Here is a 56,979-nt window from a genome sequence, read left to right as displayed (position 1 = left end):
GTGTGGCTCAAGACCGAAGGCACAATGCCCGACGATCCGGTGCTGCACTGCGCCGCGCTGGTCTACTCATCGGACACCACGGTGCTGGACTCCATCATCACCACCCATGGACTGTCGTGGGGGTTCGACCGCATCTTCGCCGCGACGATGAACCACTCGGTGTGGTTTCACCGGCCGGTGCGGTTCGACGAATGGGTGCTGTACTCGACCTCGTCTCCGGCGGCCGCCGAATCACGCGGCCTGGGCACCGGCCACTTCTTCGACCGGTCCGGCGCCCTGTTGGCGACAGTCGCGTCGGACGCGGTCGTGAAGTACTTCCCGGGTCGCTAAGGCGGGGGCGTCACCGTGACGCTGAACTGCTCCTCGATGTTCTGCTGGAATTGTTCCTGGCACTGCTGCTGAGCCTCGACGTCGTTGCCGGCCTCCTGCAGGCAGTCGAACAGGTCACCGGCGCCCACCTCGTTGGCGAACTGCACGGTCAGCACGATCGCGGCGATCGAGACGATGATGCCCAGGACGCCGAGCACGATGCCGGCCACCGCCACGCCACCGTTGGTGGCCTCACCGCGTTTGGCCCGGCCGCGGCCGAGGACGCCCAGGATCACCGCGACGACGCCGAGCAGGATTCCGCCGAACACCGAGAGCAGACCGATAATGGCCACGATCAGCGAAGCGATGCCGAGGCCGTTCTTCGGCGCGGTCTGCATCGGGTAGCCACCCGGGTAACCGCCGTACGGGCCCTGCGGCGGTGGGGGGTAGCTGCCGGGGTAGGCGCCGTACTGGTACGGCTGGTAAGGCTGTTGCGGCGGATACGGCGGCTGCTGCTGCCCATAGGGCTGCTGCTGCGGGTACGGATGTTGCTGCGCCGGGTCGGGCGGTGGTGGGGGCGGCGGCGCCGACGGGGACTGTTCGGGCTTGTCCGGCTCGGTCATGTGTGCTGACGTTACCTGCTGTGGGCCAGATTGCGGCGTAGACAGGCGACGTCGTCGCGGGACAGGCGGTGCGTGGCCACCACGACCGTGCGTCGGCTGGGAAAACCCAGCTAGGAGTGAGCAGTTCGGTGAGCAGTCGCGCTGGTCCGCGTCGAGATGCACGGTCGGCGACCTCACCGCAGTCGCGTTGCCCCGCGTTGAGCTTCGGCGACGATCCCGTCCAGCCGGCCGCTCACCCGTAGTTCGGCGGCGAGGTTGAGGGCCAGCATCGCCGCGGAACGAGGATGAAGGGGTAGACGGTGGGTTACGTCACCTTCTCGCCGCGCGGCGAGGTGGCGACTGCGGCAGACTCCCGGCGGATCCGGACGCCCGCGATGACCTCCACGACGCCGATGACGACGAGGATGACGCCGGTCACCTGGGTGAGGGCGACCAGACCCTCCAGCGGCGCCACGAACATGATGATGCCGGCGATGACGCTGATGACACCGACGATGATCTCCCAGATGCGGCCTGGCAGCGACTGGTCGCTGAACGCCGACATCGCGGTGGCGACGCCGCGGAAGATGAAGCCCACACCGATCCAGATCGCCAGCAGGTCGATCGAGTTGGACAGGTTGATGAAGCACAGCACGGCCAGCGCCAGGGCGGCGGCACCGCTGACGAACAGCAGCGCGCGGACACCGAACGACGACCGCACGCTGAAGGCGAGAACGATTTGCGCGACACCGGTCAGGAGTAGGTAGGCACCGAAGAAGATCGCCGTCACGAGGATGGCCGCGCCCGGGCGGATGAAGATGAGGACGCCCAGCAGCACCGCCAGCAGGCCAGAGACCACGGTGAAAATCCACAGATGCCGCAACATGCTTGGCGCAGCGGTAGTTTGCATGCGCGCAGTGTGACACAGCCACGGGCACCAGGCTGACGATTTGGCGGTAAGCCGCTGCGCGTTGCCACGTCGTTAATGTTCCGTTACCGCATGTGCGTGCTGCGGCCCCGATGGTTAACGTCGTCGGTTTGGAGACCTGGAACGGCTCGATGCAAGAGAAAGAGGCAACAGTGTCACGATGCCAGATCCGTACGGGGAAGATGTGGCGCATCGCAGCGATCTTTGCTGTCAGCGGCGCGATGGCATTGTCGGGATGTGCGCAGAACACTGATACCAGCGGTCCCGCGGAGGAGACGACGGCGGCGACCGCTGAGAAGGTCGACGAGATCGCCAACACCCTGCCGCAGCCCATCAAGGACCGCGGTTCACTCATCGTCGGTGTCAACGTGCCGTACGCCCCGAACGAGTTCAAGGATCCCAGCGGCAAGATCGTCGGCTTCGACGTCGACCTGATGAACGCGATCGCCTCCACGCTCGGCGTCACTGCCGACTATCGCGAGTCGGACTTCGAGAAGATCATCCCGTCCATCCAGGGCGGCACCTACGACGTCGGGATGTCGTCGTTCACCGACACCAAGGAACGCGAGGAGTCGGTGGACTTCGTGACGTACTTCTCGGCCGGTATCCAGTGGGCGCAGCAGGCCGGCGGTGACATCGATCCTGCGAACGCCTGCGGCAAGCGGGTCGCCGTGCAGTCGACGACCATCGAGGAGACCGAGGAACTCCCGGCCAAGAGCAAGGCCTGCACCGATGCCGGCAAGCCGGCCATTCAGATCGTCAAGTTCGACGAGCAGGACTCGGTGGCCAACGCCGTGGTGCTGGGGCAGGCCGATGCGATGTCGGCGGACTCGCCGGTCACCGCCTACGCGGTCAAGCAGAGCAACGGCAAGCTCGAGACGGCAGGGGACATCTTCGACGCGGCGCCCTACGGGTGGCCCGTCGCCAAGGGCTCACCGCTGGCGCAGTCGCTGCAGCAGGCACTCGAGCACCTCATCGAATCCGGCGCCTACGAGCAGATCGCGCAGAACTGGGGCGTGGAGGACGGGATGATCGACAAGCCGGCGATCAACGGCGCGATCAGCTAGCGGAGCCACCGAACCCGATGCCCGATGTCGATTCGTCGCCCCGCGCCGACCCGGCGCCCATCGATGCGGTACCACTGCGACATCCGTGGCGGTGGGTGGCGGCGGTTGTCATCGTCATCCTGGTCGGCCTGTTCCTGTACGGGGCCGCGACGAACGAGGCCTACGGGTGGTCCACCTACGCGAAATACCTGTTCGACCAACGGATCTCGGAGGCGGCCTGGAACACCCTGCAGCTGACCATCTTCGCCATGGTGCTCGCCCTGGTGCTCGGGGTGGTCCTGGCCGTGATGCGGCTCTCGCCGAACCCGGTGTTCAAGTCGGTTTCCTGGGTATATCTGTGGATCTTCCGCGGCACTCCGGTGTACGTGCAGTTGGTCTTCTGGGGGCTGTTCCCGACGCTGTACCAGAACATTCGGGTCGGCGTGCCGTTCGGGCCGTCGTTCTTCGAGTTCAGCCTCCAGGGACTGTCGATCAGCTTCACGTTGGCGATCATCGGCCTGGGCCTCAACGAAGCCGCCTATATGGCCGAGATCATCCGGGCGGGCATCAGTTCGGTGCCGGAAGGGCAGTCCGAGGCCTCCACGGCGCTGGGGATGTCGTGGGCGATGACGATGCGGCGGACCGTGCTGCCGCAGGCGATGCGCGTGATCATCCCGCCCACCGGCAACGAGGTCATCAGCATGCTCAAGACCACGTCGCTGGTCACAGCGGTGCCGTACAGCCTGGAGCTCTACGGCCGCGCCCGCGACATCGCCGGGGTCATCTTCCAGCCCATCCCGCTGCTCATGGTCGCCGCCACCTGGTACCTCGCGATCACCAGCGTGCTCATGGTGGGCCAGTACTACCTCGAGCGCTACTTCTCCCGCGGTGCGTCTCGCAAGCTGACCACCAAGCAACTCGAGGCGCTCGCGCAGGCGCAAAGATTCGGTGAACACCCGTGACGCCGATGGTCAAAGCAGAGAGCGTCTGTAAGAGCTTCGGCGCCCTACAGGTGCTCAGGGGTGTGACGCTCGAAGTCGAGCGCGGCGAGGTGCTGTGCATCGTCGGGCCGTCGGGGTCGGGCAAGTCGACGTTCCTGCGCTGCATCAACCACCTGGAGCGCGTCAATGCGGGCCGTCTGTATGTCGACGGCGACCTCGTGGGCTACCGCGAGAAGGGCGGCAAACTGCACGAGCTCAAGCCGGGCGAGGCGGCCAGACAGCGACGTGACGTGGGCATGGTGTTCCAGCACTTCAACCTTTTCCCGCACCGTACCGCGCTGGACAACATCGTCGAGGCGCCGGTGCACGTCAAGGGGGTCAAGAAGCACGACGCCGTGGATCGCGCGAAGGAGCTGCTCGAGCTGGTGGGGATGGCGGACAAGGCCACCGCCTATCCCGCGCAGCTGTCGGGAGGACAGCAACAGCGGGTGGCGATCGCGCGGGCCCTGGCGATGAACCCGAAGCTGATGTTGTTCGACGAGCCGACGTCGGCCCTCGACCCGGAACTGGTGGGTGACGTGCTCGCGGTGATGAAGAAGCTCGCGTCGGAGGGCATGACGATGCTGGTGGTCACCCACGAGATGGGGTTCGCCCGCGAGGTCGCCGACAAGCTGGTGTTCATGGACGGCGGTGTGATCGTCGAGTCGGGGAATCCGCGTGAGATGATGGCCAGCCCGCAGCAGGAACGCACGAAAGCCTTTCTGTCCAAGGTGATGTAGATGCCGCAGCGGTGGATCCCGCGACCCCGATGTGGTGGGCGTGCGGGCCTGTGTGAGGCAACTCATGCCATAAACCTGGAGTTATTCCAAATGAGGGGCCGTTGATACAGACATGAACACAACACGTCGCACCGAAGCAGAAGTACAGGGTTTCACCGCCTCACCGCAGTTCGCTGCCAACCTGCAGCGTGTCCTGGTCGACCTGATCGAGCTTCATCTTCAGGGCAAGCAAGCGCACTGGAACGTTGTCGGTACCAACTTCCGCGACCTGCATCTGCAACTGGACGAGCTCGTCGACTTCGCCCGTGAAGGTAGCGACACGATCGCCGAGCGGATGCGCGCACTCGACGCGGTACCGGACGGCCGCTCCGACACCGTCGCGGCAACGACGACGCTGCCCGAATTCCCGGCCTACGAGCGCAGCACCGGCGACGTTGTCGATCTGATCACCGTGCGGATCAACGCCACGGTTGACACCATTCGAAGTGTGCACGACGCCGTTGACGCCGAGGATCCGAGCACCGCCGACCTCCTGCATCAGCTGATCGACGGCTTGGAGAAGCTGGCCTGGATCATCAAGTCGGAGAACCGGAAGGTCTAAACACGGCCGCGGCGGGTACCCCCCGGGCGTGACTGTGACCCGAGATATCGCAGCCTCGCGCCAGCGGGTGTGGGAGGTGATCGCCGACGGCTGGACGTACTCGCAGTGGGTGGTGGGTAACAGCCGGATGCGGGCCGTGGACCCCGACTGGCCCGCGCCCGGCTCCACCATCCACCACTCCATCGGCGTGTGGCCTGTGCTGCTCGACGACGAAACCGTCGTAGAAGAGGCCACACCGCCGGCGCGGCTGGTGCTGCACGCCAAGGGCAGGCCGTTCGGCGGAGCTCGGATCATCCTGGACCTGACCGACATTCCCAACGGATGCCGAGTTTCCATGCAGGAGTTCCCGGTCAGTGGGATCGGCAAGTTCATGCCGGAGCGCCTCGCCGATGTCGCGGTGTGGCCGCGCAACAACGAAACGCTGAGGCGGCTGGCCTTCCTCGCCGAGCGTCGTGACGACCGTGACGTCGACGGCAGCTGACGCCGTCGTCATCGGCGCCGGCCACAACGGTCTGGTCGCCGCTGCACTGATGGCCGACGCCGGGTGGGACGTCGTGGTGCTCGAGGCGCAACCGGAACCCGGCGGCGCGGTGAGCAGCGCAGAACGTATCCCCGGCTACACCAGCGACCTCTACAGCGCCTTCTATCCGCTATCCGTCGCGTCACCTGTGCTGGCCGGCCTCCACTTGGAAGACCACGGTTTGCAGTGGACACACGCGCCGGCCGTCGTCGGGCATCCGCGCTCGGCAACCGACGACCAGGCGCCGGTCATATACCGCGACATCGCCCGCACCGCTGAGGGGCTAGCGCGCAGCCACCCGGCGGACGGTGACAACTGGATGCGGCTGTTCGACCTCTGGGAGCGGGTGAAAGATCCGCTGTTGAGGAGCCTCTTCGCCCCCTTCCCTCCCGTGCGGGGCGCGGCCGGACTGGTGAGGACATTGGGCACCGCCGAAACGCTGCGCCTGGTGCATCTGCTGACGCTGCCGGTCGGCGAGATGGCCCGCCGACTGTTCGCCGGGGATGCCGCCCGTTTGCTGCTTCTCGGCAACGCGCTGCACGCCGACGTCCCGGTGGACGCGCCGGGCAGCGGCGTCATGGGCTTCATGCTGATCATGATGGCGCAGGACGGGGGATGGCCGGTTCCGGTTGGCGGCGCCGGACAACTCGCGGCGGCTCTGGTCAACCGGGCGCGGTCTGCCGGTGCGGACATCCGTTGCGGCCGGCAGGTCACCGGGATCGACGTGCGCGGCGGGCGGGCTGTGGGCGTACGCACCGCCGACGGCCGAACGGTCTCCGCGCGTCGCGCAGTGGTGGCCGACGTGTCGGCGCCTGCCCTGTACCGCGAGTTGCTGCCGTCGTCGGCCGTACCGCCCCGCGTGCTGGCAGATCTCGAGCACTTCACCTGGGACACCCCGGTCTTGAAGATCAACTACGCCCTGGACGCCCCGATCCCGTGGCGGTCGAAGAACCTCGACGACGTCGGGACGGTGCATCTCGGTGCCGACGCCGACGGGCTGGTCCGGTGGATGGCTGACCTCAACACCCGGACGGTTCCCCAGCATCCGTTCATCCTGTTCGGGCAGATGACCACCGCCGATCCGACGCGCTCACCCCAGGGCACCGAAAGCGCTTGGGCATACACGCATCTGCCACGTGACGTCATCGACGACGCCTCGGCTGATCAACTGTCTCAGGCGGTGGACCGGGTGCTCGAGGAGCATGCGCCCGGGTTCGCCGATCAGATCGTCGGTAAGTTCATTCAGCGTCCGTCGGAGCTCACGGCCTCGGACGCGAACCTCGTGGGCGGCGCCGTCAACGGCGGCACCGCCCAGTTGCAGCAACAGCTCATCTTCCGGCCCACCCCGGGCTTCGGGCGTGCCGAGACACCGATCGAAGGACTGTTCCTGGGCAGCGCCGGCGCCCACCCCGGCGGCGGGGTGCACGGAGTCTGCGGGCGCAACGCGGCCACGGCCGCGCTGGCGAGCGACGGGCTGACCGGCTGGCCGCGGCGCAAGATCAACCAGCTGGTGATGTCACTGTTCGTCCGCTAGCGGGGAGTTCGACCGCCTCGCGAACGGCGCTGTCGTCGCGGCGGCCGACCAGGTACCAGGTGTGGATCACACCCTTGCCCTTGACCTCGACGTCGCCGCGCTCCTCGAGGATGAACGAATGCCGGATGCGTTCGTAGAGGTTGTGCGGCACCTGGATCCGACCTTCTTCGTCGGTTGTCTCCATGCGGGAGGCCACGTTGACGGCGTCGCCCCAGACGTCGTAGAAGAACTTGCGTGCGCCGACCACACCGGCGACCACCGGTCCGGACGCCAGTCCGATGCGCAGCGGCACCGCGCGGCCCAGCGGATCCTTCAGATCGGCGACCGCCTGGGCCATGTCGAGCGCCAGGCAGGCGAGCGCTTCGGCGTGGTCCGGCCGCGGCCGCGGCACCCCGCTGACCACCATGTAGCTGTCACCGCTGCTCTTGACCTTCTCCAGACCGTGGCGGTCGACCAGCGCATCTAGGTCGGTGTAGAGCCGGTCGAGGAAACGCACGAGATCAGTGGGCGAGGTGTTGCTGGCCCGTTCGGTGTAGCCGGCGATGTCGGCGAACAGGACCGAAGCGTCGTCGTACCCGTCGGCGATGATCGCATGGGCGGGATCTTTGAGACGCTCGGCGACCGAGGCGGGCAAGATGTTGGCGAGCAGCTTTTCCGACCGCTGGTACTCGGCCTCCATCGCGCGTTCGGCGCGCTCGGTCTCCCGCAACGCGTACCAGACAGTGGCGAACACCATCAGGGTGGCCGACACGGCGGACAGCACGAAGCCGACCGTCAACATCCATGACGGCCACAGTCCGCGGTCCTCCGGCACCGCCAACTCCATGGCGATACATGCGACGAGGCCGAGCGTCACGATCACCGCGGAAATCGCGATGCGCTCGATACCGAGCACGAGCACCACCAGCGATGCGGCCACGAGGTAGTAGAACTGCAGGCCGGCACTGGTTCCGACGGAGTAGCAGATGAACGTGACCGACAGATAGGCGAAGAGGAAGAAGACCAGCGGCGCAATCAATTCGCCGAAGCGGTAGAGCAGCGGAATCCCCAGGAAGGGGATGGCGAAGACGAGGTTCAGCACACCGATCCACCAACCGGGGCCTCCGAGAGCGATCTGGAGTGTCCCGAACATGGCTGAGACGGCGGCGGCGATCCAGGTGGCGATGGTCAGCACGCGCAGTCTGCGGATCACCGCCTCGGCGTAGTGCTCAGTGCGTGCGGGCATGCGGTTGTGCAATGCGACCTCGGGCATACAGACGGTGCGCGGTGCGTCGCGAGCGACCATTGAGGCAGCGTATCCCCGGGAGACCGTTGCTCGGCCGACATTCGTGCGCCCGTCGGTGCGCGGCCGTGGGAGGTTCCCTGATGGCGCAGCGTGCGGCTAAAGGATCGGGCGTCCGCCCGTCACGGCGATGCGGGCTCCCGAGATGTAACTGCCGTCGTCGGAGGCCAGGAGTACATAGACCGGGGCGAGTTCCGCCGGTTGTCCGGCCCGCCCCAGCGGTGTGTCGTCGCCGAAGGACTTCACCTTCTCCTCCGGCATCGTCGCCGGAATCAGCGGTGTCCAGATCGGTCCCGGCGCCACGCTGTTGACCCGGATGCCCTTCGCGCCGAGCAGCTGCGCGAGACTCGCCGAGAAGTTCGCTATCGCGGCTTTGGTCGCCGCGTACGGTGCCAGCGTCGGTGAGGGCATGTCCGAGTTCACCGACGAGCTCCCGATGATCGACGACCCCGCCGGCATGTGCGGCATCGCCGCCTTGGCCAGCGTGAAGTAAGCCCCGACATTGAGCCGGAACGTGTAATCCCACTCCTCGTCACTGATCTCGTCGAGGCTTTCGTGCGTCATCTGGTACGCCGCGTTGCTGACCAATACGTCGATCCCGCCGAACTCCTGGACGGCGCGGTCGACGACGGCACGGCAGTGCGCCGGATCGGACAGGTCGCCCTTTACCAGCACGCATTTTCGTCCGGCGCCCTCGACCAGGGCAGCGACCTCCTGAGCGTCGGAATCCTCGTTGAGGTAGGCGATCAGGACGTCGGCGCCCTCACGCGCATAGGCGATCGCGACCGCGCGGCCGATACCGCTGTCCCCGCCGGTGATGATCGCGCGCTTGCCGGTCATCCGGCCCGACCCGCGGTAACTGTCCTCACCGCAGTCCGGAACCGGCGTCATCTCGCCCTGTATCCCGGGGACCTGCTGCTGTTGCTCGGGAAAACCCATGTCCACTCCTGTCACTCGTACGTGTGGGCCGTGGGTATCCGGTGTGACCATCGGCAAACGGTGTCGTCGGCACATTGCAGCGTGATGCACCCCTACCGCGAGTTCCGCAGGATCATCGAGGAACGTCATGAACCGAGCACATCGGGACTCTATCCACGGCGCGCCAGGAGCTCCAACAGCACCCAGCACCGCTGTCGGTCCAGCCGCTGAGTGCGAGTTTCGGCCCGTTCGGCCCTGTGGGCCGGCCCGAACACAGTTTGAGTGCCCTCGGTGAGATTCGAACTCACACTGGACGGGTTTTGAATCCGTTTCCTCTGCCAGTTGGGATACGAGGGCGTGCGGTGTTCCACCATAGAGGATGGCCCCGAGGTCGCTGATCGCCCGGGTTACCGCCACAATGACATCCATGACCGGCTCACCGACCGACGCGCCGACTCCGCATCGCGTGCTCATCGCCGAAGACGAGGCGCTCATCCGGATGGACCTTGCCGAGATGCTGCGCGACGAGGGTTACGAGATCGTCGGTGAGGCCGGTGACGGGCAGGAGGCCGTGGAACTGGCTGAGGCGCTCAACCCCGACCTGGTCATCATGGACGTGAAGATGCCGCGTCGCGACGGTATCGACGCCGCGTCGGAGATCGCGAGCAAGCGGATCGCCCCGATCGTCATCCTGACCGCCTTCAGCCAGCGTGACCTCGTCGAGAAGGCCCGCGACGCGGGGGCGATGGCCTATCTCGTCAAACCGTTCAACGTCAACGACCTGATCCCGGCCATCGAGGTGGCCGTCAGCCGCTTCAGCGAGATCCACGCCCTCGAGGAAGAGGTCGCGACGCTCTCGGATCGGCTCGAGACGCGCAAGCTCGTCGAGAGGGCGAAGGGTCTGCTGCAGGTGAACCAGGGGATGACCGAACCGGAAGCCTTCAAGTGGATTCAGCGTGCGGCAATGGACCGCAGAACCACCATGAAGCGGGTGGCCGAGGTCGTGCTCGAGACGTTGGACAGCCCGAAGAGTGAGCCGTCGGCCGGCTAGCGAAGCCGAATTCCGCCCCCGCGGACGCGCCGCGCGTTTTCCACAACACGCACCATCGCCAGGTGTTGGCTATGTTCTACCGCAAGCGTCATCGCCCAGGCCCTCCGGCCATGGGAGTCGATGCCAATTGAGAACATCGACCAGGAGGTGAAAACGTGCGCGGTCGCGTGGCACGGAACGCATTCGCTCTCGGTAGCGCGGGGCTGTTGGCGCTCGCCCTTGGGGGCTGCAGTCAGTCGACACCGGAAGAAGAAGCGGCGCAGACGAACCTGAAGATCGTCGAGCAGGTCCAGATCGACGAGAACGGCGCGGAGGTCAAGGCTACTGAGGGAGCCGTCCCGGTGGATCCGGCCGGTGACGGCAAGGCGACCTGTCCGCCGCTGTCCATCGCGATGGCCGGCGCCCTCAACGGACCGGATGCGGCCCTGGGCATCAACATCAAGAACGGCGTGCAACTGGCCGTCGACAAGCACAACTCCGCCAACCCGGGCTGCCAGGTCCAGCTCAAGACGTTCGACACGGAAGGGGACCCGCAGAAGGCCAGCGCGATCGCACCGCAAATCGTCGACGACCAGTACACGATCGGCCTTGTTGGCCCGGCGTTCTCGGGTGAGACGAACGCGACCGGCGACGTGTTCAATCAGGCCGGCCTGGTCGCGGCGACCGCCTCGGCCACCAACGTCACGCTGTCGGAGAAGGGGTGGCGGACCTTCTTCCGCGGCCTCGCCAACGACGGTGTGCAGGGTCCGTCGGTCGCCAACTATCTGAAGAACACGCTCGGCCATCAGAAGGTCTGCGTCGTCGACGACAGCACCGACTACGGTCTGGGCCTCGCCCAGGCCGTGCGCGAGACGCTCGGACCCGTCGCTGATCCGGCGTGCAACATCTCGGTGAAGAAGGGCGACAAGGATTTCTCGGCCGCCGTCACCCAGGTCAAGGGTGCGAGCCCACGATCGGTGTTCTTCAGCGGTTACTACGCCGAGGCGGCGCCGTTCGTGCAGCAGCTTAGGGACGGCGGATTCGAGGGCATCTTCGTCAGCGCCGACGGCACGAAGGACCCCGAGTTCGTCAAGCAGGCCGGTGAGGCGTCCAAGGACGCCCTGCTGTCCTGCCCGTGCGGCCCGGCCACCGGCGGCTTCGCCGAGGAGTACAGCCAGAAGTTCGGCCAGGAGCCCGGCACCTACAGCACCGAGGGCTACGACCTCGGCACCATCCTGGTCAAGGGAATCGACTCCGGGGCCATCACGCGTCAGGCGCTGCTGGACTACGTGCGCAACTACAACGGCCAGGGCGTGGCCCGCAACTACCAATGGACACCGCAGGGTGAGCTCACCAGCACGCTGATCTGGATGTACAAGGTCCAGTGATCGACTAGACGAGACACGTCCGAACCGGCTGCCTCGGGCGCGTCTCGCTTGATACCTCCGACCGCGCGAGGAGCCCACCGCACCGATGATCGCCGAGTGCGTCGACCAGTCCGCCTGTCTGGCGGCCAACATCACGTTCAACCTGGAAGGCCTGCAAAACGGCTTCTGGCAGTTGACCATCGACGGGCTGTCCTGGGGTGCCATCTACGCTCTGGTGGCGGTCGGCTACACGTTGGTGTTCGGCGTGCTGCGGCTGATCAACTTCGCACACTCCGAGATCTTCATGTTGGGGATGTTCGGCGCCTACTTCTGCCTGGATTTCATCCTCGGCTTCACCCCGTCGGGCAACGCCTACAACAAGGGCATCGCGTTGACGGTGCTGTATCTGGTGATCGCGATGCTGTTCGCGATGTTGGTGTCCGGTTCGGCGGCCGTCGGTCTGGAGGCGGTGGCCTACCGCCCGCTGCGAAGACGCGGAGCGCGGCCGTTGACGTTCCTGATCACGGCCATCGGCATGTCGTTCGTGCTGCAGGAATTCGTCCACTTCATCCTGCCGAAGATCATCGAGGGCTATGGCGGTAGTAACGCCCAGCAGCCGATCACGCTGGTGCAACCGAAGACCCAGTTCGAGATCTTCGGCGCGTCGGTCTCCAACGTCACGTTGGTGATCATCGGCGCGGCCCTGTTCTTCGCGCTGCTGACCGACATCGCCATCAACCGGACGAAGTTCGGACGCGGCATCCGCGCGGTGGCACAGGATCCGAACACCGCGACGCTGATGGGGGTGTCACGGGAACGGGTGATCATGCTGACGTTCATGATCGGTGGTCTGCTCGCCGGTGCGGCCGCATTGCTGTACACCCTCAAAGTGCCGCAGGGCATCATCTACTCTGGGGGTTTTCTGCTCGGCATCAAGGCGTTCTCGGCCGCGGTGCTCGGCGGCATCGGCAACCTGCGCGGCGCGTTGCTCGGAGGGCTCATTCTGGGAGTCATGGAGAACTACGGGCAGGCGGTGTTCGGCACTCAGTGGCGTGACGTGGTCGCCTTCGTCCTTCTGGTGCTCGTCCTGCTCTTCCGTCCCACCGGGATACTCGGGGAGAGCCTCGGGAAGGCACGGGTATGACCACGCAACGGCGAGGCGACGGCGCGTCGCGTGACACCAGGCGACTGTTGGCGCCCGGCGACCGGCTGCGCGGATGGTGGTCCGGCTTGAACCGGCCGCAGAAGTGGCTTTTCGGCGTTCTCGGCTTCGGTGCGTTGGCGCTGCTGCCGCTGTTCACCCCTCCGTTTCTTGACACCCCAGGCATCAGCTTCGGTGGCACCATGGCGCAGTTTGCGATGGTCGCGATCATCGCGATCGGCCTCAACGTCGTTGTGGGGCAGGCGGGTCTGCTCGACCTCGGCTATGTCGGCTTCTACGCGGTCGGCGCCTACACCGTCGCTCTCCTGACCAGCCCGAGTAGCCCGTGGAACCAAGCCGGCCCTGGCGGCTGGTTCCAGACGGACTGGGCGTGGCTGGCATGTGTGCCGTTGGCGATGGCGGTGACGGCGCTCGCAGGGCTGATCCTGGGCACCCCGACGCTGAGGTTGCGCGGTGATTATCTGGCGATCGTCACCCTCGGGTTCGGGGAGATCATCCGCCTGCTCGCCGACAACCTGTCCGATGTCACCAACGGACCCCGCGGCCTCAACGAGGTGGAGTATCCGCGGGTGGCGGAAAGCGAGCGGTTGCCCGAAGGTGTGTTCTCCAGGGCGAACTCGACGGGCGACGCCAACTACGGCACCTGGTGGTTCTGGCTCGGTCTGCTGCTCATCGTCGGCATCCTGCTGTTGGTCGGCAACCTCGAACGCAGCCGGGTCGGCAGGGCGTGGGTGGCGGTCCGCGAGGACGAGGACGCCGCGGAGGTCATGGGCGTCAACACCTTCCGTTTCAAGCTGTGGGCGTTCGTGATCGGGGCCGCGATCGGCGGGCTCTCCGGCGCGTTGTACGCCGGCCAGGTTCAGTACGTCGCGCCACCGACGTTCAACATCATCAACTCCATGCTGTTCCTGTGCGCGGTCGTCCTCGGTGGGCAGGGCAACAAGCTGGGCGTGATCTTCGGCGCGTTCGTCATCGTCTACCTGCCCAACCGGCTTCTCGGCGTGCACTTCCTGGGCATCAACCTCGGCGACCTGAAGTACCTGTTCTTCGGTCTCGCCCTGGTGGTGTTGATGATCTTCCGGCCGCAGGGGCTCTTCCCGGTGCGCCAACAGCTGCTCACCTACGGCGCGGCCGCCCGTGATCTGTTGCGTCGGGCGCCCGGCGACACCAACGAAGGGGCGACGCGATGACGATCGAGGAACTCTCCGGCGTGCATCGGGACATCGAGGTGGCCGAGGGTGAGACGCTATTGCAGACCCATGAACTGACCGTGAAGTTCGGCGGGCTCACCGCGCTGGACGCGGTGACCTTCGGCATCCGGCGCGGGGAGATCCTCGGGCTGATCGGACCGAACGGCGCTGGCAAGACCACCTGCTTCAACGCCATCACCGGTGTCTACCGGCCCAGTTCGGGTTCGGTGACCTTCGACGGCAAGCCGCTCGGCCGTGTCAAACGCCACCAGATCACCCGCCGCGGCATCGCCCGCACCTTCCAGAACATCCGGCTCTTCGCAGAGATGACCGCGCTCGAGAACGTCATGGTAGGCACCGACGCACGGCACCTGACCTCAGTGCCGGGTGCGCTGGTCCGAACGCCGAGGCACCGCCGCGAGGAGAAGTCGGCGATCGAGCGGTCGGCCGCGCTTCTGCATTTCGTCGGCATCGCCCACCGTGGCGAGGAGAAGGCGAAGAACCTGCCCTACGGCGATCAGCGGCGGCTCGAGATCGCCCGCGCGCTGGCCACCGAACCCAAATTGCTGTGCCTCGACGAACCCGCGGCCGGCTTCAACCCGGCCGAGAAGGCCGCGCTGATCGAGTTGATCCGCAAGATCCGCGACGACGGCTACACCGTACTGCTCATCGAACATGACATGCGCCTGGTGATGGGGGTGACCGACCGGATCGTGGTCCTGGAGTTCGGGCGCAAGATCGCCGACGGGCTGCCTGCCGAGATCCGCGAAGACCCGAAGGTCATCGCCGCCTACCTGGGAGTGCCCGATGACGAGATCGAATGAATCGCAAAAGGTCCTGCTCGAGGTCCGCGACGTCGTCGTGCATTACGGCCGGATCCGGGCGCTGCACGGGGTGTCGCTCAAGGTGCACGAAGGCGAGCTGGTCACGCTTCTGGGGTCCAACGGTGCAGGGAAAACCACGATGATGCGGGCGATTTCGGGCCTGCGCCCGCTGACCTCGGGTTCGGTGTGGTTCGACGGCAACGACGTCTCGCAGGTGAAGGCGCACCGCCGCGTGGCCGACGGCTTGATCCAGGCGCCGGAGGGTCGTGGTGTCTTCCCGGGTATGACCGTCACCGAGAACCTCGAAATGGGTTGCTACGCGCGCAAATTTCCCTCCAAGGCGGAGCATCGGGACCGGCTGGACTGGGTGCTGGAGACCTTTCCGCGGTTGGCCGAGCGGCGCTCCCAGGTCGGCGGAACACTGTCCGGGGGGGAACAGCAGATGCTGGCGATCGGACGCGCGCTGATGGCCCGGCCGAAGGTGCTGCTGCTCGACGAGCCGTCGATGGGGCTCGCCCCGATGGTCATCTCCCAGATCTTCAAGATCATCGCTGACATCAACGCCCAGGGCACGACGGTGCTGCTTGTGGAGCAGAACGCGCAGCAGGCGCTGTCGCGCTCTGATCGCGCCTACATCCTCGAGACGGGCCAGGTCACCAGGACCGGGAACGCCAGGGATCTGCTGCACGACGACAGCGTCCGCGCCGCCTACCTGGGTGTCGCCTGAGCTGAGTAAGCGAGGCGGTACCGCCCGACCATCACCGACGGCCGGTGACCGAACGGTCCCTGGTTCCAAACCACGCGGACCGACCTTGGCACCCTCGACCCGCCGGGCCCCGCAGCCCGGCGGCGCGGGTGCTCATCGGGATGGCCCGGGAGCACCTGCGTGTCCCCCGGGGTGCCTAGAGTTGTGCCCGTGAGCCCTGCCAGTACCGCCACCGCGAAGAAGACGGCCGCCACCAAGGTGGACGGCAAGCCGACTCTGATGCTGCTGGACGGCAATTCGCTGGCGTATCGCGCGTTCTATGCGCTTCCCGCCGAGAACTTCAAGACCCAGGGCGGGCTCACCACCAACGCGGTGTACGGATTCACCGCGATGCTCATCAACCTGCTCCGCGACGAGCAGCCCACCCATGTGGCCGCCGCCTTCGACGTATCTCGCCAGACGTTCCGCGTCGACAAGTACCCCGAGTACAAGGCCGGTCGCTCGTCGACTCCCGACGAGTTCCGCGGACAGATCGACATCACCAAAGAGGTGCTCGTCGCGCTGGGCATCACCGTGCTGGCCGAAGCCGGCTTCGAGGCCGACGACATCATCGCCACGCTCGCCACCCAGGCGGAGGGCGAGGGGTTCCGGGTGCTCGTCGTTACGGGGGACCGCGACGCGCTGCAGCTGGTGAGCGACGACGTGACGGTGCTGTATCCCCGTAAGGGGGTCAGTGAACTGACCCGCTTCACTCCCGACGCGGTGCAGGAAAAGTACGGGCTCACCCCGCAGCAGTACCCCGACTTCGCGGCACTTCGGGGTGATCCCAGCGACAACCTGCCGGGCATTCCGGGGGTAGGGGAGAAGACGGCCACCAAGTGGATCGCGGAATACGGGTCACTGCAGGCCCTGGTGGACAATGTGGACAAGGTCAAGGGCAAGGTCGGCGACGCACTGCGGGCGAACCTGTCACACGTGGTTCTCAACCGCGAACTCACCGACCTCGTTCGCGATGTTCCGCTTCCACACACCCCCGACACCCTGCGGGTGCAGCCGTGGAACCGCGACCAGATCCACCGGCTGTTCGACGACCTCGAGTTCCGGGTGCTGCGCGACCGGTTGTTCGAGACCCTCGCGCCTGTCGAACCCGAGGTTGAGCACGGCTTCGACGTGCGAGGCAAGGCGCTCCAACGCGGCGAATTGGCGGCCTGGCTGTCCGAACACAGCCTCGGCAACCGGTTTGGGCTCGCAGTCGTCGGCACCCACCTCGCCTATGACGCCGACGCCACCGCGCTGGCCATCGTCGCCGCCGACGGCGACGGCCGCTACATCGACACGACCGCTCTCGACCCCGACGACGACGCGGCGTTGGCGTCGTGGCTCGCGGATCCGGGGCCACCCAAGGCTCTGCACGAAGCAAAGCTCGCCATGCACGACCTCGCCGGGCGCGGCTGGAAGCTCGCCGGTGTCACTTCCGATACCGCGTTGGCGGCCTACCTGGTGCGGCCCGGGCAGCGCAGCTTCAGCCTCGACGACCTGTCGTTGCGGTACCTGCGTCGGGAACTCCGCGCGGATAACCCCGCCGAACGACAACTCTCACTCCTCGACGGCAGTGAGGGCAGCGACGATCAGGCCGTCCAGACGCTGATGCTGCGCGCCGTCGCGGTGCTCGACCTCGCCGACGCCCTCGACGAGGAACTCGCCCGCATCGACTCGTCGTCGCTGCTGGGCCGGATGGAGTTGCCGGTGCAGCGGGTGCTCGCCGAGATCGAGCACACCGGCATCGCCGTCGACATCGATCAACTGCGGCAGCTGCAGAGTGAGTTCGCCGATCTGATCCGCGACGCCGCCGCGGCGGCCTACGCGGTGATCGGCAAGCAGATCAATCTCGGCTCGCCCAAACAGTTGCAGACGGTGCTGTTCGAGGAGCTGCAGATGCCGAAGACAAAGAGGACCAAAACCGGATACACCACCGATGCGGACGCGCTGCAGTCACTGTTCGACAAGACCGGTCATCCGTTCCTGCAGCACTTGCTGGCCCATCGCGACGCCACTCGGCTCAAGGTGACCGTCGACGGCCTGCTGAACTCCGTCGCCTCGGACCGGCGTATCCACACGACGTTCAACCAGACGATCGCCGCGACCGGCCGGCTGTCCTCGACCGAACCCAACCTGCAGAACATCCCGATCCGAACCGAGGCTGGCCGGCGTATCCGCGATACGTTCGTGGTCGGCGACGGCTACGCCGAACTCATGACGGCCGACTACAGCCAGATCGAGATGCGCATCATGGCGCACCTGTCCCAGGATGCCGGCCTGATCGAGGCGTTCAACACGGGAGAGGATCTGCACTCGTTCGTCGCCTCCCGCGCGTTCGACGTGCCCATCGACGAGGTGACCCCGGACCTACGCCGCCGCGTCAAAGCGATGTCCTACGGATTGGCCTACGGGCTGAGCGCCTACGGCTTGGCTGCGCAGCTGAAGATCTCGACCGAAGAAGCCAAGGTCCAGATGGACCAGTACTTCGCGCGGTTCGGCGGTATCCGCGACTACCTGCGCGACGTCGTCGACCAGGCCCGCAAGGACGGCTACACCTCGACGGTGTTCGGTCGCCGGCGGTACCTGCCTGAGCTCGACAGCAGCAACCGCAACGTGCGCGAAGCCGCGGAACGGGCCGCGCTCAACGCCCCGATCCAGGGCAGCGCCGCCGACATCATCAAGGTCGCGATGATCAACGTCGATCAGGCGATCAAGGACGCCGGGCTCAGATCGCGGATGCTGCTGCAGGTGCACGATGAGCTGCTGTTCGAGGTGGCAGACGGCGAGCGGGAGACGCTCGAAGAGCTGGTGCGCGACAAGATGGGCAGCGCCTACGCCCTTGACGTGCCGCTCGAGGTGAGCGTCGGGTACGGCCGCAGCTGGGACGCGGCGGCGCACTGAGGTGTCGTTGCACCCGTTCGACGAGGCCGTCGCGCTCCAACCAACAGATCAACCCGGCCGGTGGCGCGGCCACACCCACGCGGAGTGGGCCAACATGGTCGGGCCCTTCGGCGGGATGACCGCGGCCGTGCTGCTGCGGGCCGTCGAGCTGCAGCCCGAGCGGATCGGCGAACCGGTCGCGCTGACGGTCAACTTCGCCGCACCCGTCGCGGACGGGCCCTTCGACATCGTCGCCCAGGCGGTCCGGACCAACCGAACCAATCAGCACTGGCTGATCGAACTCTGGCAGGACGGGGCGGTCAAAACCAACGCCACCGCGGTCTTCGGGATCCGGCGCGGTACCTGGTCGGACACCGAACAGGCGATGCCGATCGTTCCGAAACCCGAGGACGTCGCCGAATCCGGACTGCCCGACACCATCGTGTGGGCGCGAAACTACGAGATGCGCTACATCAAGGGTGGGGTGCCCGGCCTCGCTGCCCGGCCCGAGCCGTCGTCGGTCACGACGCTGTGGGCGCGCGACCGCGGTGGGCGCACACTCGATTTCCCGTCGGTCACTGCGATGAGCGACATCTTCTATCCCCGGGTGTTCCTTCGGCAGGGCGCCATGTCGCCGGCTGGGACGATCTCTCTCACGACGTACTTCCACGCCGACGCCCAGAACCTCGCCGCGGTTGGTGGGGACTACATCCTGGCGAGCGCTCGGGCCAACCGGTTCTCGCGCGGCTACTTCGACCAGTCAGCCGAGTTGTGGAGCGCGACAGGCGACCTTCTTGTCACCACGCACCAGATGGTCTACTTCAAGGCCTGATCGGCGCGCGGTAACCGGCCATCGTGTGCAGCGCCGGCGATGCCGCCCTGGCCGCGTACAGCGCGAAGGTCTCCTCGTGGAGCAACCGGACGACGCGTGCATCGCCGAACCCGCGGTCGATGCGGTCACGCACGAACGCCAACTCTACGACCTGGTGGGCGAATCTCTTCACCGACTCGCCGGCCTGCTTGCCGCCGAACCGCCTCGCCACGGCGATCACCTGTTGGCGGGTCCGCAGCGATGCGGGCCACGTCGCCTCGCTCGGCGTCACCAGACCCGCCGCGACCATCCCGGGCAGTTTCGCCGCGACGATCTGCTCTTCGCGTCGTCGGCTCCGGACCGCCAGCAGGATCGCCAGGCCGAAGATCGGCATCATCCAGAACACGTACAGGCCGAAGTACGCCCCGACGCCGAGGAGCGATGACCCGTTCCGGCGCGGGACACCTAGGCAGGGTAGCTGCCGATGCACGGAATACCGGGGTGATGCGGGCGGTTCAGCACATTACGAGATGGTGTTGTCTCGTAATCGGATGGGGATTCGGATTAGCCAACTCACCTGCTCGACGATGTCTTCACCTGGCTGACCGACGATCGCGTCCGTCGCGTGTATCCGGATCTCCTCGCCGAGGCGCAACGCCACCCGGCGCTGGGGGAGGCCCTCATGAACCATGTCGGCCGGCCATGGCGAGCACATGCCGTCGAGGTGCTCGAACGCGCCGCGAAGCGGGGCGAACTGGCCGTCGGCGCAGCAAGAGTTCATCGTCGACGCGCTCGGGGCGCTGGTGTTCTGGCGGTTGATCGCTCTCGGAGCGCCGGTGACCTACACGTATCTGGACCGGGTGGCCGCGGCGATCTGCGGCATGGCCCGCGGGAACAATCCGGTGTGAGAACGGGTTTGTCCTGCGTGGACCGAGTCGAGTAGGCTCGGAGAGTACCTGTGTGCGCGATCTCAGGTAACAAACCAATCTCCTGTACCTACGAGTAAACCTGTCCGGAGCAACCCACCACATGCCAAGTCCCTCCGTCACCTCGCCGCAAGTAGCCGTCAACGACATCGGCTCGGCTGAGGATTTTATGGCCGCCATCGACAAGACCATCAAATACTTCAACGATGGCGACATCGTCGAAGGGACGATCGTCAAGGTCGATCGCGACGAAGTCCTCCTAGACATCGGCTATAAGACCGAAGGTGTCATCCCTTCCCGTGAGCTCTCCATCAAGCACGACGTCGACCCCAATGAGGTTGTGTCCGTCGGCGACGAGGTGGAAGCCCTGGTCCTCACCAAGGAGGACAAGGAAGGCCGCCTGATCCTGTCCAAGAAGCGCGCACAGTACGAGCGCGCCTGGGGCACTATCGAAGAGCTCAAGGAGAAGGACGAGGCGGTCAAGGGCACCGTCATCGAGGTCGTCAAGGGTGGCCTCATCCTCGACATCGGCCTGCGCGGCTTCCTGCCCGCGTCGTTGGTCGAGATGCGTCGTGTGCGCGATCTGCAGCCGTACATCGGCAAGGAGATCGAAGCCAAGATCATCGAGCTCGACAAGAACCGCAACAACGTCGTGCTTTCCCGCCGTGCCTGGCTGGAGCAGACCCAGTCCGAGGTGCGCAGCGAGTTCCTCAACCAGCTGCAGAAGGGCGCCATCCGCAAGGGTGTCGTGTCCTCGATCGTCAACTTCGGCGCGTTCGTCGATCTCGGCGGCGTCGACGGCCTGGTGCACGTCTCCGAGCTGTCGTGGAAGCACATCGACCACCCGTCCGAGGTCGTCACCGTTGGCGACGAGGTCACCGTCGAGGTGCTCGACGTCGACATGGATCGCGAACGGGTATCGCTGTCGCTGAAGGCCACCCAGGAAGACCCGTGGCGCCACTTCGCCCGGACCCACGCGATCGGCCAGATTGTGCCCGGCAAGGTCACCAAGCTGGTGCCGTTCGGCGCGTTCGTCCGCGTCGAGGAGGGCATCGAGGGCCTGGTACACATCTCAGAGCTGTCCGAGCGCCACGTCGAGGTTCCGGACCAGGTGGTCCAGGTCGGCGACGACGCGATGGTCAAGGTCATCGACATCGACCTGGAGCGTCGCCGGATCTCGCTGTCGCTCAAGCAAGCCAACGAGGACTACACCGAGGAGTTCGACCCCTCGAAGTACGGAATGGCCGACAGCTACGACGAGCAGGGCAACTACATCTTCCCCGAGGGGTTCGACGCCGAGACCAACGAATGGCTCGAAGGTTTCGAGAAACAGCGTGAGGAGTGGGAGTCCCGCTACGCCGAGGCCGAGCGCAGGCACAAGATGCACAGCGCGCAGATGGAGAAGTTCGCCGCCGCCGAGGCCGAGGAAGCCGCCCGTCCGGCGTCGAACGGTTCGTCTCGCTCGGAGGAGTCGACCGGCGGGACGCTCGCCAGCGACGCGCAGCTGGCCGCCCTGCGGGAGAAGCTGGCCGGCAACGCCTAGCTCGCAGCTAGACATCACGACAAGAACGCCCCGGCTCACCGCGAGCCGGGGCGTTTGCCCGTATCCGGGCCCTGACACACTGGTGCGGTGCTGAGAATCGGTCTGTCCGGCGGCATCGGCGCCGGCAAATCAACGGTGTCCGCGACGTTCAGTGAGCTCGGCGCCATCGTCGTCGACGGTGATGTGATCGCCCGTGAGGTCGTCGAACCCGGCACCGAGGGGCTGGCCAGACTCGTCGAGGCATTCGGCGAAGACATCCTGCTGCCCGACGGCGCGTTGAACCGCCCGGCACTCGCAGCGGTCGCGTTCAGCGACGACGAGAAGCGCGCGACGCTCAACGGAATCGTGCACCCCTTGGTCGGTGCGCGCCGCGCGGAACTCATCGCCCGTGCCGCCGACGACGCGGTCATCGTCGAGGACATCCCGCTGCTGGTGGAAAGCCAGATGGCGCCGATGTTCCCGTTGGTGATCATCGTGCATGCCGACGAAGACATCCGGGTGTCCAGGCTCATCGAGTATCGCGGCTTCAGCGAGGACGATGCCAGGGCGCGGATCAGGGCTCAGGCGAGCGAGGAGCAGCGGCGCGCGGTTGCCGATGTCTGGCTGGACAATTCGGGAGAGGCCGAGGATCTCGTCGAGAAAGCGCGGGAACTCTGGCATCACCGGATCCTGCCGTTCGCGCACAATTTGCAGAACGGCGAGCCGGCCCATGTGACGCCCAAAATAGTGCCATACGACCCGAGTTGGCCCGCGCAGGCCAGCCGTGCGGTGGCGCGGCTTCGCGTCGCATGCGGGCATCGTGCCAAGCGTATCGATCACATCGGCTCCACGGCGGTCCCCGGTCTTGACGCCAAGGACGTGATCGATATCCAGGTGACCGTCGACTCGCTCGCCACCGCCGACGAACTCGCCGAGGCGCTGTTGGCGGCCGGGTATCCGCGTCTTGGGAAGATCATTGCGGACACGCCCCATACCGACGATCAATCATGGTGGGAGAAGCGGATACACGCGTCGGCGGATCCGGGTCGGCCAACGAAGGTGCATCTGAGGGTCGAGGGTTGGCCGAACCAGCAGTTCGCGCTGCTGTTCGTCGCATGGATGAAGGCCAACCCGCAGGTCCAGTCCGAGTATCTGGATCTCAAACGTGGGGCCGTCGCACACGCGTATGCCACGACCGATGAGTATGCCGAAGCCAAGGAACCGTGGTTGGTGGACGCCTACCGCCGCGCCTGGGCGTGGGCCGACGCAACAGGCTGGCGCGCGTAGGACCCTACGCCAGGGGTGGTTCCGCGGACGGCTGTGGCGGGGCGGCCGGGTCGACGGGCGGCGGCGTGGCGACCGGAGCCTCACATGTCAGGGCGGCGTAGTCGGGGTCCTGCGGCAGGAATCGCGGGGCGACGAAGTCGTCGGCCTGCGCGACGATCTGCTCGTCGACGAGGATCTCGCAGTGCAGGTTTGCCGAATAGGGCCACTGCACCGACACCTTCATCGTGGCCACGTCGGCCTCGGGCAGGACGGTGTTCACCTCGAACACGCGGCCCGGCACCATCGTGGGGTTCGCCGTCTGGGTCTGATTGCCTTCGGCGCTGTAGGTGATCGTGGCTCCGCGGGAGACGCCGTCGATACGCGCCCGGTAGATGATGTTGCGGAGCACCTGCGGAGTCTCCTGGACGACCGGCTGCGGCGGGCCTTCCGGGTCGGCGACCGCGACGGCGGGAGTCCACTGGTAGCCACCGATGACGGTTACGACCACTGCGCCCGCGGTCATTCCGCGCCTGACGGAGTTCACGTAGCTGACCTTACTATGTCCGCCAGGTCAAGACCACGCCGTTGCCGGCGAGCCAGCGGTGCAGGTCGTAGCCGTGCCGGGCGAGGCCGTCGACGGTCCTCACGGCGGTTTGCACGGCTTGTTCACCGACCTCCGGGGTGAGCAGGTTGTGCCGGACTGCGGTGAGCAGTTCGTCGACGTCGCGAAGTTCCGCCCCGATCCCGGTGCGCACCACCAGGTCCAGATAGTGATCCTCGGACGTCCATCGCTGTGGGCCCGGTATGTAGTCGCCGATGTCGAGGTAGAAATCCTGCTCCTTCTCGAACCCCGGATTGAAGTGGAACACCGATGCACGCAGGTTCAGCGACGGCAGCAGCCACGACTCGAGGTAGTGGAACTGGGCGCGACCGGGTGTCGCGCGGGCCATGTAGAGGCCCCAAGGTTCCACCGAATAGACGTCGACGGCCCGCACGATGCCCTTGGGGTCGGTGTTCGTGCAGGCGAGCAGGTCGAACGTCTCGTGTTTGGGTGGGTGGATACCCCAGCATAGGGCGGGGAACAAGAACCTGTCGGTGGCTGGTTCTACCCTGGTGAAATGGCTTTCGCTACCGAACACCCAGTGCTCGCACACTCCGAGTACCGCCCGGTCGAGGCGATGGTGCGTACCGGCAACCGGTTCGAGGTGGTCAGCCCCTACCAGCCCGCCGGCGATCAACCCGCCGCCATCGAGGAGTTGGAGCGGCGCATCCGGGCGGGGGAGCGTGACGTCGTGCTCCTCGGCGCGACAGGCACCGGCAAGTCGGCCACGACCGCGTGGCTGATCGAACGGCTGCAACGGCCGACGCTGCTGATGGCGCCGAACAAGACGCTGGCCGCCCAGCTCGCGAACGAGTTGCGGGAGATGTTGCCTCACAACGCCGTGGAGTACTTCGTGTCGTACTACGACTACTACCAGCCCGAGGCGTACATCGCCCAGACCGACACGTACATCGAGAAGGACAGCTCCATCAACGACGACGTGGAGCGGCTTCGGCACTCGGCGACGTCCAGCTTGCTGTCGCGGCGTGACGTGGTCGTAGTGGCGTCGGTGTCGTGCATCTACGGTCTGGGCACGCCGCAGTCCTACATGGACCGGTCGGTCGAGTTGAAGGTGGGTGACGAGGTGCCGCGCGACGGGCTGCTGCGGCTGCTCGTCGACGTGCAGTACACCCGCAACGACATGGCGTTCACCCGCGGGACGTTCCGCGTGCGGGGCGACACCGTCGAAATCATCCCCTCCTACGAGGAGCTCGCGGTACGTATCGAGTTCTTCGGTGACGAGGTGGAGGCGCTGTACTACCTGCATCCGCTGACCGGGGACATCGTCCGCCGGGTCGATTCGCTGCGGATCTTTCCCGCGACGCACTACGTCGCGGGCCCGGAGCGGATGGCGCAGGCGATTTCCAGCATCGAGAAGGAACTCGAGGACCGGCTGGCCGAACTCGAAGGCCACGGCAAGCTGCTCGAGGCTCAGCGGTTGCGGATGCGAACCAACTACGACATCGAGATGATGCGCCAGGTCGGGTTCTGCTCCGGGATCGAGAACTACTCGCGCCATATCGACGGCCGCGGTGCCGGCACGGCGCCCGCCACGCTGCTCGACTACTTCCCCGAGGACTTCCTGCTCGTCATCGACGAGTCCCACGTGACGGTGCCGCAGATCGGCGGCATGTACGAAGGCGACATGTCGCGTAAGCGCAACCTGGTGGACTTCGGGTTCCGGTTGCCGTCGGCGGTCGACAACCGGCCGCTGACGTGGGAAGAGTTCGCCTCCCGGATCGGTCAGACCGTGTACCTGTCGGCCACCCCAGGTCCCTACGAGCTCAGCCAGACCGGCGGTGAGTTCGTCGAACAGGTGATTCGTCCGACCGGGCTGGTCGATCCGCAGGTCGTGGTGAAACCCACCAAAGGTCAGATCGACGATCTGATCGGGGAGATCCGTGAACGTACCGAACTCGACGAGCGGGTGCTGGTCACCACGTTGACCAAGAAGATGGCCGAGGACCTCACCGATTACCTGCTCGAGCTGGGAATCCGGGTCCGCTATCTGCACTCGGAGGTCGACACGCTGCGCCGCGTCGAGCTGCTTCGCCAGTTGCGGCTCGGCGAGTACGACGTGCTGGTGGGTATCAACTTGCTGCGCGAGGGTCTCGACCTGCCCGAAGTATCGCTGGTGGCGATCCTCGACGCCGACAAGGAGGGATTCCTACGGTCCACGCGCAGCCTCATCCAGACTATCGGCCGTGCCGCCCGCAACGTCTCGGGCGAGGTCCACATGTACGCGGACAAGATCACCGACTCGATGCGCGAGGCGATCGACGAGACAGAACGGCGCCGCGCCAAACAGGTTGCCTACAACGAGGAACGCGGCATCGACCCGCAACCGCTGCGCAAGAAGATTGCCGACATCCTGGACCAGGTGTACCGCGAGGCCGACGACAGTGAGGCCGTCGAGGTGGGCGGTTCGGGTCGCAACGCATCGCGGGGCCGGCGCGCTCAGGGTGAGCCGGGCCGTGCCGTCAGTGCCGGCATCGTCGAGCGGCGCGATACCGCCAACATGCCGCGCGCCGAACTGGCGGATCTGATAAGGGACCTGACCGAGCAGATGATGACCGCGGCCCGCGACCTGCAGTTCGAACTCGCCGCCCGGATCCGCGACGAGATCCAGGACCTGAAGAAGGAACTGCGCGGTATGGACGCCGCCGGCCTGAAGTGACACGGTGGTTGACCTCAACCGCCCTTGAGTTCCTAGCGTGGCGGCGTGACTGAGACCTCCCGCGTCTCGGTGGGCACCTGGCGTCAGCTGCTGGGTCCGGCCCACCTAGGTGCCTCGATGGTGCTGGCGGGCGGTGTCCTGTTGTACGCGACCAACGAGTTCCTGACCATCAGCCTGATGCCGAGCGCCGTCGCTGACATCGGCGGTCAACGGTTCTACGCCTGGGTGACGACGGTCTATCTGGTTGCCTCGGTGATCGCCGCAACGACGGTGCACCCGCTGTTGATACGTCTCGGGCCGCGGCAGGCGTACTGGTCGGGTTTGAGTGTGTTCGCCGCCGGCACCCTGGGATGTGCGCTTGCCCCGACGATGGAACTGCTCCTCGTCGGCCGGATGGTGCAGGGCGCCGCGGGTGGCCTACTCGCCGGCCTCGGGTATGCGGTGATCAACACCGCTCTCCCGAGCGGATTGTGGACTCGCGCATCGGCGTTGGTGTCGGCGATGTGGGGAGTCGGGACACTCGTCGGTCCGGCGGCAGGTGGGCTCTTCGCGCAGTTCGGCAGTTGGCGGTGGGCGTTCGGGGTCTTGGTCGGGCTCACGATCGCCATGGGGCTGCTAGTGCCGTTCGCGCTGCCGGGCCGCGTCGACGGCCATGATGTCGGTCGACCCGGCCTGCGGATCCCGCTGTGGTCGCTGCTGCTGCTCGGCGCGGCGGCGCTCGTGGTAAGCACGGCCGGGATTCCGCATGACATTCGCGTGACGGCAGGATTGCTCGCCACCGGCGTCGCCGTCGTAGTCGTGTTCGTGTTCGTGGACCGGCGCGCCGCAGTCGCGGTGCTGCCGCCGAGCGCCTTCGGCCCCGGCCCGTTGAAATGGATCTACTCGACACTGGGGCTGTTGATGGCCGCCACCATGGTGGACATGTATGTGCCGCTGTTCGGGCAGCGTCTGGCCGGTATGACCCCCATCGTCGCCGGCTTCTTCGGCGCGGTTCTCTCCGTCGGCTGGACGGGCGGCGAGATCACCAGTGCTTCATTGAGCCGCACGCGGGTTATCGTGCGCACTGTGGGGCTCGCTCCGCTGGTCATGGCCACCGGTCTGACACTCGGCATGGTCGCGTTGCGCGATGCGATGACGCCGGCTTGGGCGGCGCTGTGGGTGGTCGGGCTGCTGGTGACCGGGACCGGTATCGGGATTGCGTGGCCGCACCTGTCCGCGTGGGCGATGAGTAGTGTCGACGACCCGGCCGAAGGTCCAGCGGCCGCCGCGGCGATCAACACCGTGCAGCTCATCTGTGGGGCCTTCGGGGCAGGGTTGGCGGGCGTCGTGGTGAACCTCACCGACGCCGGGAACGCGGCGGCGGTGCGTTGGCTGTTCGCGGTGTTCGCAGGGTTGGTCGCGGTCGGCGTCATCGCGTCGACGCGAAGCGGTCGAACCCGCGCCGCCGCTTACAGGCCTGGAGGGGTCGGGTCAGCACGCCGCGGCGCTCCCGGTAGTTGACGCGCAGGCGGAGCGAACCGCTGAGCGGCGCGTTGAGGAAGGAGCGACCGGCATGAGACCCGCAACATCCATAGCCACCGTAACCGGCGAACGAGCCGAGCGGCCGTCGGCGCACCTGGCTTCCGTCGGAATCACGGCGAGCCGAAAGGTGCTCAGATGCCCACGCGCCCGGCATCGTCAATGGCGACGCAGTGTGGCTGAGTGGCTACGCATCGGCCTGCAAAGCCGTTTACACGGGTTCGAATCCCGTCATCGGCTCTCGAGGCCTGCCGGACAGCAGCTCGGGTCGAGCACAGTGCACAGCGCAATCAGAGATTCGCGCCGCGGTCGGTGGTAGACGTTCATGCCACGCCGTTGCGACTCGATCAGTCCTGCCCGGCGCAACTGCGAAAGATGATGGCTGACAGTCGATTCGGCGAGTTTGACGGCCGCCGCAAGGTCGCAACTGCACAGCTCGCCGTCTCCGGAACTGAACAGCAGTGACACCAGCTTCACCCGTACGGGATCGGCCAGCGCTTTGAGCCGCAGGGCGATCTCCAGTGCGGCTTCGTCGCCGATGGGGCCCGCCGCGACCGGCGAGCAGCAGACCGGTGCGGAGATGTCCACGGCGGGCAGGCTCTTCGGCACGCGACCAGTCTGCCACAGTATGTTGACATATATCAAAGGGGTGAGCATTCTGAATGCGTCAGTTAGTTCGATATACGTCGCACATTACGGAGGTCGCCTTGTCCCGCGCCCAACTCGCTCTCAATGTCGATGACCTCGACGAGGCCATCACCTTCTACTCGAAGCTGTTCGGCACTGCCCCGGCGAAGGTGAAGCCGGGCTACGCGAACTTCGCAGTGGTTGATCCACCGTTGAAGCTGGTGCTTATCGAAAACCCGGGCCACGGCGGCACGCTGAACCACCTCGGCGTCGAGGTCGAGACCAGCCAGGCGGTCCACGCGGAGATAGCTCGCCTCAGCGACGATGGCCTCTTCACCGAAGAGGAAATCGGCACGACCTGTTGTTTCGCGACCCAGGACAAGGTATGGGTGACCGGACCGTCGGGTGAGAAGTGGGAGGTGTACACCGTGTTGGCGGACTCGGACACATTCGGCACCGACTCGACGATGCTCGTCGATGGCGACGAGAACGCCGGCACATGCTGCGCCGGGAGTTCCGATGACGCGCGGAGTGCCACGGCGTGACAGCGCGCACGGATAATCCCGACACGACCGTCGCCGGGAACCTTCCGCTGCTGGACCGGTTCCTCCCCGTGTGGATCGGGCTGGCTATGGCCGTCGGGCTGCTGCTCGGGCGGTTCGTCCCCGGGTTCGACGTCGCGCTGAGCAGCATTGCGATACAGGGGATTTCCGTACCGATCGCTCTGGGGCTCCTGGTCATGATGTACCCGGTGCTCGCCAAGGTGCGCTATGACCGGCTCGACACCGTCACCAGCGACCGAAGGCTGCTGGTGAGTTCGCTCGTATTGAACTGGATCCTAGGGCCGGCGCTCATGTTCGCGTTGGCCTGGCTGCTGGTTCCTGACCTGCCAGAGTACCGAACCGGCCTGATCATCGTCGGGCTCGCGCGCTGCATCGCGATGGTGATCATCTGGAACGACCTCGCGTGCGGTGATCGGGAAGCTGCCGCAGTCCTGGTTGCGCTCAACTCGATGTTCCAGGTGGTGATGTTCGCCGTCCTTGGCTGGTTCTACCTATCTGTCCTGCCGGGATGGTTGGGATGGGAGACCGCCACAATCGACGTCTCGCCGTGGCAGATCGCGCAATCGGTGCTGATCTTCCTCGGCATACCGCTCGTGGCGGGCTACCTGTCGCGACGCCTGGGTGAGAAGGCCAAAGGCCGGTCCTGGTACGAGTCGCAGTTCCTGCCCAAAATCGGGCCGTGGGCGCTGTACGGCCTGCTGTTCACCATCGTCGTGCTGTTCGCGTTCCAGGGAGAACAGATCACCAGTCGCCCCCTCGATGTCCTCCGCATCGCGGTACCGCTACTGGTCTACTTCGCGCTGATGTGGGGCGGCGGCTACCTGCTCGGCGCAGCCCTCGGTCTGGGCTATTCGCGGACCACGACGCTGGCATTCACAGCTGCGGGCAACAACTTCGAACTCGCCATCGCCGTGGCGATCGTCACCTACGGACCCGCATCGGGGCAGGCGCTGGCCGGGGTCGTCGGCCCGCTCATCGAAGTGCCCGTGCTCGTCGCGCTGGTATACGTATCTCTGTCGCTGCGCAGGCGCTTTTGGTCGTCCGCAACGGGAGTATCAAAGGAGAGGGCTGGGGCTCATGAGTGATCGGACACCCGGCGTGTTGTTTCTGTGCACGCACAACGCGGGCCGATCCCAGATGGCCATGGGATTCCTTCGACACCTTGCAGGAGACCGGGCAAGGGTCTACTCCGCAGGATCCGAACCCGCCGATGAGGTGAATTCCGCCGCCGTTGAAGCCATGGCCGAGAAGGGCATCGACATCTCGGGTGAGCAACCGAAGCGTTGGACGACTGACATGGTGGAGGCCGTCGACGTCGTCGTCACGATGGGGTGCGGCGACCAGTGCCCGTACCTACCCGGCAAGCGTTACGAGGACTGGGATCTCGCCGACCCGGCCGGACGGGGAGTCGAATTCGTGCGTCCGATTCGCGACGAAGTCGAGCGGCGCATACGGACCCTGCTCGAGCAGCTGGCCATTCCCGTGAACCGCCCTCAAACCGCGGAGTAGACGCCTTCTCCAGATGCTGGCCGGCAAGTCGTTGCTCGTGCGAATCAGTGCCCTGCCCGCCTGCGCCAACTTCGGTCTGGTCACCGAAGCACTTCTCATTTGCAACAGTTCTATAAACCCCAGAATTGTCGCGGTGGCCACTTCGCTGAATCGGCATACGTTCCCCCCGACGCAAGTCAGTACGAAGCGCACAGAGAACTGAGGGAACATGTCGCGGACCACGAACCGATTGGGCTTCACCGCCCTGGTTACTGCGGGAGCCTACTGGATCGTTCAGCTTTCCAACCCTGCGACGGCGATCGCTGACCCAGGGACGGCGAGCCCCGGAGTTCCGTGCGTGAACATCATGCAGCAGTTGCTCACCGTGCCCGGGCGGTTGCCGCAGACGCTGCCGGGCGCGAATTCTGCTCTGACCAACACCACGCCGCCGTCGGTCGGCATCCCGCCGGCCGGGTCGACCAACGGCATCGCCACCGCGACACCGCCGTCGGTCGGCGTCCCGCCCGCCGGTTCGCTCAACGGCACTGCCGGGTCGACGCCACCGCTCGTCGGTATCCCGCCCGCCGGTTCGCTCAACGGCACTGCCGCTGCCACGCCGCCCCGGCCACCAGTTCCGCCGTCGGCGCGAGTCGACACGGCCAGCGGTGCGACGCTGCCCGTTCCCGGTGCGCCGGGCGTGCCGACGGCGACCACGGGTGCGGGGGCGGTTCCTCCGGTTCCCGGTGCCCCGGGCGTCCCCACCGCCGGCAGCGGCGGCGGCGCTGTTCCTCCGGTTCCGGGTGCACCCGGCGCGCCGCTGGCGCAGTCGAGCGGCGCGGGACTGTCTTCGGCTCCGCCCGCTCCGGGTGCTACGGCCGGCGGCGCCGGTGGGGCAGGGGCGCCCGCTGCTCCGCCTGCCGTGCCCGCCGGTGTGGTCGATTCCTCCCGTGGTGTGACCCCGCCTGCCCCCGCTGCACCGCCTGCCGGTGTGATCGAGCCTGCAGCCGGTGTCGCGCTTCCGGCTCCGCCGGCTCCGGCCGGTGCTTCGGGGGGCGCCGGCGCTCCTGCCAGGCCGCCGGTTATCCCTGCCGGTGTGGTCGAGCCCGCTGCCGGTGCGGCTGCGCCTGCACCGCCTGCCGCTGTCGTTGAGCCGGCGTCAGGTGTCGCGCATCCGGCACCGCCGGCTCCGGGTGCTCCGGCGGGTGGTGCGGGTGGGTCAGTGACGCCTCCCGCTCCGCTGGCTCCGCCTTCGGGTGTGGTTGAGCCCGCGTCGGGTGTGATGCCTCCGGCTTCACTGGCTCCCCCTGCGGGTGTGGTGGATTCGGCGAGTGGCGTGGCGCCGCCGGCGCCTCCTGCTCCAGGTGGTGGGTCATCGAGCATGGTCGAGACTTTCTCGCCTCCGGCTCCGCCGGCGCCGGCTGTTCCTGCGGCGAATTCCGCGGCTGAGCCCGTGACGCCTCCTGCTCCGCCGGCTCCGGGTGCTCCGACGGTGAGTTCGGTGGACAACGTGGCGCCGCCGACGCCTCCTGCTCCAGGTGGTGGGTCGTCGAGCATGGTCGAGACTTTCTCGCCTCCGGCTCCGCCGGCGCCGGCTGTTCCTGCGGCGAATTCCGCGGCTGAACCCGTGACGCCTCCAGCTCCGCCGGCTCCGGGTGTTGCGCCTCCGGATTCGCCGGCCTTGCCTGCTGCGGTGGTTGAGCCTGCTGCGGGTGTTGTGCCACCCGCACCGCCGGCCTTGCCTGCTGGGGTGGTTGAGCCTGCTGCGGGTGTTGTGCCTCCTGCACCGCCGGCCTTGCCTGCTGGGGTGGTTGAGCCTGCTGCGGGTGCTGCGCCACCCGCACCGCCGGCCTTGCCTGCTGGGGTGGTTGAGCCTGCTGCGGGTGTTGTGCCTCCTGCACCGCCGGCCTTGCCTGCTGGGGTGGTTGAGCCTGCTGCGGGTGTTGTGCCTCCTGCACCGCCGGCCTTGCCTGCTGGGGTGGTTGAGCCTGCTGCGGGTGTTGTGCCTCCTGTACCGCCGGCCTTGCCTGCTGGGGTGGTTGAGCCTGCTGCGGGTGTTGCGCCTCCGGCTCCCGGTGGTCCGGGTGCCCCGGGTGGCCCGGGTGGTGGTTCCGGTGGGGCGGTCGCTCCCGCTGCGCCGCCTGCACCGCCAGCCGCCGGGGTCCAGCCCGCTGCCGCCGTTACTCCCCCTGCCCCTCCGGCTCCGGGTGTCCCCGCGGCAAGCTCCGTGCCCGTCGTCACGCCGCCTGCTCCGCCCGCACCTCCGGCAGGTGGCTCGGGTGCAGTGAACATCGTCACGCCGCCTGCAGCACCGGCTCCGCCGGCCAGCGGCTCTACTGCGCTCAACATCCCGACGCCTCCGTACCCAGCCGCACCCGGTGTGCCGGCCAGCGGTGCGGGCGGTACGCCCACCGGCGTCCTTCCGCCGCTCGAGGGAGCAGCGGCGGTGTTCGATCGCCTGCTGCCGGGAGCCCCGACACCCAGCGCGCCGGGTGCGGTGGGTACGGCGACCAACGGCCCATGGGACTTCATCCCGACGATCACCGTTCCGCAGATCCCGGGTCTGCCGGTTCCGCTGCCGACCGAGATCGGACCGCCCAGTGACGGCATCTGCGCCGGAACCGGTGGGCTGTGGTCGGCGAGCGCCGCTCCCGGCGCGACACCGGCCAAGGCGCCGGCCACCAGCCCGGCATCGGACCGTCGCGACGATTGATGACCCGCTTCCGGCGGACATTGCGGTCAGGCCCGGCGTGTTCGCGCCGGGCCTGACGCGGTCAGCGGGTAGCGGGAAGCCTCAGCAACAGGCGCGCTCCGCCCATCGGACTGGTTTCCAGGAACGCTGAGCCACCGTGCAATTCGGCCTGCTGTGCGACTAGTGCCAGCCCAAGCCCGGAGCCGGAGCGCGATGCGGTCGACCCGCGGGAGAAACGTTCGAAGACGAGCGTGCGCTCTTGCTCGGGCACCCCGCTGCCGTTGTCGTCGATCGCGATCTCGACATCCTCGCCGGAGCGGATAGCGCTCAGCCGGATCTGCGTGGCATCACCGTGCTTGATCGCGTTGGCGATGGCGTTGTCGATCACCAGACGTAGCCCGGCGGGCAGGCCGAGTATTCGCACCTGTGCGGACGGCACCAGCGACACGTCAAGGCCGGGATAGCTGCGCAACGCGTCGTGCGCGGCGCGGTCCAGCAGTTCGGTGACGTCGACCGGGACGTGATCCTCCGCAGTGGTCAATTCGCCTTGTGCCAACCGTTCGAGCGCTGTCAGCGTCGCCTCGATCCGGCTCTGTGTGCGGACAACATCGTTGATCACTTCTTTGCGCTGCTCGTCGGTCATGTCGAGGGTTGACAAGACTTCGAGGTTGGTGCGCATAGCGGTCAACGGCGTTCGCAACTCATGCGATGCCACGGCCGCGAAGTCGCGCGCCGACTCCAGTGCCGCCTTGGTCCGCTGTTGTTCCTCGCCGATGCGGGCCAGCATGCCTTCCACCGCCTCGGCGATCTCGGCCGCCTCCCAGACTCCGCCGACCTGTACCTCCTCCGGTTTGGACTGCGCGTTGATGGCCCGCGCTTGCTGCGCCAGCAACCGGAACGGGTTGATCATGATCGACCACATCACCCAGCCCACGACCACGGTGCCCGCGATCACCCCGCCGCAGATGAGCAGGACTCGCAGATGCAACTGGTCGATACGGCGCTGGGTCGCGGCGAGCGGTGAGCCCAGTGCGATGGTCGCGGGGCCCGCAGCGAAGGTGCGCACCCGGTACTCGACACCGTCGATCGTGGTGTTCGCGTACCCCATGTCGAGTTGCGGCAGCACGATGTCCTTGGGCACCGACACGGTCATACCGCCGATCCGTGCGGTGCGCACCAGTGTCCGGTCGGCAGGTGGATCGGCCGGGTCGTCGCCGGTGATCGTCGCGTTCAACAACGTCCCGAAGTCCCCGAGGCTGGTCACCGAGTCCAGTTGCCGGTCCAGCTGGCTGTACTGCTCGTTCGTCACCCCGATCCACACCCAGGTGCCGAGGGTGAGTACCAGAACCACCACCGACAGCGCGGCCACGATCACGATGGTGCGCAGCGACACGATCGGCACCGGCATCGGCATGAAGCGCCGTAGCCGCTCGTCGGCGCCCACTATCGGGCTGGCCGCACGACGCCCAGCCGGTGCCGAGATATCGCAACGCTGCTCACGACGCCATCTTGCCCGACCGGTTCGGCCGGACGCGGCGGCGTCCGGGATGATGCCCCGGTGGTTGCGCGGAAACTCTCGGACGTCCTGACGACGCTGGACGTCGAGCACATCGCAGATGACGAGTTCATGGCGACGCAACTGGACAACGCCGCGCATCACATCGTGGGTGGGCACCTCGCCGCTCAGGCGCTCATGTCGGCGAGCCGCACGGTCAGCGGGGACCGCGCTGCGCATAGCATGCACGTGTACCTGTTGCGTGCCGGCGACGCACGCCGGCCGGTGCACTTCGAGATCACCCGGCTTCGTGACGGCGGCGTGCTGTCCTCCCGCCGAGTGCTGGCGCGCCAGGACGACGAGGTGCTCCTCGAAGCGCTCATGTCATTCACTGCACCGCTCCACACCTTCGAACACCAGCAGCCGATCCCCGACGTCCCCACCCCGGAGTCGCTGCCGTCGGTGCAGGAACAGCTGCGCCCGTACGCCGACGAACACGGCGGCCACTGGGTCCGGCCGCAGCCGCTCGACCTGCGCTACATCGACCCGCCGCCGCGTCTGGCTCTCGACCGACCCGACCCGTCGCCGCGCATCAGACTGTGGTGTCGTCCCGCTGAACCGATGCCCGACGACCCGGTCCTCAACAGTTGCCTGCTGACTTACATGTCCGGCACCGCGCTGCTGGAGACGGCGATGGTGGTCCGCCGAACCACGCCGCTGACGTGTTTCTCCGCGCTGATCGACCACGCGGTCTGGTTCCACCGGCCGGCCGACTTCTCGGACTGGGTGCTCTCGGATGCGGTAGCCCCCAGCGGTGTCCATGGTCGCGCGCTGACCACCGCCACGATGTACAACCGCACCGGGGCGTTGGTGTGCACGGCCACCCAGGAGATCTACTTCGGCCGCGACCGCCGCGAATGACCCTGCGCGCACACGCCGCTATCGTCGCCGGCCGCAGATCAGCCCGGCCGCGACGCGCAGATCCTCGGTGAGGGCGTCGAACGCCTGCTGGCGGTTCTCAGCCGGGCCGCGCAGCACCGACGACGGGTGCACAGTCGCCACCACGGCGGGGTCGATGTCGGGTTCGGTCGGCTCGGTGATGGCCGGAAGGTTCAGCACTTCCCCGCGGTGAGCGGTCAACCGGAAGTCGTCGCCCATCAGAGCTTTCGCCGCCGTGGCGCCGAGCAGCACCAAGACTTGCGGCCGCACGGCGTCCAGTTCGGCCAGCAACCACGGCCGGCACGCGACGACCTCCGTCCGGCTCGGCGTTTTGTGGATGCGGCGCTTGCCCCGCTCCGGCAACGTGAATTTGAAGTGCTTGACGGCGTTGGTGACGTAGAGGCGCTCCCGGTCGATGCCTGCGGCCACGAGCGCTTTGTCGAGCAACTTGCCTGCCGGGCCGACGAACGGTTCCCCGGCTTGGTCCTCCTGATCGCCGGGTTGCTCTCCGACGAACATGACCGTCGCATTCGCGCTCCCTTGTCCGAACACAGCCTGGGTGGCATCGCGGTAGAGCTCACACCCTCGGCATGCCTGGACCGCATCGGCGAGGATCGACACGTCGCGAGTGTCGGGGACGAAGTCCTCGGCGCCGGGCACTTTGGTCGTCATGGTGGCGGACTACCCCCGCGTAGGGTCCGTCATGCGCTCAAGGGGGACGCGGATACCGCTGTGCACTTCGTCACGCAAAGACCTCGCTGCGACGATGAGCAACTGCGGCAGCGCACGACGACTCGGTCACTGTGTGGAGCGTTACGCTTTTGCCGATCGCTAACATCTGTGCCGGTAGAACGCCCGTCGGTCGTACCGAGCAGGCTCGCCGGGTGTCGCGATTAGCACCCGTGTTCGTCGGGCAACGCGTTACTGTCTCGGTTGGCTTCGCAAATGACTCTGGGAGGGTATGGATGAGCGCCTATCGCACCGTGGTGGTCGGCACCGATGGCTCGGATTCGTCGTTGAAGGCAGTCGACCGAGCGGGCCAGATCGCTGCCGGGTCGGGCGCCAAGCTGATCGTCACCACCGCTTACTTCCCGCAGAGTGAGGATCAGCGCGCCGCCGACGTCCTCAAGGACGAGGGCTACAAGATGTCAGGCAATGCCCCTATCTATGCGATCTTGCGAGAGGCGCGCGACCGCGCCAAGGCCGCCGGCGCCGAGAACATCGAAGAAAAGGCCGTCGTCGGTGCACCGGTCGACGCCCTGGTCGAGTTGGCTGAGGAGGTCAACGCCGATCTGCTCGTGGTCGGAAACGTCGGCCTCAGCACCATTGCCGGACGACTGCTCGGTTCGGTGCCGGCCAACGTGGCGCGGCGGTCCAAGACCGACGTCCTCATCGTCCACACCACACCCTGATTCCGATTGACAACGCCGCACCGACCGTTATCGCATCAAACGGCTGCCGTTCGCCTGGACGGTGTGAGCGCTACCAGCCACGCTGGCGCCACTCGCCGAGGTGCGGGCGCTCGGCACCCAGCGTGGTGTCGTCGCCGTGGCCCGGGTAGACGACCGTCGAGTCCGGGTAGACGTCGAACACCCTGGCCGTGACGTCGGTCAGCAACTTCTCGAAGTCTCCGTCCTGCCACGTCTTGCCCACTCCGCCCGGGAACAGGCAGTCACCGGTGAACAGGTGCACGGCATCGCCTGCGGCGGCGCCGTGCAGGGCCAACGCGATCGAGCCCGGGGTGTGGCCACGCAGGTGGATGACGTCGAAGGTGAGATTGCCGATCCGGAGGGCGTCGCCTCCGGCGAGGTAGCGGTCCGGGGTGACGGGCAGCGGTTCGGCGTCGAGTTCGTGGGCGGCCGTCGGCGCACCGGTCGCCTCGACCAGTGCCTCCAGCGCCTGCCAGTGGTCGAAATGTTGGTGGCTGGTTACGATCAACGTCACCGTCGGCACCAGGTCCCTGACGAGTTGCAGGAGGATGTCGGCATCGTTGGCGGCGTCGATGAGTAACGTCTCACCGGTTCGCGAACAGGTGATCAGGTATGCGTTGTTGTCCATGGGGCCCACGGAGGCCTTGACGATTGTCGCGCCAGGAAGGGTTCGCCTGGCCGCGGTCCGGGGTTCGACATGGCCGGTGTAGTTGTCGTCGACGACTGTCATGAGAGCCACGGTAACGGGCTTGTCGGTGGCGACACCTAGCATGGATCAAAGTGCATTGACCATGTCTAAGTCAGGGGATGTCTAAGTCAGGTGGTGTCTAAGTCAGGGGATGTCCGAGTCAGGGGATGTCCGAGTCAGGGCATGTCTGAGTCAGGGCATGTCTGAGTCAGGGAAGGACCGAGTTGGCTGACCGCCTGATCGTCAAGGGTGCGCGCGAGCACAACCTGCGAAGCGTCGATCTTGACCTACCGCGCGACGCGTTGATCGTGTTCACCGGTCTGTCCGGTTCGGGCAAGTCGTCGCTCGCGTTCGACACCATCTTCGCCGAGGGGCAGCGCCGCTACGTGGAGTCGCTGTCGGCCTATGCCCGGCAGTTCCTCGGGCAGATGGACAAACCAGATGTCGACTTCATCGAAGGCCTCTCACCCGCGGTGTCCATCGACCAAAAGTCGACCAACCGCAACCCACGGTCGACGGTCGGCACCATCACCGAGGTCTACGACTACCTCCGGCTTCTCTATGCTCGCGCGGGTACGCCGCATTGTCCGGTGTGTGGTGAGCGCATCGCGCGGCAGACCCCTCAGCAGATCGTCGACCAAGTCCTCGCCATGGACGAGGGCCTGCGATTCCAGGTGCTCGCACCGGTCGTTCGCACCCGCAAGGGCGAGTTCGTCGACCTGTTCGAGAAGCTCAACACCCAGGGCTACAGCCGAGTGCGCGTCGATGGTGTCGTGTATCCGCTGACCGAACCGCCCAAGCTGAAGAAGCAGGAAAAGCACGACATCGAGGTCGTGATCGACCGGCTCACCGTGAAGGCCACCGCCAAGCAACGGCTGACCGATTCGGTGGAGACGGCGCTGACCCTGGCCGACGGTATCGTGGTGCTCGAGTTCGTCGACCGTGAAGACGACCATCCGCATCGCGAGCAGCGGTTCTCCGAGAAACTCGCCTGTCCGAACGGCCACCCCCTCGCGGTGGACGACCTCGAACCGAGGTCGTTTTCGTTCAACTCCCCGTACGGGGCCTGTCCGGAGTGCGCGGGTCTGGGCGTCCGCAAAGAGGTCGACCCCGAACTTGTCATCCCCGATCCGGACCTGACGCTGGCCGAGGGTGCCATCGCCCCATGGTCGATGGGCCAGACCGCGGAGTACTTCACCCGCATGCTGACCGGCCTGGGGGAGTCGATGGGCTTCGACGTCGACACCCCGTGGAAGAAGCTGCCCCCCAAGGTCCGCCGCGCCATCCTGGCGGGCTGCGACGAGCAGGTGCACGTCAAGTACCGCAACCGCTACGGCCGCACGCGGTCGTACTACGCGGACTTCGAAGGCGTCATGGCGTTCCTGCAGCGCCGCATCGAGCAAACCGACTCCGAGCAGATGAAGGAGCGCTACGAAGGCTTCATGCGCGATGTGCCGTGCCCGGAGTGTGACGGCACTCGCCTCAAGCCCGATATCCTGGCTGTCACCCTCGCCGCGGGGGACCAGGGCGCCAAGTCCATCGCCGAGGTCGCCCAGCTGTCGATCGCCGACTGCGCGGACTTCCTCAACGCGCTCACCCTCGGCCCACGCGAACAGGCCATCGCCGGTCAGGTGCTCAAAGAGATCCAGTCCCGGCTGGGGTTCCTGCTCGACGTCGGGCTCGACTATCTGTCGCTCTCGCGCGCAGCGGCCACCCTCTCCGGCGGTGAAGCTCAACGCATCCGGCTGGCCACCCAGATCGGGTCCGGGCTCGTCGGCGTCCTCTACGTCCTCGACGAACCGTCGATCGGTCTCCATCAGCGTGACAACCGCCGCCTCATCGACACCCTGGTGCGGCTGCGAGAGCTGGGCAACACGCTTATCGTGGTCGAACACGACCTCGACACCATCGCGCACGCCGACTGGGTGGTCGACATCGGACCCGCGGCCGGTGAGCACGGCGGACGGATCGTGCACAGCGGCACGTACAGGGACCTGCTGAACAATCCGGATTCGCTGACCGGCGCGTACCTGTCCGGGCGCGAGACGATCGAGGTGCCGGCAATCCGGCGCCCCGTCGACCGCAAACGGCAACTCACCGTCGTCGGTGCGCGCGAGCACAACCTCAAAGACGTCGACGTCGCATTCCCGCTCGGCGTGCTGACGTCGGTCACCGGGGTATCGGGTTCGGGTAAGTCGACGTTGGTCAACGACATCCTCGCCTCGGTGCTGGCCAACAAACTCAACGGCGCCAGGCAGGTACCCGGCCGGCACACCCGCATCAACGGCCTCGACGAACTCGACAAGCTGGTGCGGGTGGATCAGTCGCCGATCGGGCGGACCCCGCGGTCGAACCCCGCCACCTACACCGGTGTGTTCGACAAGATCCGCTCGCTGTTCGCGGCCACCACGGAAGCCAAGGTTCGCGGATATCAGCCGGGGCGTTTCTCGTTCAACGTCAAGGGCGGACGCTGCGAGGCCTGTTCCGGTGACGGCACCATCAAGATCGAGATGAACTTCCTACCGGACGTCTACGTTCCGTGCGAGGTATGCCACGGCGCCCGGTACAACCGCGAGACCCTCGAGGTGCACTACAAGGGCAAGACCATCGCCGAGGTCCTCGACATGTCAATCGAGGACGCGGCGGAGTTATTCGAACCGATCAGCTCCATCCATCGCTACCTCAACACGCTGGTGGACGTGGGGCTGGGATACGTGCGGCTCGGCCAGCCGGCACCGACCTTGTCCGGCGGTGAGGCCCAGCGCGTGAAGCTCGCAGCCGAGCTGCAGAAGCGGTCGACCGGCCGCACGGTCTACATCCTCGACGAGCCGACCACCGGCCTGCACTTCGAGGACATCCGCAAGCTTCTCAAGGTGATCAACGGCCTGGTCGACAAGGGCAATACCGTCATCGTGATCGAGCACAATCTGGACGTCATCAAGACCTCCGACTGGATCATCGACATGGGGCCGGAGGGCGGTGCCGGCGGCGGCACCGTTGTCGCGCAGGGCACTCCCGAAGACGTCGCGGCCAACACCGACAGCTACACCGGCCACTTCCTGGCCGAGATGCTCGACGTGCCCGCCCCGACCCGCAGGCGGCGCAAGGTCAGCGCTTGAGCGACGGCTCACTCATGCGTGTCACCGCGTAGGCATGGAGGTCGGTGACCGTGGCGCGCCCGAACGCCCGCAGCCAGCGTCCCACGGTCTTTTTCCTCCATCTGGGCACGGATCTGAGCCAGCCGCTCGGCGCCCGCTCGCTGCCGTTCCTCGTACTGTTCGTCGACGGTGCGGCCTTCGGGCGTCTCGGCGGCCAGTTCGGCGGCGCCGATCGCGGTGCCGTACCGGCCCTCGATCTTCTCGCGCACCGACTCGAAGGTCGGGACGCCGCCCGGTGTATACCCGGTGTCGAGCGCTTCGGCGGGCGGGGGTGGCGGAACCGGGGTGGGTCCGGGAGCAGGCTGCGGTTCGTCGGCCATGCCGTCACGGTACTCCGGGGTTTCAGCGCGGTTTGGCTAAGGGGAACGGCAGGGTTTCGCGGATGCTGCGACCGGTGATCAGCATGACCACCCGATCGACGCCCATGCCCAGTCCGCCGGTCGGTGGCATGGCGTACTCCATCGCCTGCAGGAAATCCTCGTCTAGTTCCATTGCCTCCGGGTCACCGCCGGCCGCCAGCAGGGACTGTTCCTGCAGTCGGCGGCGCTGCTCCACCGGATCGGTGAGTTCGCTGTAGGCAGTGCCCAATTCGACACCCCAGGCGACGAGGTCCCATCGCTCGGCCACGCCGGGGAGGCTCCGGTGCGGGCGTGTCAACGGCGACACCGACGTCGGGAAGTCCTTGTAGAACGTGGGCCGCTCGGTGCGGTCCTCGACGAGGTGCTCATACATCTCCAGCACCACCGCACCCGCGTCCCAGTGGGTCGGACAGGGGATTCCCGCTGCGTCGGCGAGCTCGCGCAGCGTCGGCAGGTCCGTAGCGGCGTCTACGTGTTCCCCGAGCGCCGCGGACACCGCGTCGTGGACGGTCTTGACGGTCCAGGGACCGGAGATGTCGACGGGCTCGAGCGAGCCGTCGCCGCGCGGGCGCAGAAACACCTGCTCACCGTTGGCGGCCATCGCGGCGGCCTGGATGAGCTCGCGGCACCCGTCGATCCACACGTTGTAGTCGGCGTGCGCCTGATACGCCTCCAGCAACGTGAACTCCGGATTGTGGGAGAAGTCGACACCTTCGTTGCGGAAGGCGCGGCCCAGCTCGAAGACGCGCTCCACCCCACCAACGCAGAGCCGCTTCAGATACAGCTCGGGGGCGATGCGAAGGTACAGGTCGAGGTCGTAGGCGTTGATGTGGGTCACGAACGGCCGCGCATTGGCGCCGCCGTGGATCTGCTGCAAAATCGGTGTCTCGACCTCGAGGAAACCCTTGTGGTACAGCGTTTCCCGGATGGCGTGCAGCACCCCGCTGCGGGCCCGGATGAGGTCACGCGCCCCGGTGTTGACCGCCAGGTCGACGTAGCGCGCGCGGACCCGCGCCTCCTGATCGGTGAGGCCCTTCCACTTGTCGGGCAGCGGGCGCAGGCATTTCCCAGTGAGCCGCCAGTGCCGCACCAGCAGCGAGCGGGTGCCGTTCTTGCTGTAGCCCATGGTCCCGGTCGCCTCGATGAGGTCGCCGAGGTCGATGGCCGCGGTGAAGCTGGCTGTGGCGCCCTGATCGAGCGTCGAGTTGTCCAGCAGGAGTTGCACTTCGCCCGACCAGTCCCGCAAGTGCGTGAAGAGCACACCGCCGTAGTCGCGGATGCGCAGCACCCGGCCGCTGACGCTCAACTCGACGTCGTCGGGGGAGTCGACGGCCGCCGCCACGGTGTGGCTGGGTGCCTGGCCTACCGGATATGCCTCCACGCCATTGGTTTGCAACGCTTGCAGCTTCGCCATCCGGACCCGCACCTGCTCGGGCAGCCGAGGTGGCTGGTTGTCGGCGCCATCGGTGTGTAACCCGCAGAGGTCGGATGCGGTGCCGTCGTGGTGCAACAGACCGCTCGCGACGAGGTCCTGCGGTGCGGACGTGTGGTGGCCGGTGTGCTGCCTGCTGCGGCGCGAGAACGGTAGCACCAGAAATCCCTCGGCGATCACCGACGCCACCCCGACGCGGGGAATGAGCCGCGCGTCCTCGTAGCAGGCGTACCGCGGCACCCACTGCGGTTGGTACTTCATGTTCGACCGGTACAGGGTCTCGAGCTGCCACCACCGTGAGAAGAAGACGAGCAGCCAGCGCCACAGCCGCGCCACCGGGCCGGCACCGAGCTGTGCGCCCTGCTCGAACGCGGACCGGAACATCGCGAAGTTGAGCGAGATGCGGGTGACGCCGATGTCCTCGGCCTGCATGCACAACTCGCTGACCATCAACTCGATCGTCCCGTTGGGTGATAGCGGGGAGCGCCGCATCACGTCGAGTGAGGCGCCGTTGCTGCCCCATGGGACCAACGAGAGCATGGCCACGACGGTGCCTTCCATCGAGTCGCTTCCCTGCTGCCCGCCGATATCCCCCCGGACCGCCTCGACCAGCAGGCAGTCGCCGTCGGCCGGATCGCCCAGGCGGCCCAGCGCCATCGAGAACCCGCGCTCGGTCTCGGTGTCGCGCCAGGCGTCGGCGTGGGCGATCACCCCGGCCATCTGCTCGCTCGACAGTTCCCGGTGTCTGCGGATCCGCACGGTCACCCCGGCGCGACGGGCCCGGGTCACGGCCTGGCGCACCGCCCGCATGTCCGGACCCGAGAGTCGGAAAGAGTCCGGATGCAGGATCGCCTCGTCGCCCAGTTGGATCGCGTTGAGCCCAGCCGCGCGGAAGGCCTCGGCCCCGCCGACGCTGGCACCCATGACGCCCGGCGCCCATCCGTACGTCTGACACAGCGCCAGCCACGCACCGATCGCCTGGGGCCAACCCTTCGGGTCGCCGACCGGGTCACCACTGGCCAGACAGACCCCCACCTCGACCCGGTAGGTGACGGCGGCACGTCCGCTGGGTGCGAACACCACGGACTTGTCCCGGCGGGTCGCGAAGTACCCCAGCGAGTCGTTCTTGCCGTACAACTCGAGAAGACCGCGGATGGCAGATTCGTCTTCGCCGGTCAAAGCATTCTCGGAGCGTTGGGACTGGAACAGCATGATCGCCGCGGCCATCAGCGCCAGCGCGCCGAACAGTCCGAGTAGCGCGTTCACCACCACATGCGGGTGCTGGCCGTCGAACGCCTCCGGGTCCACGCCGGCGAAGGCGAACACCCGGTTCACCGCGTACGCCAGCCGGTAGTCGCGTTGCAGCGTGCCGGGGAACAGTTCGAGGAGACCCCAGCCGACCAGCACGCCGACCGCCATCCCGGCGGCCAGCACACCCGCGGCCTTCAACAGCGCACCTCGCCGCACGCGCGCCCAGAACAGCGGGCGAGCCAACAGCAGGAAGGCGATCGCCGCGAGGTGGAAGAGCAGGCCGATCACCTCGCCCGTCTCCTCGACGACCGATTCGTCACCGGTCAGCAGATTCCCGACGTTCCAGCCGACCGCGGCCACCATGTAGACCAACAGCACCCACCACGCGATGCGTTTTCGGGCAGCGAGCGCGCCTGCCAGCAGCGCCAGCACGAACGCCCAGGCAAAGCTGGTGTCGGGGAAGTTGAAGATGTAGTCGTTGACGAACTCGCGCGGCACCCGAATAATCCACCGCACCAGCGGCGAGATACTTGCGATGAGCGACAGGGTGGCGATGATGCCAACGGTCCACCCGGCGGCGGCTGGAACCCAGGAGTAACGGGAGGCGGCGCGCGTCCTCGGCGGACTGGTGAGCGTCATAGCCGGGGACAATATTCGCTCAGGGCCCCGAATGTGGGGACCTGATCACCAGACCGGACCAGTGTATTTCTCTCCGGGACCCTTACCGGGTTCGTCGGGGGCGGCGCTGGCTTCGCGGAACGCCAGTTGCAGCGTCTTGAGACCGTCGCGAACGGGTCCGGCATGTGGGCCGAGGTATTCGGCCGACGCGGCCACCAGACCGGCAAGGGCGGTGATCAGCCTGCGGGCCTCGTCGAGGTCACGGTGCGGGCTCTCGTCGGGATTGTCGTGGGAGAGACCCAGCTTCTCGGCGGCCGCGCTCATCAGCATCACCGCCGAACGGGTGATCACCTCGACGGCGGGAATATCGCTGAGGTCGCGAATGTCTGGATCGTCGGTCATGGCTGTTAGACTGGCATGCGCGACAGTCCTGCCTGAGGTCAGGACAACAAGTGGAGTCCCACTCCCACCGCTGGCCACCTCGGCACAGCGGTCCGGTGATCGGCATCGAGGATGCCGGTTCTGCGCTGTCTGCGCAGGCGGCGCGTGCCGCGATCGGTCGGCAACGGGCCCTGCAGCGCAGGGCCATCCTGCTCTGGCGGGCAGGTGCGGAATGGGCCAGTGGACTCCCGGGAGAACACAACATAGGAGGCCCCATCAGCACTGAGACCCGCGTCAACGAGCGCATCCGCGTACCCGAAGTTCGCCTGATCGGACCGGGCGGTGAGCAGGTAGGCATTGTGCGCATCGAAGATGCACTCCGCGTCGCCGCGGATGCCGATCTCGACCTCGTCGAAGTCGCACCGGACGCCAAGCCGCCCGTCTGCAAGATCATGGACTACGGAAAGTTCAAGTACGAGACGGCCCAGAAGGCACGCGAGTCTCGCAAAAACCAGCAGCAGACCGTCGTCAAGGAACAGAAGCTGCGTCCCAAGATCGACCCGCACGATTACGAGACCAAGAAGGGTCACGTCATCCGCTTCCTCGAAGCCGGGTCCAAGGTCAAGGTGACGATCATGTTCCGCGGGCGTGAGCAGTCACGGCCCGAACTGGGCTTCCGACTCCTGCAGCGCCTGGGCGCCGATGTCGCCGAATACGGCTTCGTCGAGACGTCCGCGAAGCAGGACGGCCGCAACATGACGATGGTGCTGGCCCCGCATCGCGGCGCGAAGACTCGTGCCAAAGCGGCGGAGCAAGCAGAACGTCCCCGTGAGTCGGCTCCCGGCCCGGACGCCACGTAGTACTGCCCCACACCCCCGAACAGAATCAAGAGGACCTCCATGCCCAAGGCCAAGACCCACAGCGGCGCGTCGAAGCGCTTCCGGCGTACCGGCACCGGAAAGATCGTGCGCCAGAAGGCAAATCGGCGCCACCTGATGGAGCACAAGCCCACCAAGCGCACGCGCCGCCTGGCCGGCCGCACACAGGTGTCGGCCAACGACGCCCCGCGCATCAACAAGATGCTCAACGGCTGAGCGACGAATCGACCTTTCCCAGTCCCACGAGATAGGAACCACCCATGGCACGCGTCAAGCGCGCAGTCAACGCCCAGAAGAAGCGCCGCACAATCCTCAAGGCCTCCAAGGGCTACCGCGGCCAGCGGTCCCGCCTTTACCGCAAGGCCAAAGAGCAGCAGCTGCACTCACTCACCTACGCCTACCGCGACCGGCGGGCGCGCAAGGGTGATTTCCGCAAGCTGTGGATCTCCCGGATCAACGCCGCGGCCCGCGCCAACGACATCACCTACAACCGGCTGATCCAGGGCCTCAAGGCCGCCGGCGTCGAGGTCGACCGCAAGAACCTCGCCGAAATCGCCGTAAGCGATGCCGCCGCGTTCACCGCGCTGGTCGAGGTGGCCAAGGCCGCGCTGCCCGCTGATGTGAATGCGCCGGCAACGACGTCTGACGAGGCCGCCTGACCCTGCTCACGGAGCGCTCCGCCCGAGTGGCGGCAGCGGTCAAACTCCACCGACACGTCGGCCGCCGCCGCGCCGCACGCTTCCTCGCCGAGGGACCCAACCTCCTGGAGGCCGCGTTGCGGCGCGGTGTCGTATCAGAGGTCTTCGCCACCGAGGACGCCGCTGCGCGCTTCGCGTCGCTGCTCGCCGGCACCGACGTCCAGCTGGTCACCGAGCGGGCGGCAAAAGCGCTGTCGGATACGGTGACTCCGGTCGGGCTGGTCGCGGTGTGCCGGTTGCCCGAGGTGTCGCTGGAGGACGTGCTTCACGCTTCCCCACGACTCGTGGCGGTGGCGGTCGAGACATCCGAACCCGGTAATGCGGGCACGCTGATCCGGCTCGCCGACGCCATGGCCGCCGACGCGGTGATCCTGGCCGGAAACAGTGTGGACCCTTACAACGGTAAGTGTCTGCGTGCCTCGGCGGGCAGCATCTTCGGGGTTTCCGTCGTCGAGGCCCCCGACACCAAGGAACTGATCGGCGAGCTGCGCGGCGCCGGGCTGCGGGTGCTCGCCACCACGCTCGACGGCGAGGTGAGCCTTGACGATGCGGACCTGTCCGCGCCGACGGCGTGGCTGTTCGGCGCCGAGGCCCACGGGCTCGCACAGGAGGTGGCCGCGCTCGCCGATGCCCGGGTGACCATCCCGATGGCAGGCAGCGCTGAAAGCCTCAACGTCGCCGCCGCCGCGGCGATCTGCCTCTACCAGAGCGCCCGCGTCATGCGCGCCCACTGACGGCTGCGCCGCGTGTGGATTCACCGCGAGGATCGGGCTGATCCTCGGACTGATCGCACACTCGGCGCACGGTGACCGCTCAGTGGTCGCGCAGCAGACCCTTCGCCACGTGCGTTATCTGAACTTCGTTGCTGCCGGCGTAGATCATCAGCGATTTCGCGTCACGGGCCAGCTGTTCGACGCGGTACTCGGTCATGTACCCGTTGCCGCCGAACAGTTGGACCGCCTCCATGGCGACGTCGGTGGCGGCCTGCGAGCAGTACCACTTGATGGCCGACGCTTCGGCAAGCGAGATCGGCGTGCGGGTCTGTGACGCCTCGATAACGCGGAACAACATATTCCGCACGTTCATCCGGGCCACCTCCATGGTGGCGAGCTTGAGCTGGATGAGCTGGAACTGCCCGATCTCCTTGCCCCACAACGTCCGGCTGCGGGCGTAGTCGACTGAAAGGCGCAGACACTCCTCGATCACGCCGAGTGCCATGGCGGCCACGCCGATGCGTTCGGTGGAGAAGCTCGACCGCGCGCTGTCGCGACCGTCGCCGGCTTCGTTGTCCTCGGTCTCGCCTAGCAGGCGGTCGCGTCCCAAACGCACGTTGTTGAAGAACAGTTCACCGGTGCGGGAGGAGTGGATGCCCATCTTCCGGAACGGCTTCGACTGCACGAAGCCCTCCATGCCGCGGTCGAGCACGAACGTGAGCACCTTGCGGTCACGCTTGTCGGTGCCGTCGCCTTCGTCCAGTTTGGCGTAGACAACCACGACGTCGGCGTCGGGACCGTTGGTGATGAACGTCTTCTGCCCGTTGAGGATGTAGTCCTCACCGTCGCGGACCACATAGGACTTCATGCCGCCGAACGCGTCCGAACCGGAATCCGGTTCGGTGATCGCCCAAGCGCCGACCTTCTCATAGGTCACCAGTGCGGGTAGCCAGCGCTCCTGCTGGGCGAGCGTTCCGCGGCCCATGATCGTCGGCACCGTCAGCCCGAGACTGACCCCCATGCCGGTCACGACGCCCATGCACACCCGGCACAGCTCGCTGACCACGACGAAGCCCATACCGGCGCTCGCGCCTTCGCCACCGAACATGCCGCCGGAATTGGGGCCCCGGGACGACGACGAGTCTTGCTCGCGCAGGCGTGCGAACCGTTTGTCCAGCGACTCCTTCGCCATCGCGTCGATTCCGAAAGTCCTGAACAGGTTTCGGATGAGGGGGTAGGGCTCCATCTCGCCGCTCTCGAGAGCGTCGACATGCGGACGGATTTCTTTGTCGACGAACTCCCGTACGGCGTCACGCACGGCAAGATCGACATCAGACCACTCGAGCATGCCCTTCAGGCTGCCTTACCGCCTCGACGGGGCTGGACGCAGCCCCGCCAAAGAGCACGTTGTGCGCACCAGCGACCCCAGTTTTGTGATCAGTCCTGCGGCGCGGGACGTGCAGCCCGTGGCATGCGCCCAGTAGAACGTCTCGGCGATCGCGCGCGTGGTAGCGCCGCTCGGCGCCAGCGCGGTCTGGTGCCTCGGACACTGGTCTGGTGCCTTGGAGACTGTGGATGCATGCAGCCCGTGACGGGGCGCTCGTTGGCCGCGCTCCGGGCCGCCGCATACGCTTGGCGGCGTGGAGGTCGAGCCCTTCGGTGAACGATCCGGTGGTACCGATGACGCGCAGCCGGTGCAACCGCGCGGATCGGCGGGACCGCTGGGCTGGTTCTACAGGGCCAACCACAGTCCCGGTGTCCTCGAGTTCCTGCGCCGCGCGCGCCGGGCGCTGCCGGGAGACCCCGACTTCGGGGATCCCCTGTCCGCGGACGGGGTGGGCGGGCCACGGGCCGCGGCGCGCGTCGCGGACCGGCTGCTCGACCGCGAGGCGGCGTCGCGTGAGGTCAGCCTCGGCGCGCTGCAAATCTGGCAGGCCGTGACCGAGAAGGTCTCGGGCAAACCGGCGAACCCGGAAGTCACCCTGGTTTTCAGCGATTTGGTCGGATTCTCGTCGTGGTCGCTGACCGCCGGTGACGACGCCACCCTGCGGTTGTTGCGCCGCGTCGCCCAGGCGTACGAACCGCCGCTGCTGGAAGCCGGCGGACGGATCGTCAAACGCATGGGCGACGGATCCATGGCGGTGTTCACAGATGCAGGCACGGCGGTGCGCGCGGTGCTCAACGCGATGGCCGCGGTCGGATCGGTCGAGGTCGACGGGTACATCCCCCGGATGCGGGTGGGCGCCCACACCGGCAGGCCGCACCGGATCGGCTCGGACTGGCTAGGGGTGGACGTCAACATCGCCTCCCGGGTGATGGAGCGGGCGACCCGAGGCGGGTTGGTCGTCTCGCAGACCACGCTCGACCAGATTTCTGCCGAGGACCTCGCAGCGATGAACGTCACCGTCAAGCGTCAGCGCAGGCAGGTGTTCAGCCTCAAACCCGACGGTGTGCCCCCCGAGTTGGCCATGTACCGGTTACGCAGGAGCAGGCCGGCGGGGGAGGACTCCACCGACGACGACTCCTAGCGGGAAACGGTCGCGAGGGCGCTCAAGGCGATCACCTATGATCGCCGGGTGGCTGAGCAGCCCGGAATGGCCGGAAACCTGTCTGAAGAGGCGTTGACCGACGCGGTCGACGCGGCCCGCGGTGCGTTTGACTCGGCTTCCGATCTCGACTCGCTGGCCCGCGCTAAAACCGAACACCTCGGTGACCGGTCACCGATCGCGGTGGCCCGCCAGTTACTGGGGAGCCTGCCCAAGACAGAGCGCGCCGATGCGGGCAAGCGTGTCAACGTGGCACGCTCAGAGGTCCAGCACAGCTATGACGAGCGCCTCGCCGCATTGCGCGCCGAACGAGACGCGGCGGTCCTGGTCGCCGAACGCATCGACGTCACGCTGCCGTCGACGCGTCAACCGGTCGGTGCGCGCCACCCCATCACGATCCTCGCCGAGAACGTCGCCGACACCTTCGTCGCGATGGGCTGGGAGCTCGCCGAAGGGCCTGAGGTCGAGACCGAACAGTTCAACTTCGATGCGCTCAACTTCCCGCCGGACCACCCGGCGCGCAGCGAGCAGGACACGTTCCACATCGCGCCCGAGGGATCCCGTCAGGTGCTGCGCACGCACACCTCGCCGGTGCAGATTCGTGCCCTGCTGGAACGCGATCTGCCCGTCTACATCGTCTCGATCGGCCGCACCTTCCGCACCGACGAACTCGACGCGACCCACACGCCGGTGTTCCATCAGGTCGAAGGGCTCGCCGTCGACCAAGGCCTGACCATGGCGCACCTGCGCGGGACCTTGGACGCGTTCGCGCGGGCAGTGTTCGGTCCGCAGGGCCGCACCCGGTTCCGGCCGCACTTCTTCCCTTTCACCGAACCCTCGGCCGAGGTGGACGTGTGGTTTCCCGGCAAGAAGGGCGGCCCCGGCTGGGTGGAGTGGGGCGGGTGCGGCATGGTCAACCCGAACGTCCTGCGCGCCTGCGGGATCGATCCCGACACGTATTCCGGTTTCGCATTCGGCATGGGTTTGGAGCGAACGTTGCAGTTCCGCAACGGGATCCCCGATATGCGCGACATCGTTGAAGGTGACGTCCGGTTCTCGCTGCCGTTCGGGGTGGGCGCCTGATGCGGCTGCCGTACAGTTGGCTGCACGAAGTCGTGGCTGCCGGCGCCCCTGGGTGGGACGTGTCGCCCGAGGAACTCGAACAGACTCTGATCCGCATCGGCCACGAGGTCGAGGGCGTGCGGCCGGTCGGTCCGGTGACCGGACCCTTGACCATCGGCCGGGTCGCCGAAGTGGAGGAGCTCACCGAGTTCAAGAAGCCGATTCGCGCGGTCAAGGTGGACGTCGGCGAACCCGAGCACCGTGACATCGTCTGCGGCGCGACCAACTTCGCGGTCGGCGATCTGGTGGTGGTGGCGCTGCCCGGCACCACCCTGCCCGGCAATGTCGAGATAGCGACGCGCAAAACCTACGCCCGCACCTCCGACGGGATGATCTGCTCGACGGCCGAACTGAACCTCGGTACGGACCACTCCGGCATCCTGGTCCTGCCGCCCGGGACCGCCGCGCCCGGCGCGCCGGCCGCCGAGGTGCTCGGCCTCGACGACATCGTGTTCGACCTCGCGATCACGCCCGACCGCGGCTACTGCCTGTCGGTGCGCGGAATGGCCCGTGAGATCGCCTGCGCCTACGACCTCCACTACATCGACCCGGCCTTCGATCCGGTGCGAGTGCCCGCCCTGCCGGTGGAGGGGCAGGCGCTGCCGGTGACCATCGACGCGGGAACCGGCGTACGGCGCTTCGTCCTGCGTCCGGTCGCCGGTATCGACCCCGCTGCCGTGTCGCCGTGGTGGCTGCAGCGCCGCCTGCTGCTGTCCGGCATCCGTGCCATCTCCCCGGCGGTCGACGTCACCAACTACGTGATGCTCGAGTTGGGTCACCCGATGCACGCCCACGACCGCAGCCTGATCACCGGCGGGTTCCGGGTGCGCTTCGCCGAACCCGGTGAGACTGTCGTCACACTCGACGACGTGCAGCGCCGACTGGACCCGGCCGACGTGCTGATCGTCGACGATGCGGCCACCGCCGCGATCGGCGGCGTGATGGGAGCGGGCACGACAGAGGTCCGTGAGACCACCACCGACGTGCTGCTGGAGGCGGCGGTGTGGGATCCGGCCGCGGTGTCGCGCACCCAGCGGAGGTTGCGTCTGGCCAGCGAGGCCGGCCGCCGCTACGAGCGCACGGTCGACCCGGCCATCTCCGTTGCGGCGCTCGACCGGTGCGCCGCCCTGCTCGCCGACATCGCAGGCGGCGCTGTCGAACCTCGGTTGACCGACTGGCGCGGTGACCCGCCGCGCGAGGACTGGTCGCCGCCGCCGGTGTCGATGGCTCTCGACCGGCCCGATCGCACGGCCGGCGTGGACTACGCGCCGGGCAGCACCGAGAAGCGGCTGACCCAAATCGGTGCCGAGGTGAGCGTCGACGGCGACCGGGTGACGGCCGTCCCGCCCAGCTGGCGCCCCGACATCAGGGAGCCCGCCGACCTGGTGGAGGAGGTGCTGCGCCTCGAAGGCCTCGAGCAGATCCCCTCTGTGCTGCCCGCCGCGCCCGCCGGTCGCGGGCTGAGCGCCGGCCAGAAGCGCCGCCGCGCGATAAGCAAGTCGCTGGCGCTGAGCGGTTACGTCGAGATCCTGCCCACCCCGTTCCTGCCCGCCGGCGTCTTCGACGTGTGGGGCCTCGCCGCCGACGATCCTCGCCGGGTCACCACCGAGGTGCTCAACCCGTTGGAGGCCGACCGGCCACATCTGGCCACGACCCTGTTGCCCGGACTGCTCGAGGCGTTGGCTCGCAACGTCTCCCGCGGGGCGGCCGACACCGCGTTGTTCGCCATTGCCCAGGTGGTCGAACCCACCGAGGAGACCCGGGCCGTCGAGCGGATACCCAACAACCGCCGTCCGACCGACGAGGAGATCGCCACCCTCGACGCCTCGCTACCGCGTCAGCCCCAACACGTCGGTGCCGTGCTGGCCGGTATGCGGGAACCGGCCGGGCCGTGGGGTCGCGGCCGACCGGTGGAGGCCGCCGACGCGTTCGAGATGGTACGCATCGTGGGCCGTGCGGCCGGAGTGGACTTCACGCTGCGCTCCGGGCAGCACCTGCCATGGCATCCCGGACGATGCGCCGAGGTGCTGATCGGAGACACCGTCGTCGGGTATGCCGGACAACTGCATCCGGCGGTCGTGGAACGGGCCGGTCTGCCCAAGGGCACCTGCGCGGTCGAACTGGACCTCGACGCGGTGCCGATCACCGAGCGCCGGCCTGCCCCGCGTGTCTCACCGTTCCCGGCCGTCTTCCAGGACGTCAGCTTGATCGTGGACGACGACGTCGCGGCCCAGAGCGTGGTCGACGCGGTGCGCGCCGGCGCTGGAGAGCTGCTCGAGGACGTGCGCGTGTTCGACGTGTACACCGGTCCGCAGATCGGGCAGGGCCGTAAATCCCTGGCATTGGCCCTACGTTTTCGCGCTGCCGACCGCACCCTGACAGAGGACGAGGCGAGCGCCGCCCGCGAGGCCGCTGTTCAGGCCGCGGCCGAACGCGTCGGCGCCGAACAACGCCGCTGACCGTCGGGGTCGCAGCAGATGTAAGTGATTTTGCATCTGTCTGCATAATCATGCAGAATCGAGGAATGACTTCTGTCGCGGTCGCCGGGGCCAGCGGATACGCCGGCGGGGAGATCCTGCGCCTGCTGCTCGGCCATCCCGCCTACTCCGACGGCCGGCTCGCGATCGGTGCGCTGACCGCAGCGGGTAGCGCTGGCACGCTGCTCGGCGAGCACCACCCACACCTGCTTCCGCTGGCGGGCCGCGTCCTCGATGCCACCGACGTCGAGACGGTGTCCGGCCACGACGTCGTCTTCCTCGGCCTCCCGCACGGACACTCCGCCGCGCTGGCCGAACAGCTCGGCGACGACACGCTGATCATCGACTGCGGTGCCGACTTCCGGCTCACCGACGCGGCCGCGTGGGAAAGGTTCTACGGCTCGGCGCACGCCGGTAGCTGGCCGTACGGCCTCCCCGAACTGCCCGGTGCCCGCGACCGCCTCACCGGAGCCAAGCGCATCGCCGTGCCCGGCTGCTATCCCACCGCAGCGCTGCTGGCGCTGCTGCCCGCTGTCGCCGAGGATCTGGTCGAACCGGCAGTGACCGTCGTCGCGGTCAGCGGTACGTCCGGCGCCGGCCGGGCCGCGAAGACCGATCTGCTCGGAGCCGAGGTGATCGGATCGGCGCGGGCCTACAACGTGGGCGGAAAGCACCGGCACACCCCGGAGATCGCGCAGGGCCTGCGGGCAGTGACCGACAGAGACGTCACGGTGTCGTTCACCCCGGTGCTGATCCCCACCTCGCGGGGCATCCTCGCGACCTGCACCGCGCGCACGTCAGCGTCGCTGTCGCAGCTACGGGCCGCGTACGAGAAAGCGTACGGTGCAGAGCCTTTCGTCCATCTGCTGCCCGAGGGTCAGCTACCCAAGACCGGTTCGGTGATCGGCAGCAACGCCGCGCAACTGGCCGTCGCCGTCGACGAAGACGCGCGGACGTTCATCGCCATCGCGGCGATCGACAACCTGGTCAAGGGCACCGGCGGCGCCGCCGTGCAGTCGATGAACCTTGCGCTGGGCTGGCCGGAGACCGCGGGCCTCTCGGTCGTGGGGGTTGCTCCGTGACCGCGAAGCTGGTCCGCAGCCAGGGCGTCACCGCACCCGCCGGCTTCCGGGCCGCCGGTATCGCGGCCGGCATCAAGGCTTCGGGTGCACTTGACCTCGCCCTCGTGCTCAACGAAGGTCCCGACCACACTGCCGCCGGTGTGTTCACCCGTAACCAGGTTCAGGCGGCGCCGGTGTTGTGGAGCCGCCAGGTCCTCACCACCGGACGGCTGCGCGCGGTGGTGCTCAACTCCGGCGGAGCCAATGCCTGCACCGGCCCGCTCGGATTCCAGGACACCCATGCCACCGCCGAGGCGGTCGCCGCGGCGCTGTCGGATTGGGGGTCGGAGACCGGCGCGATCGAGGTCGCCGTCTGCTCGACCGGTCTGATCGGCGACCGGCTGCCGATGGACAAGGTGCTCGCCGGAGTCGCCGAGGTGGTCCACGAGATGGCCGGCGGTCTGTCGGGCGGTGAGGAGGCCGCCCGCGCCATCATGACCACCGACACCGTGCCGAAACAGGTTGCGCTACACCAGCCGGACAACTGGACCGTCGGTGCGATGGCCAAAGGCGCCGGCATGATGGCGCCCGCGCTGGCCACCATGCTGTGCGTGCTCACCACCGACGCCGTGGCCGGTTCCGAAGCGCTCGACACGGCGTTACGCCGTGCGGCGGCGCGCACCTTCGACCGCCTCGATATCGACGGCAGCTGCTCGACCAACGACACCGTGCTGCTGCTCGCCTCGGGCGCCAGCGAGATCGCGCCCACCCAGGAGCAACTCGACGACGCGGTCCTGCAGGTGTGCGACGACCTCTGCGCACAGTTGCAGGCCGACGCCGAAGGCGTCACCAAGCGCATCGCCATCACCGTCACCGGTGCACCGACCGAGGACGACGCGCTCACCGCGGCCCGGCTGCTCGCCCGGGACAGCCTGGTCAAGACGGCGCTATTCGGTTCCGATCCGAACTGGGGCCGGGTGCTGGCCGCGGTCGGGATGGTGCCGTTCACCATCGACCCGAATCGGATCACGGTGGCGTTTAACGGGCAACCCACCTTCGCCGACGGCGTCGGAGCGCCCGGTGCCCGCGACGTCGACCTGAGTGGCGCGGACATCGACGTCAGCGTCGACCTCGGGCTGGGCGCAGGGCAGGCGACGGTGCGCACCACCGACCTGTCGCACGCCTACGTCGAAGAGAACTCGGCGTACAGCTCATGAGCGCGGGCACCGAGTCCGACGCGACCGCGACCGCGACCAAAGCTCAGGTACTCGCCGCGGCGCTGCCGTGGCTCAAACAACTGCACGGCAAGATCGTCGTGATCAAATACGGCGGCAACGCCATGACCGACGACACCCTCAAGGCCGCGTTCGCCGCCGACATGGTGTTCCTGCGCAACTGCGGCGTCCACCCCGTCGTCGTCCACGGTGGCGGTCCGCAGATCAGCGCCATGCTCCAACGCCTCGGCATCCCCGGCGACTTTCGGGGTGGCTTCCGGGTGACCACACCAGAAGTGCTCGACGTGGCACGGATGGTGCTCTTCGGGCAGGTCGGCCGCGAACTCGTCGGGCTGATCAACACGCACGGACCGTACGCCGTCGGCATCACCGGCGAGGATGCACATTTGTTCACCGCAGTGCGCCGCGACGTCATCGTCGACGGGGTGTCCACCGACATCGGACTGGTCGGCGACGTCGAGCACGTCAGTAGCGAAGCCGTCCTCGACCTGATCTCGGCCGGCCGTATCCCGGTGGTGTCGACGATCGCGCCAGACGTGAACGGCGTGGTGCACAACATCAACGCCGACACCGCTGCGGCTGCGCTGGCGGCCGCGTTGAACGCCGAGAAACTCCTGATGCTCACCGACATCGAAGGGCTCTACACGGACTGGCCGGACCGCAACTCGCTGGTGAACCAGATCGACACCGCTGAACTGACGAAGCTCTTGCCGACGCTGGAGGCCGGAATGGTCCCCAAGATCGAGGCATGCCTGCGCGCGGTCACCGACGGTGTGCCCAGCGCCCACGTCATCGACGGCCGTGTCGAACACTGTGTGCTGGTCGAACTGTTCACCGACGAGGGGACCGGCACCAAGGTGGTGAGTACGTGACGCTCCAAGACCGGTGGCAAGCCGTGATGATGAACAACTACGGCACCCCGTCGTTGTCCCTCGCCGGCGGTGACGGCGCCGTGGTCACCGACACCGACGGCAGGTCTTACGTCGACCTGCTCGGTGGTATCGCGGTCAACGTGCTCGGCCACCGTCACCCCGCCGTCATCGAGGCGGTGACCCGCCAGCTCAACACACTGGGCCACACCTCGAACCTGTACGCCACCGAACCCGGTATCGCCCTGGCAGAGGCGCTCGTCGGACACCTCGGTGCCCCCGC

The 56,979-nt window shown here is 67.1% G+C and carries 55 protein-coding genes, 1 tRNA gene and 2 pseudogenes (2 of these 58 only partly in view); 40 read left to right on the top strand and 18 right to left on the bottom strand.

Features of this window, described 5'->3' with window-relative positions:
- On the top strand, positions 1–330 hold the 3' end of the coding sequence (locus G6N07_RS10940; protein WP_085187839.1) for an acyl-CoA thioesterase II. It extends 534 nt beyond the left edge of the window; the window shows 330 of its 864 coding nt (coding positions 535–864); its start codon lies beyond the left edge, outside the window; the stop codon is at positions 328–330.
- On the opposite strand, the gene G6N07_RS10935 is transcribed toward G6N07_RS10940, so the two are convergent.
- Both G6N07_RS10935 and G6N07_RS10930 read right to left on the bottom strand, forming a co-directional pair.
- Complete coding sequence (locus tag G6N07_RS10935; RefSeq protein WP_085187841.1) at positions 327–932, bottom strand: DUF4190 domain-containing protein; 606 nt, start codon at positions 930–932, stop codon at positions 327–329. The two genes, G6N07_RS10940 and G6N07_RS10935, sit on opposite strands and share 4 nt — an antisense overlap.
- A 304-nt stretch (positions 933–1,236) precedes the next feature.
- Positions 1,237–1,821, bottom strand: a complete 585-nt coding sequence (locus G6N07_RS10930; protein ID WP_085187844.1) for an HdeD family acid-resistance protein — start codon at positions 1,819–1,821, stop codon at positions 1,237–1,239.
- 149 nt (positions 1,822–1,970) lie between these two features.
- Here G6N07_RS10930 and G6N07_RS10925 point away from each other — a divergent pair, with 149 nt between their 5' ends.
- The 6 genes from G6N07_RS10925 to G6N07_RS10900 all read left to right on the top strand — a co-directional run bounded on the left by G6N07_RS10925 (position 1,971) and on the right by G6N07_RS10900 (position 7,260).
- The gene (locus G6N07_RS10925) at positions 1,971–2,906 is read left to right on the top strand and encodes an ABC transporter substrate-binding protein (protein WP_085187959.1); all 936 of its coding nucleotides are present in this window, start codon (positions 1,971–1,973) and stop codon (positions 2,904–2,906) included.
- Between the two features lie 17 nt (positions 2,907–2,923).
- The gene (locus G6N07_RS10920; protein ID WP_085187847.1) at positions 2,924–3,847 is read left to right on the top strand and encodes an amino acid ABC transporter permease; all 924 of its coding nucleotides are present in this window, start codon (positions 2,924–2,926) and stop codon (positions 3,845–3,847) included.
- Between the two features lie 5 nt (positions 3,848–3,852).
- Positions 3,853–4,605, top strand: a complete 753-nt coding sequence (locus G6N07_RS10915; protein WP_085187962.1) for an amino acid ABC transporter ATP-binding protein — start codon at positions 3,853–3,855, stop codon at positions 4,603–4,605.
- A gap of 112 nt (positions 4,606–4,717) precedes the next feature.
- Positions 4,718–5,206, top strand: a complete 489-nt coding sequence (locus tag G6N07_RS10910) for a Dps family protein (RefSeq protein WP_085187850.1) — start codon at positions 4,718–4,720, stop codon at positions 5,204–5,206.
- A 28-nt stretch (positions 5,207–5,234) separates the two neighbouring features.
- Complete coding sequence (locus G6N07_RS10905; protein ID WP_085187853.1) at positions 5,235–5,687, top strand: SRPBCC family protein; 453 nt, start codon at positions 5,235–5,237, stop codon at positions 5,685–5,687.
- The gene (locus G6N07_RS10900; RefSeq protein WP_085187964.1) at positions 5,668–7,260 is read left to right on the top strand and encodes a phytoene desaturase family protein; all 1,593 of its coding nucleotides are present in this window, start codon (positions 5,668–5,670) and stop codon (positions 7,258–7,260) included. Before G6N07_RS10905 ends, G6N07_RS10900 begins: the two co-directional genes overlap by 20 nt.
- On the opposite strand, the gene G6N07_RS10895 is transcribed toward G6N07_RS10900, so the two are convergent.
- The 3 genes from G6N07_RS10895 to G6N07_RS10885 form a co-directional block, all read right to left on the bottom strand.
- Positions 7,226–8,512 carry an adenylate/guanylate cyclase domain-containing protein gene (locus tag G6N07_RS10895; protein WP_235849523.1) on the bottom strand — a complete coding sequence of 429 codons (1,287 nt, stop codon included), beginning with the start codon at positions 8,510–8,512 and terminating at the stop codon, positions 7,226–7,228. The genes G6N07_RS10900 and G6N07_RS10895 overlap by 35 nt on opposite strands.
- A 129-nt stretch (positions 8,513–8,641) precedes the next feature.
- On the bottom strand, positions 8,642–9,481 hold the full coding sequence (locus G6N07_RS10890; RefSeq protein WP_085187966.1) for an SDR family oxidoreductase: 840 nt from the start codon (positions 9,479–9,481) through the stop codon (positions 8,642–8,644).
- Between the two features lie 262 nt (positions 9,482–9,743).
- Positions 9,744–9,817 (bottom strand) — tRNA-Leu (locus G6N07_RS10885).
- Between the two features lie 70 nt (positions 9,818–9,887).
- Between G6N07_RS10885 and G6N07_RS10880 the strand changes: the two genes are divergently transcribed.
- From G6N07_RS10880 to G6N07_RS10845, 8 genes are all read left to right on the top strand, one after another.
- A complete protein-coding gene (locus G6N07_RS10880; protein ID WP_099050111.1) occupies positions 9,888–10,511 on the top strand; it encodes a two-component system response regulator PdtaR in 624 nt (207 codons plus the stop codon).
- 155 nt (positions 10,512–10,666) lie between these two features.
- Positions 10,667–11,878: a branched-chain amino acid ABC transporter substrate-binding protein gene (locus G6N07_RS10875; protein WP_085187862.1), complete on the top strand. Its 1,212-nt coding sequence runs from the start codon at positions 10,667–10,669 to the stop codon at positions 11,876–11,878.
- Between the two features lie 85 nt (positions 11,879–11,963).
- Positions 11,964–13,001, top strand: a complete 1,038-nt coding sequence (locus G6N07_RS10870; RefSeq protein WP_085187865.1) for a branched-chain amino acid ABC transporter permease — start codon at positions 11,964–11,966, stop codon at positions 12,999–13,001.
- Positions 12,998–14,209: a branched-chain amino acid ABC transporter permease gene (locus G6N07_RS10865; RefSeq protein ID WP_085187868.1), complete on the top strand. Its 1,212-nt coding sequence runs from the start codon at positions 12,998–13,000 to the stop codon at positions 14,207–14,209. The genes G6N07_RS10870 and G6N07_RS10865 overlap by 4 nt, the downstream gene beginning before the upstream one ends.
- A complete protein-coding gene (locus tag G6N07_RS10860; protein ID WP_085187872.1) occupies positions 14,206–15,033 on the top strand; it encodes an ABC transporter ATP-binding protein in 828 nt (275 codons plus the stop codon). The genes G6N07_RS10865 and G6N07_RS10860 overlap by 4 nt, the downstream gene beginning before the upstream one ends.
- Positions 15,017–15,760, top strand: coding sequence for an ABC transporter ATP-binding protein (locus G6N07_RS10855; protein WP_085187875.1), 744 nt, complete (start codon positions 15,017–15,019; stop codon positions 15,758–15,760). The genes G6N07_RS10860 and G6N07_RS10855 overlap by 17 nt, the downstream gene beginning before the upstream one ends.
- Positions 15,761–15,949: 189 nt before the next feature.
- Positions 15,950–18,679: a DNA polymerase I gene (gene polA, locus G6N07_RS10850; protein WP_085187878.1), complete on the top strand. Its 2,730-nt coding sequence runs from the start codon at positions 15,950–15,952 to the stop codon at positions 18,677–18,679.
- 1 nt (position 18,680) lies between these two features.
- Complete coding sequence (locus G6N07_RS10845) at positions 18,681–19,490, top strand: acyl-CoA thioesterase (protein ID WP_085187880.1); 810 nt, start codon at positions 18,681–18,683, stop codon at positions 19,488–19,490.
- On the opposite strand, the pseudogene G6N07_RS10840 reads toward G6N07_RS10845, so the two are convergent.
- Positions 19,480–19,920: pseudogene (locus G6N07_RS10840) on the bottom strand (PrsW family intramembrane metalloprotease); the annotation flags it as partial. The gene G6N07_RS10845 and the pseudogene G6N07_RS10840 overlap by 11 nt on opposite strands.
- A 72-nt stretch (positions 19,921–19,992) precedes the next feature.
- Positions 19,993–20,160: a hypothetical protein gene (locus G6N07_RS20360; RefSeq protein WP_235849526.1), complete on the bottom strand. Its 168-nt coding sequence runs from the start codon at positions 20,158–20,160 to the stop codon at positions 19,993–19,995.
- Between G6N07_RS20360 and G6N07_RS10835 the strand changes: the two genes are divergently transcribed.
- From G6N07_RS10835 to coaE, 3 genes are all read left to right on the top strand, one after another.
- A complete protein-coding gene (locus tag G6N07_RS10835; protein WP_235849512.1) occupies positions 20,095–20,412 on the top strand; it encodes a TetR-like C-terminal domain-containing protein in 318 nt (105 codons plus the stop codon). The genes G6N07_RS20360 and G6N07_RS10835 overlap by 66 nt on opposite strands.
- Before the next feature lie 86 nt (positions 20,413–20,498).
- Positions 20,499–21,938, top strand: coding sequence for a 30S ribosomal protein S1 (gene rpsA, locus G6N07_RS10830; RefSeq protein ID WP_085187883.1), 1,440 nt, complete (start codon positions 20,499–20,501; stop codon positions 21,936–21,938).
- Positions 21,939–22,025: 87 nt separating this feature from the next.
- On the top strand, positions 22,026–23,204 hold the full coding sequence (gene coaE, locus G6N07_RS10825) for a dephospho-CoA kinase (RefSeq protein WP_085187885.1): 1,179 nt from the start codon (positions 22,026–22,028) through the stop codon (positions 23,202–23,204).
- A 4-nt stretch (positions 23,205–23,208) separates the two neighbouring features.
- Here the strand turns inward: coaE and G6N07_RS10820 are convergent, their stop codons facing one another.
- Entirely contained in the window at positions 23,209–23,727 is a 519-nt protein-coding gene (locus G6N07_RS10820; RefSeq protein WP_085187888.1) for a hypothetical protein, read from the bottom strand.
- A 13-nt stretch (positions 23,728–23,740) separates the two neighbouring features.
- Positions 23,741–24,244: a ribonuclease FAU-1 family protein gene (locus G6N07_RS10815; RefSeq protein ID WP_179960035.1), complete on the bottom strand. Its 504-nt coding sequence runs from the start codon at positions 24,242–24,244 to the stop codon at positions 23,741–23,743.
- Between the two features lie 57 nt (positions 24,245–24,301).
- On the opposite strand from G6N07_RS10815, the gene uvrB reads away from it, so the two are divergent.
- Positions 24,302–26,461, top strand: a complete 2,160-nt coding sequence (gene uvrB / locus G6N07_RS10810) for an excinuclease ABC subunit UvrB (RefSeq protein ID WP_085187891.1) — start codon at positions 24,302–24,304, stop codon at positions 26,459–26,461.
- 45 nt (positions 26,462–26,506) lie between these two features.
- Positions 26,507–27,961 carry an MFS transporter gene (locus G6N07_RS10805; RefSeq protein ID WP_085187893.1) on the top strand — a complete coding sequence of 485 codons (1,455 nt, stop codon included), beginning with the start codon at positions 26,507–26,509 and terminating at the stop codon, positions 27,959–27,961.
- A gap of 249 nt (positions 27,962–28,210) precedes the next feature.
- Here the strand turns inward: G6N07_RS10805 and G6N07_RS10800 are convergent, their stop codons facing one another.
- On the bottom strand, positions 28,211–28,588 hold the full coding sequence (locus G6N07_RS10800) for an Rv2640c family ArsR-like transcriptional regulator (protein WP_085187972.1): 378 nt from the start codon (positions 28,586–28,588) through the stop codon (positions 28,211–28,213).
- Between the two features lie 98 nt (positions 28,589–28,686).
- Between G6N07_RS10800 and G6N07_RS10795 the strand changes: the two genes are divergently transcribed.
- From G6N07_RS10795 to G6N07_RS10785, 3 genes are read left to right on the top strand one after another with little or no spacing between them, the layout of a single operon-like run.
- Entirely contained in the window at positions 28,687–29,151 is a 465-nt protein-coding gene (locus tag G6N07_RS10795; protein WP_085187896.1) for an ArsI/CadI family heavy metal resistance metalloenzyme, read from the top strand.
- Positions 29,148–30,254, top strand: coding sequence for an ACR3 family arsenite efflux transporter (arsB, locus tag G6N07_RS10790; RefSeq protein WP_085187899.1), 1,107 nt, complete (start codon positions 29,148–29,150; stop codon positions 30,252–30,254). The genes G6N07_RS10795 and arsB overlap by 4 nt, the downstream gene beginning before the upstream one ends.
- Positions 30,247–30,678, top strand: coding sequence for an arsenate reductase ArsC (locus G6N07_RS10785; RefSeq protein WP_085187902.1), 432 nt, complete (start codon positions 30,247–30,249; stop codon positions 30,676–30,678). The genes arsB and G6N07_RS10785 overlap by 8 nt, the downstream gene beginning before the upstream one ends.
- A gap of 273 nt (positions 30,679–30,951) precedes the next feature.
- On the opposite strand, the gene G6N07_RS20355 is transcribed toward G6N07_RS10785, so the two are convergent.
- Positions 30,952–31,371, bottom strand: a complete 420-nt coding sequence (locus G6N07_RS20355; RefSeq protein WP_244949064.1) for a hypothetical protein — start codon at positions 31,369–31,371, stop codon at positions 30,952–30,954.
- A gap of 293 nt (positions 31,372–31,664) precedes the next feature.
- Here G6N07_RS20355 and G6N07_RS20350 point away from each other — a divergent pair, with 293 nt between their 5' ends.
- The 3 genes from G6N07_RS20350 to G6N07_RS20340 all read left to right on the top strand — a co-directional run bounded on the left by G6N07_RS20350 (position 31,665) and on the right by G6N07_RS20340 (position 33,367).
- Positions 31,665–31,880, top strand: a complete 216-nt coding sequence (locus G6N07_RS20350) for a hypothetical protein (RefSeq protein WP_165756739.1) — start codon at positions 31,665–31,667, stop codon at positions 31,878–31,880.
- A 471-nt stretch (positions 31,881–32,351) separates the two neighbouring features.
- Entirely contained in the window at positions 32,352–32,942 is a 591-nt protein-coding gene (locus G6N07_RS20345) for a hypothetical protein (protein WP_244949063.1), read from the top strand.
- Complete coding sequence (locus G6N07_RS20340) at positions 32,939–33,367, top strand: hypothetical protein (protein WP_235849821.1); 429 nt, start codon at positions 32,939–32,941, stop codon at positions 33,365–33,367. The genes G6N07_RS20345 and G6N07_RS20340 overlap by 4 nt, the downstream gene beginning before the upstream one ends.
- 61 nt (positions 33,368–33,428) lie before the next feature.
- Here G6N07_RS20340 and G6N07_RS10775 read toward each other — a convergent pair whose 3' ends face one another.
- A complete protein-coding gene (locus G6N07_RS10775) occupies positions 33,429–34,760 on the bottom strand; it encodes a sensor histidine kinase (protein ID WP_085191856.1) in 1,332 nt (443 codons plus the stop codon).
- Positions 34,761–34,973: 213 nt separating this feature from the next.
- Here G6N07_RS10775 and G6N07_RS10770 point away from each other — a divergent pair, with 213 nt between their 5' ends.
- Positions 34,974–35,762, top strand: a complete 789-nt coding sequence (locus G6N07_RS10770; protein ID WP_275990630.1) for an acyl-CoA thioesterase — start codon at positions 34,974–34,976, stop codon at positions 35,760–35,762.
- Between the two features lie 18 nt (positions 35,763–35,780).
- Here G6N07_RS10770 and G6N07_RS10765 read toward each other — a convergent pair whose 3' ends face one another.
- Positions 35,781–36,452: a UdgX family uracil-DNA binding protein gene (locus tag G6N07_RS10765; protein WP_085191808.1), complete on the bottom strand. Its 672-nt coding sequence runs from the start codon at positions 36,450–36,452 to the stop codon at positions 35,781–35,783.
- Positions 36,453–36,745: 293 nt separating this feature from the next.
- Between G6N07_RS10765 and G6N07_RS10760 the strand changes: the two genes are divergently transcribed.
- Complete coding sequence (locus G6N07_RS10760; protein WP_085191810.1) at positions 36,746–37,192, top strand: universal stress protein; 447 nt, start codon at positions 36,746–36,748, stop codon at positions 37,190–37,192.
- A 70-nt stretch (positions 37,193–37,262) separates the two neighbouring features.
- Here G6N07_RS10760 and G6N07_RS10755 read toward each other — a convergent pair whose 3' ends face one another.
- On the bottom strand, positions 37,263–37,940 hold the full coding sequence (locus G6N07_RS10755; protein ID WP_085191812.1) for an MBL fold metallo-hydrolase: 678 nt from the start codon (positions 37,938–37,940) through the stop codon (positions 37,263–37,265).
- Positions 37,941–38,122: 182 nt separating this feature from the next.
- On the opposite strand from G6N07_RS10755, the gene uvrA reads away from it, so the two are divergent.
- A complete protein-coding gene (gene uvrA / locus G6N07_RS10750; RefSeq protein ID WP_085191814.1) occupies positions 38,123–41,017 on the top strand; it encodes an excinuclease ABC subunit UvrA in 2,895 nt (964 codons plus the stop codon).
- Positions 41,018–41,103: 86 nt separating this feature from the next.
- Here the strand turns inward: uvrA and G6N07_RS10745 are convergent.
- The 3 genes and pseudogenes from G6N07_RS10745 to G6N07_RS10735 form a co-directional block, all read right to left on the bottom strand.
- Positions 41,104–41,376, bottom strand: a pseudogene (locus G6N07_RS10745) (hypothetical protein); the annotation flags it as partial.
- Between the two features lie 22 nt (positions 41,377–41,398).
- Complete coding sequence (gene lysX / locus G6N07_RS10740; RefSeq protein ID WP_085191816.1) at positions 41,399–44,737, bottom strand: bifunctional lysylphosphatidylglycerol synthetase/lysine--tRNA ligase LysX; 3,339 nt, start codon at positions 44,735–44,737, stop codon at positions 41,399–41,401.
- A 45-nt stretch (positions 44,738–44,782) separates the two neighbouring features.
- The gene (locus G6N07_RS10735) at positions 44,783–45,118 is read right to left on the bottom strand and encodes a DUF1844 domain-containing protein (protein ID WP_085191818.1); all 336 of its coding nucleotides are present in this window, start codon (positions 45,116–45,118) and stop codon (positions 44,783–44,785) included.
- A 254-nt stretch (positions 45,119–45,372) separates the two neighbouring features.
- Between G6N07_RS10735 and infC the strand changes: the two genes are divergently transcribed.
- Genes infC through G6N07_RS10715 form a run of 4 tightly spaced genes read left to right on the top strand, consistent with a single transcriptional unit; the run spans position 45,373 to position 47,407 of the window.
- Positions 45,373–45,957: a translation initiation factor IF-3 gene (gene infC, locus G6N07_RS10730; protein WP_167535206.1), complete on the top strand. Its 585-nt coding sequence runs from the start codon at positions 45,373–45,375 to the stop codon at positions 45,955–45,957.
- A gap of 39 nt (positions 45,958–45,996) precedes the next feature.
- Positions 45,997–46,191 carry a 50S ribosomal protein L35 gene (gene rpmI, locus G6N07_RS10725; protein WP_011560373.1) on the top strand — a complete coding sequence of 65 codons (195 nt, stop codon included), beginning with the start codon at positions 45,997–45,999 and terminating at the stop codon, positions 46,189–46,191.
- A gap of 44 nt (positions 46,192–46,235) precedes the next feature.
- Positions 46,236–46,634 (top strand): 50S ribosomal protein L20, encoded by a 399-nt coding sequence (rplT, locus tag G6N07_RS10720; RefSeq protein ID WP_085191820.1) that lies wholly within the window; start codon positions 46,236–46,238, stop codon positions 46,632–46,634.
- 26 nt (positions 46,635–46,660) lie between these two features.
- Positions 46,661–47,407, top strand: coding sequence for a TrmH family RNA methyltransferase (locus G6N07_RS10715; RefSeq protein ID WP_085191822.1), 747 nt, complete (start codon positions 46,661–46,663; stop codon positions 47,405–47,407).
- A gap of 79 nt (positions 47,408–47,486) precedes the next feature.
- Here G6N07_RS10715 and G6N07_RS10710 read toward each other — a convergent pair whose 3' ends face one another.
- Positions 47,487–48,734, bottom strand: a complete 1,248-nt coding sequence (locus G6N07_RS10710) for an acyl-CoA dehydrogenase family protein (RefSeq protein ID WP_085191824.1) — start codon at positions 48,732–48,734, stop codon at positions 47,487–47,489.
- A 292-nt stretch (positions 48,735–49,026) separates the two neighbouring features.
- Between G6N07_RS10710 and G6N07_RS10705 the strand changes: the two genes are divergently transcribed.
- From G6N07_RS10705 to G6N07_RS10675, 7 genes are all read left to right on the top strand, one after another.
- Positions 49,027–49,914 (top strand): adenylate/guanylate cyclase domain-containing protein, encoded by an 888-nt coding sequence (locus G6N07_RS10705; RefSeq protein WP_085191825.1) that lies wholly within the window; start codon positions 49,027–49,029, stop codon positions 49,912–49,914.
- 66 nt (positions 49,915–49,980) lie between these two features.
- The gene (gene pheS / locus G6N07_RS10700; RefSeq protein WP_099050256.1) at positions 49,981–51,015 is read left to right on the top strand and encodes a phenylalanine--tRNA ligase subunit alpha; all 1,035 of its coding nucleotides are present in this window, start codon (positions 49,981–49,983) and stop codon (positions 51,013–51,015) included.
- The gene (gene pheT, locus G6N07_RS10695) at positions 51,015–53,513 is read left to right on the top strand and encodes a phenylalanine--tRNA ligase subunit beta (protein ID WP_085191828.1); all 2,499 of its coding nucleotides are present in this window, start codon (positions 51,015–51,017) and stop codon (positions 53,511–53,513) included. Before pheS ends, pheT begins: the two co-directional genes overlap by 1 nt.
- 65 nt (positions 53,514–53,578) lie before the next feature.
- Positions 53,579–54,613, top strand: a complete 1,035-nt coding sequence (argC, locus tag G6N07_RS10690) for an N-acetyl-gamma-glutamyl-phosphate reductase (RefSeq protein WP_372507549.1) — start codon at positions 53,579–53,581, stop codon at positions 54,611–54,613.
- A complete protein-coding gene (argJ, locus tag G6N07_RS10685) occupies positions 54,610–55,809 on the top strand; it encodes a bifunctional glutamate N-acetyltransferase/amino-acid acetyltransferase ArgJ (protein WP_099050257.1) in 1,200 nt (399 codons plus the stop codon). Before argC ends, argJ begins: the two co-directional genes overlap by 4 nt.
- A complete protein-coding gene (argB, locus tag G6N07_RS10680) occupies positions 55,806–56,699 on the top strand; it encodes an acetylglutamate kinase (protein WP_085191834.1) in 894 nt (297 codons plus the stop codon). The genes argJ and argB overlap by 4 nt, the downstream gene beginning before the upstream one ends.
- Positions 56,696–56,979, top strand: partial view of an acetylornithine transaminase gene (locus G6N07_RS10675; protein ID WP_244949062.1) — the 5' portion only. 1,033 nt of this gene lie beyond the right edge of the window; only the first 284 of its 1,317 coding nucleotides appear in the window; the start codon lies at positions 56,696–56,698; its stop codon lies beyond the right edge, outside the window. Before argB ends, G6N07_RS10675 begins: the two co-directional genes overlap by 4 nt.

Source organism: Mycolicibacterium doricum, assembly GCF_010728155.1.
Taxonomy (GTDB): Bacteria; Actinomycetota; Actinomycetes; order Mycobacteriales; family Mycobacteriaceae; genus Mycobacterium; species Mycobacterium doricum.
This window is presented reverse-complemented; position numbering and strand designations above follow the sequence as displayed.

What these genes read in the sequence shown, in the direction of transcription:
- G6N07_RS10935 (WP_085187841.1), bottom strand. Translation starts at nt 932, where the DNA reads ATGACCGAGCCGGACAAGCCCGAACAGTCCCCGTCGGCGCCGCCGCCC.
- G6N07_RS10930 (WP_085187844.1), bottom strand. Translation starts at nt 1,821, where the DNA reads ATGCAAACTACCGCTGCGCCAAGCATGTTGCGGCATCTGTGGATTTTC.
- G6N07_RS10925 (WP_085187959.1), top strand. Translation starts at nt 1,971, where the DNA reads ATGCAAGAGAAAGAGGCAACAGTGTCACGATGCCAGATCCGTACGGGG.
- G6N07_RS10920 (WP_085187847.1), top strand. Translation starts at nt 2,924, where the DNA reads ATGCCCGATGTCGATTCGTCGCCCCGCGCCGACCCGGCGCCCATCGAT.
- G6N07_RS10915 (WP_085187962.1), top strand. Translation starts at nt 3,853, where the DNA reads ATGGTCAAAGCAGAGAGCGTCTGTAAGAGCTTCGGCGCCCTACAGGTG.
- G6N07_RS10910 (WP_085187850.1), top strand. Translation starts at nt 4,718, where the DNA reads ATGAACACAACACGTCGCACCGAAGCAGAAGTACAGGGTTTCACCGCC.
- G6N07_RS10895 (WP_235849523.1), bottom strand. Translation starts at nt 8,512, where the DNA reads ATGCCCGAGGTCGCATTGCACAACCGCATGCCCGCACGCACTGAGCAC.
- G6N07_RS10890 (WP_085187966.1), bottom strand. Translation starts at nt 9,481, where the DNA reads ATGGGTTTTCCCGAGCAACAGCAGCAGGTCCCCGGGATACAGGGCGAG.
- G6N07_RS10880 (WP_099050111.1), top strand. Translation starts at nt 9,888, where the DNA reads ATGACCGGCTCACCGACCGACGCGCCGACTCCGCATCGCGTGCTCATC.
- G6N07_RS10870 (WP_085187865.1), top strand. Translation starts at nt 11,964, where the DNA reads ATGATCGCCGAGTGCGTCGACCAGTCCGCCTGTCTGGCGGCCAACATC.
- G6N07_RS10865 (WP_085187868.1), top strand. Translation starts at nt 12,998, where the DNA reads ATGACCACGCAACGGCGAGGCGACGGCGCGTCGCGTGACACCAGGCGA.
- G6N07_RS10860 (WP_085187872.1), top strand. Translation starts at nt 14,206, where the DNA reads ATGACGATCGAGGAACTCTCCGGCGTGCATCGGGACATCGAGGTGGCC.
- G6N07_RS10855 (WP_085187875.1), top strand. Translation starts at nt 15,017, where the DNA reads ATGACGAGATCGAATGAATCGCAAAAGGTCCTGCTCGAGGTCCGCGAC.
- G6N07_RS20360 (WP_235849526.1), bottom strand. Translation starts at nt 20,160, where the DNA reads ATGGTTCATGAGGGCCTCCCCCAGCGCCGGGTGGCGTTGCGCCTCGGC.
- rpsA (WP_085187883.1), top strand. Translation starts at nt 20,499, where the DNA reads ATGCCAAGTCCCTCCGTCACCTCGCCGCAAGTAGCCGTCAACGACATC.
- uvrB (WP_085187891.1), top strand. Translation starts at nt 24,302, where the DNA reads ATGGCTTTCGCTACCGAACACCCAGTGCTCGCACACTCCGAGTACCGC.
- G6N07_RS10785 (WP_085187902.1), top strand. Translation starts at nt 30,247, where the DNA reads ATGAGTGATCGGACACCCGGCGTGTTGTTTCTGTGCACGCACAACGCG.
- G6N07_RS10775 (WP_085191856.1), bottom strand. Translation starts at nt 34,760, where the DNA reads ATGCCGATGCCGGTGCCGATCGTGTCGCTGCGCACCATCGTGATCGTG.
- G6N07_RS10770 (WP_275990630.1), top strand. Translation starts at nt 34,974, where the DNA reads ATGGCGACGCAACTGGACAACGCCGCGCATCACATCGTGGGTGGGCAC.
- G6N07_RS10765 (WP_085191808.1), bottom strand. Translation starts at nt 36,452, where the DNA reads ATGACGACCAAAGTGCCCGGCGCCGAGGACTTCGTCCCCGACACTCGC.
- G6N07_RS10760 (WP_085191810.1), top strand. Translation starts at nt 36,746, where the DNA reads ATGAGCGCCTATCGCACCGTGGTGGTCGGCACCGATGGCTCGGATTCG.
- G6N07_RS10755 (WP_085191812.1), bottom strand. Translation starts at nt 37,940, where the DNA reads ATGACAGTCGTCGACGACAACTACACCGGCCATGTCGAACCCCGGACC.
- lysX (WP_085191816.1), bottom strand. Translation starts at nt 44,737, where the DNA reads ATGACGCTCACCAGTCCGCCGAGGACGCGCGCCGCCTCCCGTTACTCC.
- G6N07_RS10735 (WP_085191818.1), bottom strand. Translation starts at nt 45,118, where the DNA reads ATGACCGACGATCCAGACATTCGCGACCTCAGCGATATTCCCGCCGTC.
- rpmI (WP_011560373.1), top strand. Translation starts at nt 45,997, where the DNA reads ATGCCCAAGGCCAAGACCCACAGCGGCGCGTCGAAGCGCTTCCGGCGT.
- rplT (WP_085191820.1), top strand. Translation starts at nt 46,236, where the DNA reads ATGGCACGCGTCAAGCGCGCAGTCAACGCCCAGAAGAAGCGCCGCACA.
- G6N07_RS10710 (WP_085191824.1), bottom strand. Translation starts at nt 48,734, where the DNA reads ATGCTCGAGTGGTCTGATGTCGATCTTGCCGTGCGTGACGCCGTACGG.
- pheS (WP_099050256.1), top strand. Translation starts at nt 49,981, where the DNA reads ATGGCCGGAAACCTGTCTGAAGAGGCGTTGACCGACGCGGTCGACGCG.
- pheT (WP_085191828.1), top strand. Translation starts at nt 51,015, where the DNA reads ATGCGGCTGCCGTACAGTTGGCTGCACGAAGTCGTGGCTGCCGGCGCC.
- argC (WP_372507549.1), top strand. Translation starts at nt 53,579, where the DNA reads ATGACTTCTGTCGCGGTCGCCGGGGCCAGCGGATACGCCGGCGGGGAG.
- argB (WP_085191834.1), top strand. Translation starts at nt 55,806, where the DNA reads ATGAGCGCGGGCACCGAGTCCGACGCGACCGCGACCGCGACCAAAGCT.